The organism is Fusobacterium varium, assembly GCA_021531615.1.
GTDB classification, from domain to species: Bacteria; Fusobacteriota; Fusobacteriia; order Fusobacteriales; family Fusobacteriaceae; genus Fusobacterium_A; species Fusobacterium_A varium_C.
On the sequence record JADYUE010000001.1, the window covers coordinates 171,484 to 229,154 of the forward strand.

The following is a 57,671-nucleotide window of genomic DNA, read 5'->3' on the forward strand; positions in this document are numbered from 1 at the left end:
TGTCATAGAATCTGCACTTTCAATAGCAGCTAACAATCCTTTTGTTTCAATCATTCCTATTGCCTGCATCTACTATTTCCCCTCCAAAATCAAATTTTCTCTAGTCCATGAAATTTTTTCAGAGATGGAAAAAAACTTAGCTCTCTCTTCTATATGAAAATTAATAGCTTTTACTGTTGAAGGAATATAAATAATATCTCCCTCTTTTCCTTCATAAGTTCTTTTATCTATTTCAAAGGAAACTTTTCCATCAGTGATATAAAGAATCTCTTCTGAGGCTATCTTCTTTAAAAAATTAGAGTTTTCTATCTCTAAAATAGTTGCTCTTTTCTCTTTATCTTGTAAAACTTCTTGATATGAAATATTTACATTTTCATCTTTTATATGGTTAAAAGTCATATTTTTCCCTTTTATAAGAGTAAAACCTGACAAATCTTTTTCTTGATCAAAATTTTTCTTAGTCAATAAGCTCATTATTAAATCACGATATGTCTCTTCTTTAGCTAATAGTTTAAAAAAATCTATAACCTTCTCCATATCTATATCTTTAAATTCTCTTTTAGTGTCAGCAAATTTTTCTTTTAAAACTATTTCCATGTTATTATTTGCTATAATATCTTTAGCTGAAGGTGTTAAAATAGTTTTAGAAGTTATATAAACTTTTTTCTCGCCTTTTTCCAAGATCTCTTCAATTTGGCTGGCACATATTAACTCTTTCATCTTTTCACACCCTTTCACTATTAATCAAGAATACAATCTGCATCTATTATTCCAACTACCACAGCATCTGCTGGAATTCTTTCATCATTAAACATCTCTCTCGCTGATGATCCTATTGAAATAATAACTCTATCTCCTATTCCAGCACCTATAATATCTGCAGCTATTATTCTTTTTCCTGTTCTTGATTCATCTCCAGTTAGTTCTTCAACTAATAAGAATTTTAAACCATTTAATTTTTCAGCTTTTCTTGTAGCCCAAACATTTGAAATTACCTTTGCAAGTATCATTTTTCCTCCCTTAATCTAAAATATTAGAAGTACAACTTAATGCTATTCCCAATGGTGTTACAAACATAGGGTTTTTAGGCTTATATGTATGGACTTTTGTATATTTTTCTATTATTTCTTCTATCCCTGTTAAACAGGCTGTTCCCCCAACTAAAGAGATACTATCAACATCATAACCATCTATATGATCCGCTATAATTGATGCAACTTTCTCTATAACAGGTTTTAATACTGGTAATAACTCCTTATGATTCTTAGGATCTCTCTTATATTTATCTGCTTCTTCAAAATTCTTTCTATACATTCCAGAAATTACTAATGAAAAATGTGTTCCTCCAGTAGCTTCATCTGCAACTGCTATCACTTCTCCATTTTTTATTATAGAAGTTCCTGTAGTTCCTCCACCTATATCAACTACTGCACCATTTTGTAATTTTAAAACTTCATTAGCAGCTGTTGGCTCATCTAAAATATTTGTAAGTTCAAATCCTGCAGCTTGAACAACATTCTTTACAGCTCCTCCATCTAAACTATCTGTTCCTGGTGGAAGGGCTACTGCTGCATAAATTAATTCTGTTTGAAGTTTTTTCTCTAACTCCTCTTTCATCTCTCTAACTAATTTTATTGCACCGATGTAATCAACTACCATTCCATCTTTGACAACATCTGCATATTTATATGCTCCTGCTACAGGTTTATAATTTTCATCTAGAACAGCTAAAACAACACAAGCAGTTCCTAAATCAACTCCTGTATAATATACTGATGATTTTCTTAATATTGGTTTCTTTATAACTTTTTCAAACTCCTCTACTAATTCATCACAGTATCTATAATCTATTTGTTTTTCTGACACTGTTCTCCTCCTAATAATTCAACTACTATATTAAAGATCTTGCTCTTCACATATTTTAAATTTTGAAGAAAGATTTTCATATCATCATCAATTTCACTCTCTAAAATCTCTTCTTCTAAAAAGCTCATTTCATATAAAATAGAGTGTAACTTAAATATTCCCACTGCATTTTTATTGTGAATATAGATATCATGGATCTCTACATCTTCCAACATTATATTTTCTATTTTTTCTTCCTTTAAACTATTTTTCTTATTTAAACTTCTAAAGCTTCTAGCAACTTCTAAAAGTTTTTGAGCTAAAGGCATATTTTTTTCTAAATTCTCAGATACTAAAGAAAAAAGTTGTGATTCAAAAGATTTGATTTTATAGACATATTTGCTTTTTTTCAAGTTAATTTTTTCTTCTACTTTTATAATATTGATATTTTTATTAAATTTAACTTGTTCCTTCTTTGGCTCTTTAACTTTTTTTATCTCTTCTTTTTCCTCTTTATTTTCTACTTTTATTCTTTTATCTACTAAAAATTGTCGCCCTCCTGGAGTTAATCTTTGCTCCTTTTCTAATTTAAAAATTTCAAAGGGCGTTTTTTTATATATTTCTCTTAAATATTGTTCGGTAATAAATTTAAGCATTATTTTTCACCTACCATGCTCTTTTACCTAAAAAATTTTTAATGTCTTATAACTTTTACAGACATACCACTATTTTTTATGTACCCTTCTATTCTTTCTAAATCTTCAGATGACAAGCTTGGGTCCTCTTTTATAGCATATTCCATTCCTAACTGGTTATATTTATTAACTCCCATCTTATGATAAGGTAATAAATCTACACCTTTTAAGTTTTTATAATTTTTATACGGTAACAAAAGCTCAACTAATTTTTCTATATCTTCTTTGCTATCGTTTACTCCCTTTAATAAAGGAAGTCTTATATGAACATTATATTTATTCTCTAATAAATACTTTAGATTTTTTATAATCTGTTCATTTCTTACTCCAGTCCAATAAAAATGCTTTTCAGAATCTATCTGTTTTAAGTCAAAAAGAAACAGATCTACAAATTCAGCAACTTTTTCTATAACACTGCTTGAGGTATATCCACAAGTTTCAATAGCTGTATTGATTCCTTCATTCTTACATGCCATTAATAAACTTAGTGCTGCTTCTGGTTGCATTAAAACTTCTCCACCTCCAAGAGTAACTCCCCCTCCTGAAGTCTCGTAAAAAGGTCTATCCTCTTCTACTATTTTTAAGATTTCTGAAATGCTTTTTTGTTCCCCAACTATACTAATAGCTGAATTATAACAAGCCTCTTCACATTTTCTACAACCTATACAATCTGTAGTCCTGTCTATAAGATGAGTGCCATCTGCACTCATCTTATGTACTCCTACAGGACAAACATTTACACAAGCACCACAGTCTTGACATAGATTCTTTTTAAAAAGCACTCTACTTTTTTTCATTAATCCTTCAGGATTTGCACACCATTTACATCTCAATGGACACCCTTGGAAAAAAACTAATGTTCTTACTCCCGGTCCATCATACATGTTATATTTTTGTATATTAAATATAGTGGCTTTCCTTTCTATAAGACTATTCTGCTCTTTATTCATATCATTTTCTCCATATTTTTAAAAATGTGTTAATACAGTTCTACTAATAATCTCATCTTGTACATCTTTACATAGTTCAACGAAATATGCACTATATCCTGCAACACGTACTATTAGATCTCTATGAGCTTCTGGATTAATTTGAGCATCTTTTAACACTTTATTATCTAAGTAGTTAAATTGCATCTCTCCAAGTTGTAACATACATGCTGTACGTAACAATGTGATTATTCCATTTTCTCCCTCTGGAGTTTCTAGTAGTCCAGATATTAGTTTGAAGTTATGAACCATTCCAATATTCATATTGTCACAAGACATTTTTGATACTGATTTAATTATAGCTGTAGGTCCTTTTGTATCTGAACCTTGGCTTGGACTGATTCCATCTGATAATGGTGTCCATGCTTTACGTCCATTTGCTGTAGCTCCTGTTAATTGTCCAAATGGAGTATTGTTAGAAATTGATAGTGTTCCATGACTTAACACAGAGTATAGTGTCTTATATTTTCTGTGTTCCATCTCTGTAAAGTTAATTAGATCAGTTGCTATATAGTCAGCATAGTCATCATCATTTCCATATTTTGGAGCTTCTATACAATCTTTTCTAACTTTTTCATATCCTACAAAGTCAGCTTTAAGAGCATCTCTTATCTCTTTTAAAGTATATTTTTTATCATCAAATACTAATTTTTTAATTGCTGCCATTGAGTCAACATAAGTTGCTAGTCCACTCCATACAACTCCTGGTCCAAAGTTATACATAGCTCCACCAGCTTCTACTCCTCTACCTTTTTCCATACATCCTTCATACATTAATGACATTAAAGGTTTTGGTGCTACTTCTCTGTGAACTCTTTGAGATATTACAGTTGCTATACTTGTCCATTTTGTTATATATTTAATTTGTTCTTTTACTGCTGCATCAAACTCTTCATAAGTTTTAAATTGATCTAAATCTCCTAGATCTGGACAAACTTGTTTTCCATACCATAGAGGTACTCCATTATTTAACACAAGTTCTATACAAATAGGCCATTGTGTATATCCTGTTGATGTCCATTGATATAATCTTCCAGCTTTTTGAGGTTCAACACATCCCATTAAGCAATAATCTCTTGCATCTTCTATAGATACACCTTTTGCTAGCATCATTTTGATATGTACATCATCAAAGTGACAAGCTGGGAATCCTAATCCTGCTTTAATTACTTGAACAATTTTCTTTAAGTAAGCATTTGGTGATCCTTTATGAATACGACATGCCAATGATGGTTGATATACTTTTACATGTCTTACAGCATCCATTAATAAGTATGTTAAATCATTTGTAGCATCTACTCCTGATCTAGTAACTCCTCCTACACACATATTTACAAATGGTTGATATCCTGCGAAGAATTTAGATCCTCCTTCACTTGTGATCCACATAACTTCAGACATTTTTATAAGCATACATCCTGCTAATTCAAATGCTTCAAATTTTGACATTCTTCCACTTTCAATATCAGCTTTAAAGAATGGATACATATATTGGTCAACACGTCCAATTGACATTCCTGTTTGGTTTTCTTCTACTACTAAAAGTGATTCTATTGTCCAAACTGCTTGAATTGCTTCCCAGAAAGTTGTAGGTTTATGTGCTGGAACTCTTGCGTTAACTTCAGAAATTTTTAATAGTTCAGCTTTTCTTTTTGGATTTGTTTCTTTTGCAGCTAATTCAGCAGCGTAATCTGATAGACGTTTAGCATATATCATTACCCCTTCAGCTGTATCTATTATTGATTTATAGAAATAGATCTTATCAATATCTTCTGGATTAGCATATGATAAAGTTTCTAATTTTTCTTCTGCTTCTCTTTTAATATCAAGCATTCCTTTTTTCATTAAGATTACGTCATATCCTGGGTTTGAGTCTCCTCCACCATTAACTGCATGATATGAACAATCTGAAACAAAAGATTCTCCTGATAATTCCCATACTCCAGCTTCTCTATATTGATCTTCACAATACTCATCTACTGATTTTCCTCTCCAGAATGGGAAAATTTGCTCTCTTAGAACTTTTTTATCCTCTTCAGAAATATAGAATGGGTCTTGAGGTCTTTTTCCAATAGTATCTAATTCAGTTTCCATCCATCTCCAAGCAATATCTGGAGAAAATGCTCCTGCTCTAGGAGCTCCATTAGGGCATCCTACGATTAACTCATTATCTTGAATAACTAGAGGAGCTGTTTCACAACAATGTTTGAAACTTTTTCCTCTTAAAATAGCTTTTGGCATTCCTGGATTTTCTTGAGCTATTTTAGTAATAACTTTTGCTCTGTGTATTGTTATTGATGGAACTTGTTTAAGATAATTTTCTCTTAATTTTTTTAATCTTTCAGTTATTCCTTCTGGAACTTCTGTTTCACAATGGTCTGAACAACAATGGTGATTAGTTTCTTTTCTTATTTCATTAGAAACTCCTTGAAACATCTTTAATAAAGATTCACGTTCTTCATTAGACATATTTTCTGTAGCTTCCATAAATTTATTTAAAAATTCACGAATTTCCATTTCTTCCTCTCCTTTACTTTAGTATTGTTTTTATAATCTCTTTAAGTTTTTCTTCTAAATTTTTATTTTTTAAAATCTCTTCTACTTTTCTTACTCCGTATCCAACTTTTCTAATATAAATTAGATTTCTAGGAGAAACATTACAAGAAGTTATTCCCTTTCCTATTACTCCACTTCCCAAAGTCATAGCTGGAAAAAGATTAGTTGTTATTCCTAAGCTACCAAAACTTCCTCCAGTATTTACTAAAACTCTTCCAACTGGTTTTTTCAATATAAATTGTTCTATTATATTTTCATCCTGAGAGTGTATTATTAATGTATGTCCTTGTTTATCACTTAATAAAAGTTCTATACATTTTTCACAAGCATTTTTCCAATCCTCTTCTACATAAAGATCAAGTACTGGACAAAGCTTTTCTTTAGAATATTCACTATCTAATGTTAAATATTTTTCATTAGTTATTAATAACTTCACATTTTTTTCTACTTTTATTCCAGCTTTCTCTGCTAAAAATTGTGAACTTTTTCCTATATAGTTTTTATTAAATTTTCCAAATTTATCAAAAATAATCTCTTTTAATCTCTTAGATTCCTCTTCATTTAGGAAATAAGCATTATTTTTTATAAACTCTTTTTTTACCTCTTCCAAGATAACTTTTTCTACAACTATTATCTCTTCACTTCCAGGAATAATACCATTATCAAAAGTTTTACTATCTACTATATTTTTTACTGCTTCTTTGATATCTGCTGTTCTTTCTATAAATATTGGGCTATCTCCATTTCCTCCATAGATATATGATTTCCCACTTGTTTTTATCTCATCTAAAAGTTCATCTATCCCAGTATTTAATATAAGATTTATATCTTTATGATTTAACAGCTCTTTGCTTCCATTTAGTGAGCATCTGCTTATATAAGAGATAATCCCTTGAGGTGCACCTGATCTTTCTATAATATCTACAATTGTATCCATTACTTTTTTAGTAGTTTTTTTAGCTTTCTTAGACATTCCAAAAACTATTCCATTCCCTGATTTAATAGCTATTATACTTTTATAAATTAGAGTGGAAACTATATTAGCTTCTGAACAAAAAGCTGCAATTACTCCTACAGGAACACCAACATCTAAAGTTTTATCTTCTCTGTTATTTTCAATTACTCCTACACATCTCATATTTTTTAAAGCTTTTTCTAAATTATTTAAAAACAATTCTAGTTTTAATTTTTTATCTTCAACATTTCCTATCTCTGTTTCCTCATAATCTAGTTTTGCAAACTCTTCTATATGATCTTTTATTTCTTTAAAAATATTATTTACAATGAAATCTAGTTGTTCTTGAGAGAAATTTTTTACTATTTTCTGTGCTTCTCTTGCATTTTCAACTAATATTCTTGCCTCTTGCATAGAAAGTAAGTCGTTATCTATAATATCCATTTCTCTTCACCTTCATGTAAAACTATAAATTTTCAATAGCATATCTATCTATTATCTTTTGTAAATCATTGTGTGGTCTAGCAATTACTACTGAACTATATAAATTTCCACCTTCCATATTATTTACAGCATATACTCCTGCATCAACTGCTGCTTTACAAGCTCCTACATCTCCAGTTACAATTACAGATATATACCCTGATGCAACATTTTCATACCCAACTAGTTCAACATCTGCTGCTTTACACATAGCATCTGCTGCTTCTAAAGCAAATACCAGTCCAAATGTTTCTATTAATCCTATTGCTTCACGTCTTATCATATCCCTACTCCTTCTATTCTCCATCTATATCATGAACTGAAACTATTTTTCCTACTTCACTAATAGGTCTTGGCATAACATTTTTTGCTGTAAGTGTACCAATTGCTTTTGCTGCTGCTGCTCCAGCTTCAACTGCTGCTGTTACTGCTGCCACATCACCTTTTATCATTATTGTTACTAATGTAGATCCTATATTTTCATAAGATACAAGTTCTACATTTGCTGCTTTTAACATCTTATCTGCTGCATCTAAAGCTGGAACTAACCCTATTGTTTCCACAAGCCCTAATGCTTCATTTCCATAATATTTCATCTTTTCCTCCTTCTTTTTAGTCCTTTATAAAGCTATTTATTGTTTCTTTACTTTCTTCACTTGCTTGATAATAGATAATTAATTCCCCATCATCACTTAAATCTGCTGCTACCTCTTCTATTAATCCATTTGCCTCTGCTGTTAGAAGAGCATCTTTTATATCTTTTTTGTTAAATGCTTTAAAAGATGAATACTCATTTTTTAATGCTTCCATTACATCATCTGCTGATGCTTTAGAAACTTTTGTAAAATATTTTAATATAGCATAATTTAATGGTTTCATTAATTTTCCTCCTTTTTCTTGAAAAAATCTAATGGATTTACAGCAATTAATAATATTCCAAAGATCATAACTACTGCTCCTATCCAAGCAACTGTTGGTAAGTTCCATCCTTCAATTCCTGAAATAACTCCTAAAAATAACCAACAGAAGAAAGGACTAAAGAATGAATAAGTTCCATTACATGCTGTTCCAAGTCCTGCTCCACACATACTATTTCCTTTATACCAAGTCATAAATGAAACAAATGTTGATAATCCACTTAATGCAAACCAGATCATTGCCGGCATACTTGTTAACGCTTGTATAGTTAATGAAGTTGAAATATCAATTCCTCCTGCCATTATTCCAATTGCTGGAACAACTATGAAAAGGTTTACAATTCCACAAGTTAATTGTCTTACACAGATTCCTATTTGAGTATCAACCATTGCTGAAGCATATCCAGCTACACAACCTTCAAATCCCCAACCAAATGCTGCTATAATTGCAATAATAAGTCCTAATAAAAGTTCTGTTGAGAAGTTCTCTCCCATTCCTGTACTACCAATCATAAAACTAGCAAAAACACAAATTCCTATTCCTAAAGCCATTCTTTTATTTATCTCTTGTTTATAAAAGATTTTTCCTAAGATAGCTGCTATTGCAGGACATAATGCTGAAATTGGAACTATTATAGATCCTGCCATTTGTAGTGCTACAACAAATGCTGTTCCTGCTATTGGTCCCCCTATTAATGCTGCAAGCATAATTTGCTTACCAGGTTTTGTATTTAATGTTCTTAAAAAATCTTGAAATTTTCCTTGATATATTGAGTTCAATATCGCCCAAAATGAACTTGAAATATCATTTATTGCATTTCCTAAAGCTGCTAGAAGATAAACTATTACAAATGCTGAAAGTCCTGCTGTGTTTTCTCCATACCAGTCTGACCATACTCCTTTTGTCATTCCCAATGTTAAGCATGCTGTATAGATACCATATGTTATTCCAGAAAATAACGCTATTTGTATTCCCTTCTTTAAAAATTTATTCTTAACTTCAGCCTTCAATTTAAGAATTTTTATCTCTTTTTCCGTTAATTCACTGTTGATCATCTAACTCCTCCTAAAAAATATTAATATTATTTTTAAATTATTCTAATTTAGACTAAAAGGTTGGCTTAAATCTTTTTCAAATTTATTATAGACCTTCCATTTAAGGTTAAAGTCAAATATTTTTTCATTTTTTATGACAGTTCTTTTATAGAACGTTAACTTCTAAAATTATTCTTTTATTTCTTTTTCAAAATTAATTAAAGTGTCATTTTGGTAAATTAATGTCTGATTTTTATTTTTGTATATATTTTTAGTCAAAATTAAAACCTTCCATATAGGTGGAAGGTTTTGATTTTATATAATAAAAAAGACCTTAATACTTTTACTAAGGTCTTTTTATACTAAATTATTGTATTTTTAATTTCACCATTATCTCTGTAACATACTTTTGTTCATCTTTTGTGCTCCAATAATCAATCACATATCTTTCAAAACATATATCATCATATTTATAGTTATGGTATTTCAACCAATCTTTTATTTTTTTATATGTTTCATCAATATTTTCATGTGATCCTATATGATAAGCTGAAGCCACCATATAACCACCATATTTAGTTAATTTATCACTTGAACATTTTTTTAAATTTTTCTGTAAAATTCTTACTTTTTTACATTTCTTTTCTATCTTTTCATCAAAAGAAGGAAACTCTATAATGACTGGACCTGTTATTGCATTTTCTATCTTTTCAATGTAATTTGTAAATTCTATATTTATAACAGATTTTACATAATCATAGTCATAATCTTGTTCTAAAAAAAGCATCTCAGCTTCTTCTAAAAACTTTATTTTAACATCTTGAATATCATATTCTATAACCATTTTTGCTTCTCTAACTAATGAATACCAATCTTCTATAGATTTTTTCTTTAAATCCAATTCCTCTTCTATTGATTGCAACTCTTTAATTTTTTCTCCAAAACCTTCTTCTATTGTTGAAAATCCAGAACTATAAATCAATGATTTTATTTGATCAAGAGTAAATCCACTTTGTTTATAATATTTTATCACTGGTATTGTATATAAATTATCCTTATCATAATAACGATAACCATTTTCATTTATTTCACAAGGAGATAACAAACCAATTTGATCATAAAATCTCAATGTTTTTTTTCCTATTTTACATATCTTTTCCACTTTCCCTATGCAATATTTTTTCTCACTCATTATCTCACCACAGCATTCAATTTTTTATTTTCTAGCCAATTACTTTGTCTAAAATTTTATAAATTTCTTCTTGAGATACTTTCTTAGGATTAGATTTTGTACATACATCTTTTTCTAATGCTCTATACACTTCTTCTTTAAATATATTTATATCTTCTATATTTTTCCCAAGTTCCTTTAAGTTTTTAGGAATTCCTAATTTTTTATTTAATTCAGATATATATCTCACTAAATTATTGGCTCCTATTATAGGATTACATGAATTTAACCCTATAATTTTTGCTAATTTTTGATATTTTTTAGTCACTAAATTACAATTCTCTCCAACATAAGATGTTACTTTACAATCTGAATTATACTCAATTACATAAGGCAAAATAATAGCATTTATCTTTCCATGTGGAATATGAAGTTTTCCTCCTATTGCATGAGCTAAACTATGTGTTATTCCTAACCCAGCATTATTAAATGCTAATCCTGCTAAACATGAGGCATTATGCATTCTCTCACGATAATATAAATTTTCACCTTCTAAGTAAGCTTTTTCTAGATTTTCTATAGCTAAACTAAAAGCTTTTTCTGCAAAGGCATCTGTAAAATCATTTGCTCCATTTGAGACATAAGCTTCTATTGCATGAGTTATTACATCCATTCCTGTATCTGCTGTTATACTTTTTGGTACACTTTTAATTAAATCTGCATCTAAAATAGCAACTGTTGGTAATAATTCCTTTGAAGTTAAAGCATATTTTAGATGTTCCGCTTCATTTGTAATAACAGAATATTCTGTTACTTCTGATCCTGTTCCACTAGTAGTAGGAATTGCATAAAATTCAATTTTTTTAGAATGATCTTTATTTAATTTATTATAATACTCTCTTATAGCCTTTGCTCCATCAATTGAAGATCCTCCACCTAAAGCTATAATTAAATCGATATTTTCATTCTTTAAAACTTGAACTCCCATTGCTACTATTTTTACTGTAGGATCTGGTATTACCTCATCAAATACTGCTACATTACAGTTGTGAATATAATTTTTAACTTTTTCAACCATCCCAGAACTATTAATAAACTTATCGCATACTATTAAAATATTTTTATCAACAAGTTCCCCTAATTTTTTTAAAGCCTCTTCACCAAAACAAATTGTAGTGCTAATAGTAAATTCTTGCATCTTTCTATCTCCTTAAAATAAAATTTTAAAAAGATTTAAAGTTTGCCTATTCCTTTCAGTCATTTTCATAATAACATATAAACTTTATAAAATCAACATGTTTATCTATCATCTATATTGATTTAATCATTACTATTTTTGTCATAAATAATTCAATAACATAGCATTTCATATAAAAAGGTGATTAAAAAAATTTAATCACCTTTTCTTGTTTTTTTATTTAAACTTATTATCTAGTTCTCTTGGTGGACACTCTTTATCATTATGTAAACTAAATTGAGATTTCATCTTTTTAATAAATGTTCCCATTTCATCAGCACTTCCAACAATTCTATTAAATATACCTAAATACTCTGTAATTATTGGGTTATCAACATCATAAGGATATCTCATCAAGTGATCTATCTCACTCCACGCCTCTTCAAACACTGTTCTAACTTGAATTTCTACAAGAATCTCATCTTTTCTAGTAACTGGTATTCCTATCAAATAGTGAACAGAACGATATCCATGATCTCTTACTACAATTTCACAATTTAACTCTGATATACTCTCTTGAAGTTGAGCAACATTGTAGTCCCCTCTTCTTATATTTATTTGTGGAGTTTCTCTTATCTCCCATAAATTCATAATATCTTCATGTATACCACGCCAATCATCTTTAAAAAGATGCAACACTCTTATTCCAATAAGATCTGTTACAATTTTTTTATATGTTTCAACAGAAATCCCTCTATCAACATATTTTTTTCCTTTACGGATAATTTTTTCAATAAGATGTTCTGGTTTTTTAACTCTTCTTCTTACAGAATGCACATTATTTCCATCAATTAATTTTGAAACTATATGTTCTGCCTCTTTTTCTAAATAAGGAACAAGAGCTATATAATCTTCATATATTTTTAGTAATTCTTCCCAAACTAGTCCTGTTGATTCAAAGTATTTTTCATCAATAGAAAACCTTTTAAAGAACTGTTCTTTATCTAAAATATCAGACATTTTTCACCTCTTTAATTAAATTTTTCTACTTTTTTTAAAGATATTTCAACTGCTCTTCTATAACCACATATTTCATTATCTTTTGTAAATTCTCTTTCACTAACTTCAGATTTAACCTTTATAATCTCTTTTATATCAAAATTAATTCCTTTAAAGTCTAATTTATGAATTCTTTCAAAAGTTAGATTATCTCCAGCTTGAATATCAAAGTCATTCTTTAGTCTAAAATTAATCCAACTATCAATTTTTTTACCTTCTAAAATAGCTTCAGTTAAAAAAACTTCATAGAAACTATTAGTTACCTCTGCAAAATTCTTTTCTCTATTTAAAGAAAATGAGTTCACTATATTTTTATATGAATTTGCTAACTCTTGTAATAGATTAAATTTATATACCTCTATTCTATTTTCAAAAGTTATATCTCCAACTAATTTTTTAAATTTAAACTCTATTTTTGCTCCACTAAATATCTCTTTGAAAATATTTATAACTTCTATGAAACGAGAGTTTTTTATTTTATTAAAAATCTCATATTTATAGAAATCTCCATTTTTTACAAGAGTTTCTCCATTTAAAAGATCTATACTTAAAGCTACTTTAAATTCTCTTGTTTTTATCTCTAAAAGTTTAAATTTATCGTAAACTAAAATTTTTAGAGAGGTATTATTTAAAAGAGTTTCTCCTATTTTTATTGCTGAAGTTCCTATACTTATAACCTCATTAAAAGATAGTTCATTAGAGAAATTAGAATAAGAAATAGGAAAATTATTTAGGTGTAGAGAAGTATATTGTATTTCTAATCCGCTTTCAACTAACCTTACATCATCATTATCAGTTAAGATTGTAATATCTTTAGGATCTCTTTTCTCCTCTAAATTTTCAGCTACAACATTTTCAACTATAATTTCATCTTTTTTTTCCTCTTCAGGCTCTTCTGAAACTATTTCGCTCTCTGTTGCTTCTTTTAAATTTACCTCTTCCTTTTCACTCTCATTGTTTGTCGAAGTTTCTTGAACTTCTATTTTTTCTTCTTTCTCTATCTTTAAATTTTCCTCAGCAGATAGAACTTTTTCTTCAGTTATATCAGCTAAGGTATTCTCTTGAGTTTCTACTTCCTTTTTTTCTTCCCCTTGAGATTTTATCTCTAACTCTTTTTCAGCAAATAGCTTTTTTTGTTGAAGCTCATCAAAAATTTCACTACTTTTTTCATCTTTTTTTTCGGTAATAATGTCCCCAGACTCCATTATTACCTCACTAACTTTTTTTCTACTTGATCACTATCCTCTTTTTGTAATAGATTTTTGACTCCATCTAAAAATTCAACTTCATCAAAAACAGTTAGTTTTAAATTGTATCTATTAATTACTTCGCTAACTTTACTATCTATAACAGAAGTAGAAGAAACTATATACATCGGTTGTCCAATTTTTCCAGCTTTTTTCATTATAAAATCTAACATATCTATAAAATCTGGATCTTTTAACTCTACCCCTAAAAATAAAGTTGGTCTACTTTTTAATTCTGTACATATCTGTTCAAAAAATCCATTATAAAAATCAAGTACTTTTAATTTTCTTACATCTTGGCTTGTAATAAAAAGATCCTCTGGATTACAAATATCTCCCATAATTTTATAAAAATTGATTTTTTCATCTTCTGAAAAATTATTTTTTGTAGGAGTAATTGTATTTATGTAATTTGGATATAATTTTTCTAAAACTATATCATAATTCATTGTCATTATTGTTTTAAAATAATCAAGCTCAAAAATATTGTCATATATATCAACATTCTTATAATGTTTCATATCAAAGATTTCTCTTATTTGTTTTAAAAGAGAATTTTTTGAACTTATAACTGCATCTAGATAAGCTTGAGCTACATCTGAAAAAGAGTCTCTATTTTTGATATATCCTTTTGCTGATTGTTTGATATCAAAAATTATCATATCTGCAAGTTCTACTCTTTTTGGAAATCCTGTTATTTCACTAACAAAATCTCCTATAAATAGATTTAATTTTTGTGCTTCTCCAAACTTATCAAAAAAGTTCTTCATGTTGTCACCTACCTTGTGTTTTATTTTCTATCACTATTAGTATAACTTAATTTCTTAAATTTAACAACAAAAAACTTACAAAAAGTCAAGGAAAATTTTTATTCACTTTTAGAAAAAAGGAAATAGTTTATGTTTTTATTAGTAATATATTAAAAAAAGTGTTATTATTAAAATATAAACTATGAGGTGATAAAATGAATCTGATTATAACTTTTTTTAAAGACTATATTGTAATTATTAATATATTCTTTTTAATTACAATTGTACTCTTAGAAAGAAAAAAACCTGTATATACTTTATTTTGGATAACTATACTTATTCTTGCTCCATATATTGGATTTATATTCTATCTATTTTTTGGATTGAGCTTTAGAAAAAAAAGGGTTGTTGATAAATTTTATAAATGGAAATTTCTTCATAGCAAAAAAGTTATCAGCTCCTCTGAAAGAAAAGATCTAAATAGATGGAAGCAACTTATCTCCTACCTTGAAATAGCTTCTAATAATAAATTAACAACTTTAAATGCTTTTAAATTATTTACTGATGGAAATGTTTTTTTTAATCATATGATAGAGGATTTAAAAGAGGCTAAACATTCAATTAATATGGAATACTATATTTTTAGATATGATGATTTAGGAAAAAGAATAATAGATATTCTTATTGAAAAAGCTAAAAGTGGAGTTGAAATAAATGTAATCATTGATGAGGCTGGTGGAGCTGATAGAAAAATGATAAAACTTATGAGAGATAATAATATCAATGTAGAGATATTCTTTCCCTCTCCCTTTGCTTTTTTCAAAATAGCTAATTTAAGAGCTAACTATCGTGATCATAGAAAACTTTGCCTTATTGATAGTAAATTAGGTTATATTGGTGGATTTAATATTGGTTTAGAGTATTTGAGCAAAGGAAAACTTGGACATTGGCGTGATACAGGGGTGAGAGTTTTTGGTGAGGCAGTTTTAGAATTAGAAAAAGAGTTTTTCTTCTCATGGGGAATTGCTAAAAAGAAACCTGTTGTATATCAACCTAAAGAGTACGCCTTTGAACATGAAGCTTTCCAAGAGATAATAAAAGTAAAAGGAAAATATTCTGGATACTCTCAAGTTGTCAGTAGTGGACCAAATTATCAGTTTAAAACTATGAGAGATACATTTTTAAAAATAATTTTAGAGGCTAAAAAATATATCTATATACAAACTCCATACTTTGTGCCAGATGATACTATTTTAGAGGCTTTAAAAATAGCTGCACTTTCTGGAGTAAAGATTAAAATAATGATACCTGATAAACCCGATCACTTCTTTATTTATTGGGTTAATCAATATTTTGTAGGAGAACTTCTTGATTTAGGAGTTACTGTTTATAGATATCATAAAGGATTCTTACATAGCAAAATGGTCCTTGCAGATGATGAAGTTGTAAGTATTGGAACTGCCAACTTTGACAATAGAAGTTTCTATCAAAACTTTGAAATAAATATTAATATCTATGAAAAGGATATTGCTGAGAAATTTAGAGAGATTTTCTATGATGATATGAAAACAAGTAGTAAATTATTAAGAAGTGAATATAGCAAAAGAGGTTTCTATATAAAATGCAAGGAATCTATTTGTAGACTTCTTGCTCCTATACTATAATTACATATATTCATTTACACGAGGTGACAAAAATGGTAGAATTTCAAAAACTTTCTTCTTTCTTTTTTAAATTTTTAGAAAGTGATGCTAAATTTATAGGGGATTTTTATTATGATCTTCATATTCATACAACTGCGTCAGATAGCTTTATTAAGCCTGATTTTTTAAAAAATTTTGTTAAAAATAAAAGGTATCTACTATCTGTAACAGATCACAATGAAATAAGAGGATCTGTTGAGCTTTATGAAAAGGGGATCAATGTAGTTCCTGGTATAGAGATCGGTTGTGAAGATGGATTTGAAATGCTTGTGTATTTTAATGAGATGCAAGATTTAGAAGATTTTTATAGAAGAGAGGTTGAAGGATATAAAAATCTAAAAAGAATGGCAAAAACACATAGAACTATTTATGAATATCTTGATGCTTTACAAGGGATAAACTGTCATAAATCTATACCTCATATTTGTGGAGTTGTTCAAAAAAACTTCATTCACAATAAACCATACATATATGATATTATAAAAAAAGTTGACTCTATTGAAACTCACAATCATGCTCTACCTATGGTTAGAAATCTACAAGCTGCTGAAATTAGAGAACAGTTTAACTTAACTGCTACTTTTGGAAGTGATGCTCACATAATAAGAGAGGCTATAGCCTTCTATAAATATGCTAATATGGCATCTGTTGGAGTTGGGGATACTGTTATGAACTATCTTTTTAAAATAGGTAGTATCAGTGGAATAGGACAAAAACATCTAATCCATATGTTAAAGAATACTTTACTATAAGTTGAAATTTTTCTTTTCAAAATCTGAATTTTGTAGTATAATAAAAATTGAGTGATCCCGTAGCTCAATTGGATAGAGCAATTCCCTCCTAAGGAATAGGTTGTGTGTTCAAACCACATCGGGATCGCCATTTTTATTTTAGGAGTACTATCATGAAAAAATTATCTTTTATTTTTCTTATTATTTTTATTTTCAGTGGTTGTAGTAATCTAAATTTTTGGAGTAAATATAAAGAAAATAAGATTAAAAAACAATATACTCAACTATCTAAAAGATTTGATTCTCTTGTATCTGAAGAGATTGAAGAAGATAAGAGGGCTGAACTAGAAGAGGATTTCTCTAAATATAGAAATAGAATCAATTCTAGTGGTGGAAAAAATCAAGAGTATAATAATACAGTTAGAGAGTTAGTTTTAAGTTCTGATATAAAAATACAATATTTAAAAGATTTAAAAGATTAGTGTGATAAGCTGGAGCAAGTTAATAATTACTCCAGCTTTTTTATATTAAACTATAGTTTATCTACAATTTAAAAAAAATCATATTTATGATATAATTTAAAAGAATTAAATTAAAAAAGGAGATATGTATGAAACTAATTTCATGGAATGTAAATGGATTGAGAGCTGCTGTACAAAAAGGTTTCTTAGATTATTTTAATCAAGAAGATGCAGATATATTTTGCTTACAAGAAACTAAATTACAAGCTGGACAAATTGATCTTGAACTTAATGGATATCATCAATATTGGAATTATGCTGAAAAAAAAGGTTACTCTGGAACAGCTATTTTCACTAAAAAAGAGCCTATATCTGTTACTTATGGATTAGGAATAGAGGAGCATGATAAAGAGGGAAGAGTTATAACATTAGAATTTGAAAATTTCTTTATGATTACAGTTTATACTCCAAACTCTCAAGAAGCTCTTGCTAGATTAGATTATAGAATGAAATGGGAAGATGATTTTAGAACTTATCTTCTAAAATTAAATGAAATAAAACCTGTTATTGTTTGTGGGGATCTAAATGTTGCACATCAAGAGATAGATCTGAAAAATCCTAAAACAAATAGAAAAAATGCTGGTTTCTCTGATGAAGAGAGAGAAAAAATGAGTAAACTTTTAGAAAGCGGATTTATTGACACTTTTAGATATTTTTATCCAGAATTAACAGGAGCTTACTCTTGGTGGTCTTATAGATTCAATGCCAGAAAAAACAATGCTGGGTGGAGAATAGATTATTTCCTTGTTTCTGAAAGATTAAAGGATTCTTTAGAAGATGCTGAAATACATAAAGATACTTTAGGATCTGATCACTGTCCTGTTGTTTTAAAATTAAAGGAGAATTTTTAGGAGGTAACAATGGAAAACTTTAAAAGATTTTGTGAAGTTTGGGAGAAAGAAAAGCCAGTTCCTGAAGAAAGATACAGATTTTTTGAACCAATGAGTTGTGTAATGATATTTTTTCTTACTCCTAACGATGTTGATAATATAAATGCTTTCTTTAGAAAAAATGGAAGTTTCAACCCTGAAAGACCTATACATGAAGATATAGTAGTTGACGAAATCCATTATAATGGAAATTATATGATTAAAATAGGATAGGAGGATATTCTATGAAAAATATTTTAACTATTGCTGGTTCTGACAGTTGTGGAGGGGCAGGAATACAAGCTGATTTAAAAACAATGAGTGCTTTAGGTGTCTATGGGATGAGTGTAATCACTGCTATAACTGCTCAAAATAGTATGGGGGTTCATGCTGTTCAAGAGGTTTCTGAAGATATGATCAGAATGCAATTAGAGGCAATCTTTGATGATATTGAAGTTGATGCTATAAAAATAGGTATGCTCTCTAGTAGTACAGTTATAAAAACTATTCTTTCAACTTTAAAAAAATATAGTTGTAAAAATATTGTTATAGATACTGTTATGCTTTCTAAAAATAGATATAAACTTTTACAAGATGAGGGCATGGAAGATTTGAAAAAACTTATAGCATTAGGGACAGTTGTTACTCCTAATATCCCTGAGGCTGAAGTTTTGGCTAATATGGAGATAAAAAATGAAAATGATATGATTCAGGCTGGAAAAAAAATTCAGGCTTTAGGTGCTAAAAATATTTTAATTAAAGGTGGACATAGAGAAGATAATTGTACAGATATTCTTCTGTTAGAAAGTGGAGAAGTTTTAAAATTCCCAGAAGTGAGAATCTCTACAAAACATACTCATGGTACTGGTTGTACCCTTTCTTCTGCTATTGCATCTTTTATTGGAAAAGGATACTCAGTTGAAGAGAGTGTAAAACTTTCTAAAGAATACATTACTGAAGCTATTAGAAACTCTTTTCCTCTTGGTAAAGGGGTAGGTCCTTTAGGACATCTTATTGAGCTTTATAAAAAAGCTGGTATTGAATATTAAAATAAAAGAGTCTATATAGATTAATGATTTTCCTCATTAATCTTTTAGACTCTTTTTATTACTATTTTTGATTTAAAAATCTATTTATTACATTTTCCCAAGTTCCATTTTCTTTCATTAGAAATTCAATGAATTCTCTTACTGCTCCATCTCCCCCATCTTTAGTAGAAATAAAATGAACTCTCTCTAAAACTTCAGCTGCACTATTTTTAGGAGCTGCTGCAATTTTTACCATTCTCATTACACCAAGATCGTTGATGTCATCTCCCATATATGCTACTTCATCTAAAGTTATACCTAATTTAGTTATTAATTTCTCCATTTCTTGAACTTTATTTGATATCCCTTGAGCTACCTCTTGGATTCCTAGTTCGTCTGCTCTTCTTTGTACAATATTAGAAGATTTTCCAGTAATTATTGCAACTATTCCACCCTCTTTTATCCATTGAGCTATTGCAAATCCGTCTTTAACATCAAAAGCCTTTAAGTTGTTGTCTTTATCATCTGTATATATCTTTCCATTTGATAGTGTTCCATCTACATCTAAAGCTATTAATTTTATCATCTTTCCTCATCTCCCTTTTAAATTTTTATATAAAGAAAAAAGGATATCCAATACAGGATATCCTCTCACATACTAAGAAAAATTATAGTGCGTTTACTTTAGCAGCTAATCTTGCTTTCTTTCTAGATGCTGTATTTTTCTTCATGATTCCTTTGCTTACTGCTTTATCTAATTCTTTGTAAGCTACTGATAGAGCTGCTTTTGCTGCTTCTACATCTTTAGTATCTACAGTTGTTAAAACTTTTTTAGTCATTGTTTTAACTCTAGATTTTACTGCTTGATTTCTTTCTCTGTTTCTTTCTGCTACTAAAACTCTCTTTTTAGCTGATCTTGAATGTGCCAAATTAAAAACCTCCAATTATTTTCAAATAAATAAATTATTTTTCCATAAAATGATATCATAAATTAAACAAAATGTCAACTTGTTATTGACAAGAAGTAATTTTAATTTGTTTAAGTTAAGCTACAAAAGAGACACCTTTTCTTGTACAATGGACCATATTTATTTTATCATAAATTCTCAAAAATTAAAAGTATTTTTTATAAAAACTAAATAAAAATATTAGATATTATAGAAAAGTTATAAACTGCTAATTTCTAACAGCCTATAACTTTTTTAACTATTTACAGATAAATTGATTTGTTTCCTCATTATAGATATAACCATTATCATTAAAACGAGCTAAAAGATCATCTTTTTCTACATCTTCTCCCTCACAAAAATCATCAAGAGAAGAGTAAAAATCTCTCAGTTTCATGTTAACCATACTATAAACTATATTGATATCCATAACTAAATAATTTGCTCCCACTATTTAATCTCCTTTTTTAAAATTTTTATAATCTCTTTTCTATCTAAAGGCTCAAGATTATAGATTTTCTCCTCAATATCTCTATTTAATTGAACAATTGCACTACTAGCTCCACTTTTAACAAGTCTATCTTCAAGATGGACCTTAGGGCTAAAATTAAATACTTCCTTCATTAAATTACAATAAAGATCATAAAATTCTAAATCATCTTTTGCTCTTTTCATAGATCTGAAGTCATATTTCATACCTTTCTTTTCTACCTTTTTTCTTAAAAGTAAAAGCAGTAAAATCAGTATAATAACTCCTTCACCTATCATTATACCATAAATTCTTACTAAATGTTGATGATCTTCTGATTCTAAAACTTCTTCAGAGATAGCAGGAATATTGCTGATCTCCACTTTATCTAGTTTTTGTTGTTTTGGCTCTTCCTTAGTAGTAGTTAAATTTGTAGAGGTAGCTTGTTGTTGAGTAGGTTGAGCATTACTTGTAATATTTTCACTTTGTACCCCACCTAAAACTTTAAAATTTTTACTAGGAATTGTAAAATATTTATAGCTTTTACTTTCTGTATCAAAATATGGTATTTTTATCTCTGGAATAGCTTTTTCACTATTAGTTCTAGGAATAAAAGCTATTTCAAAAGTTTTTTCACTGTAATATTTTCCATTTATAATCTTTTCACTACTACTTTTTACACTTTCAAAAATATTAAATCCTGCTATATCATAGGGAATAATCTTTTCTAAAGTATCTAAGTTTACATCTCCATAAAGTTTTAAAGTAAGCAAAATAGATTCTCCTAAATTTACTTCATCTCTATTCCAATTAAATTCACCTTTTAATTTTCCAACTACATTTTGAAATCCTGTTGGTTGATTTGTAGGTAGTGGAAGAATATTTAATTTAATCTCCTCTCCACCTAAATATACAACAGGTTGATTTCCATAGTACCACATATCATTATTGTTGCTTTCAACAACTGCTATATGAGCACTTTTTATAGTTTTCTCTCCAGAAGAGTTAGGTTGTAAAATACTTTGTTGTAAAGTTAATTCTAACCCTTGTTTACCTTGTGGAGTTGTAAAAGTTTTTTCTGGGTATCTCCTATTTTGTTCAGTAGGAAAAACCTCTTTTACAGAAAAATTATTAAAAACAGGGGGATCAATATATTTTAGATCACTTATAGGTACAGTTGTAAGAAGTTTCTCTTCAAAGGGAATTTTCTCCCCGAAGTAGTACTCTTGATTATTTTTAGGCTCTGTTTTTAAACTAATCTTATCTGATATATTAACATTAGTAACTTTTGCCTCTTTTGAAACAATTATTTCCAAAGGATTAGAAACTTCCTTTTCTCCTTTTAATTGTAGAGTAAAACTCCCCTCTTTAATTGGAAGAAGGGTATACTTATCCAATATAGTTGATGATTTTTTACCATTTACTACAGTATAACTTCTTTGTACCCCCTTTGAAAGCACTTTAAAGTTATTAAGTCCTTCAATGGTATAGTCCTCTTTTTCACTGTTAGTAAACTCTACATTTAAAGCAATAGGCTCATTTACCCTTGGATTTGTATTATTTACATCTAAGGTTGCCTCTGTAAATGTAAGAACACTTATCAATAAAAATAGAAGTAGACTTACTATTTTTTTCATATTTTCACCTCATATCTACCATTTATTATTAGAATTTCCAGTTTCAATATTCATAACTCTCTCATTATTTTTAAATGATTGCTTTTCATTACCTTCAAGTCTTTTTAAGATAACTCCAATTTCATTCTTTTTAATGTCCTCTTTAGAGTCTTTTCTATCACCTGTGGAAGCTCCTCCACTTTGATTTTTATCTTGTGGTTGTTTATCATTTTCTTGATTTCCTCCACTATTATTTTGTTGATCCTGTTGATTATTATTATTTTGATTATTTTGCTGCTCTTGATTGTTATTATCTTTCTGATCACTATTATTAGAACTGTTTTGCTTGTCATTTTCTTGTTGATTATCTTGTGAGTTATCCTTTTGATCTTGGTTATTACTATCATTATTTTTTTGTTGTTGATCATTTTGATTATTCTTATCTTGGTTATTATTGTTTTGACTATTATTTTGCTCTTGATTATCTTTGCTATTCTGATTGTTTTTATCTTGGTTTTGATTATTTTGATTTTGTTGATTCTTATCTTTATTTTCTTGTTGATTATCTTGTTTATTTTGATTGTCTTGATTTTGTTGTTGCTCTTTTTCTAAATCTTCAATCTTCTTTAAAACAATCTCATAATTCTTTTTAATATTTATATCATCAGATTGTTTCATAGCTTTTTTATACTCTTCAAGAGCTAATTTATAGTTTTTCTTCGCTTCTTCTGGATTTTCCTTTATTAAACTATCACCTAAAAAAGCATAGGAATTTCCTCTTAAAAAGAACTCATCACTTTCATTTTCAATAACCTCTTTATATTTTTTTTCCTCATAGAAAGATTTGACAATATTCTTTTTTACATTGGGATTATCTTTTAATTTTAGAGAAAGTTCATAGTTTTTCCTAGCCTCTTCAAAGTTTTCATTTTTAAAAAATGAGTTTCCTTTAGAGATATAATAGTATGCTCTAGCACTATTGAGATTGATACCAAAAGCAAAGAGAGAAAGAAGAAGTAACAAAATAGATATTACCTTATTTTTCATCTTTTGCACCTCCCCTTAAAAGATATCCTAAAAGAATAAACAGCATTCCTATTCCAAGTGGAATTTGAAAATATTTTTTATATACAGTCATATTTTCATTTCTTTGATTTTTTCTTTCAAGATTAGCAGTATCTTTAAAAAAGTCTATTGTATTATCCTTTAAATTATTTACTTCATAATACTTTCCATTACTACTTTCGGCTAGCTTTTTCATAAAATCTGAATTTAGTTTGCTTACTACTGGAGAGCCATTTTCATCTTTAATGAAACCAACTTTTTTACCATTAATATACTCAGGAAGAATACTTCCTTCATCTGTACCTATTCCAATAGCATAGACATTTAATTTATGCTTTTTTACAAAATCCAAAGACTTTTTATCAAAATCTCCACCATCTGAAAGTATAATAATAGTCTTATTTTCACTTTGAATCTCATTAAAAGATTTTTCAGCTAGTTCCAATGCTTGATAAAGCTCAGTTCCTCCACCAGATATTAAGTTTGAATCAAGGGCATTAATATAGTTGCTACCTATTGAGTAATCATCAGTAAGTGGCATTTGAATATATGCACTATCTGAATATGGGATAAAACCTATTCTATCTCCCTTTAAATTGTGTAACAGTTTTTCAAGAGTTCTTTTAGCTCCCTCAAGTCTATTTGGATAAACATCCTCTGCCATCATAGAACGTGAAGTATCTATAAGAGCATAGATATTTAATCCCTTTACCTCTACATTTTCACTATCAACAGGTTTTTGTGGTGAAAGCAGAGATATAGCTACTAACAAAGCTCCACAACTAATTAAAAATATTTTTAAACTTTGAACAAAATTATATTTTTTCATTTTTAATATACTTAATATTCTATTTCTTTTTTGCATACCTATAATCATCAGAATGAGTATAAGCAGTGGAATTATACAGTATATTAAAAGATTAAGATTTCCAAATTCCATTTTCTCACCTCACAATTATGGTATTATTATATAGATTAGATATTGGAAAAATACTCCTAATAATAGAAAAATTAAAGCAATTTTTAAAATTCCCTCAAACATCTCCTGTTTATCATAAAAACTTCTTCCATCTATCTTTGTTTTTTCCAATTCATCTATCTTATTAAATATCTCTTTAAATTCCTTGCTATCTCCTGCTCTAAAATACTCTCCACCAGTTGTTTTAGCAATATTTTGCAGAAGATTTTCATCAAGTTCATTATTTTTTACAGTTCTATAACCAAATAGTGTAGGAACTTGCAATTCCCTTGCTCCTATACCAATAGTATATATTTTTATTCCTAACTCTTTAGCTATATCAGCAGCAGCACTTGGACTCATCTCTCCAGAGTTATTTTCTCCATCTGTTAATAAAATTATAACTTTAGATTTAGCCTCTGAATTTTTTAGCCTATTTAATGCAACTCCAATTCCCATACCAATAGCTGTTCTGTTATTACTTGTAATATCATCTACTGTAAGTTTAGAAACCATCTCTTTTACAACATTATGATCAAATGTAAGAGGAACTTTTGTATAGGCATCTCCACCAAAAACAATCAATGATAATCTATCATTTCCTCTTTTATCAATAAACTCTCCTAAAACTTCTTTCGCTTTCTCTAAACGATTTGGAGAAAAATCATCTTGTAACATAGATTGTGAAAGATCTAGTGAAATAGCTATATCAATTCCATTTTTCTTAACAACTCTATTTTCATAAATCATCTGTGGTCTAGCTAACGCCACACTCATTAAAATTAGAGATAAGAGAATTAGATATTTACCTAAAAGATACTTCTTACTTTTTATCTTGTAAGCTCTTAAAGGCTCTATCCCTGGAACTGTTATTCCTAAATTACTTCTTTTTCTTAAAAAGAGATAGATTATAATAGGTATTAACAATAAAAAATATGGTGATGCAAACTTAAACATCTATCTCACCCTCTTTTACTCTTTTATAAATATCAAAGGCTTTTTTCCTGCTTGCTTCAATCTCCTCTTGAACATCTCCAGAAAATTTACAACTATCTAACCATTGTATAAATATTATATCCTCATCAGTTAAAACACCTTTTTTCTCATAGTTTCCATTTAAAAAGTGAGAATTATATCTACTATCTATATACTCTCTAAGGGCATAACTTATATCAAATGCCCATCTTTCTGATAAAATTTCCATTTGAGTATTAAATCTTTTATCATAGTCAATAATCTCTTTTTTCTCTCCTCTTTTAAAAGTTTTTATAAACATAATTAGAGATAAAAGTCCAATTACTATACTACCAATAAAAATATATGGAAAATTATCTGAATAAAGTTTCTTATTACTCTTATCTAATAGATCCTTATATAACTCTTTGTCCTCTGAAGTTAAAATAGATTTTATATTTATCTCAAGATTTTTATTTCCAAGAATAATATTGTTTTTACCTAAATTAAATCCCTTTACTGTAACTAAAAAATTGCCATTCTTGTCCTTCTTTATCTTTTCTATTGAGAAGTTACCTTTTTCAAATTCTTTGATAATTTCCTCTTTTGGAACACCAGAAATCTTAAAGCTGATACTGTCTCCAACATTTATATCTTTAGCAGATATTAGAAGAGAAAAGGTAAGGAAAAAAGCTAAAACTATCTTTTTCATCTTCTTCTCCTCCTTTTAAAAAAGTTTGAAAGTACAGTTACATAGTTATCATCAGTATATAGAGTTAAAATAGTTTTAGATATATTTTGAGAAATATCTATATTCTTTTTAAAATTTTCAATAATTATGCTTTCTCCACTTTCAGAATCTACCATATTAAAAATTGCTCCCTCTGGAAGAGTATCATATTTTTTATCAGCTATTCTAATAGGTATCAGATCATGTTTCTGTTTAATTATAGCCATTGTTTTTTCATAGTCTTTATCTATAAAGTCAGAGATTAAAAAGAGGATTGCTCTTCTTTTAACAATTTTATTGAAAAACTCCAATGCTGATTTGATATCAGTTTTCTTTCCTGTAGGTTGATAAGTTAAAAGATCGTCAAGAATAATCAGAGATTGATTTCTTCCCTTTTTAGCAGGAATAACCTTTTCTATTCTATCTGTAAAAAATATAGCCCCAACCTTATCACCATTTTTAATAGCACTAAAAGCTAGACTTCCAGCTAATTGAGATATCAAATCTTTTTTAGCAAAGAAATTATTAGAGTTAGAAATATCAATCATCAAATAAATTGAAAGTTCTCTCTCCTCTGTGAACTCTTTTACATAGGTTTTTCTCTGCCTAGCTGATACTTTCCAATCTATTTTTTTTACATCATCTCCAGGAGAGTATCTTCTAATATCTGAAAACTCCATTCCATTTCCTTTAAAATATGAACGATAGTTCCCTGTAAAAAGTTCATTAGCTAGAATAGATGAGGCAATCTCTATTTTTTTTATCTTTTTTAAAAGTTCTGTTCTACTCATAATTGCCACCTCTTTTTATTATGGAAGTTTTACTTCCTCCATTATTCCAGTAATAATATCCTCTACATTTTTTCCCTCAGCTTCAGCTTCATAAGTAAGCATTATTCTGTGACGCAACACATCAAAAATTACCCTTTTAATATCTTGTGGCATCACATACTCTCTACCTTCTAAAAAGGCATTTGCTTTAGCTGATACAACAAGGGCGATAGATGCTCTTGGAGATGCTCCACAAGCTATGTAATTATTTATCTCTCTTGTTTTAAATACAATTTCAAGTATATAATCCATAAGTTTTTCATCTATATGGATATTTTTTATAATCTCTTTTATAGTTTCTATTTTTTCTCTATTTAGTACCTCTTCTATCTTTATACTATCAAAATCAGTTGAAGTAGTTAAAAGGTTAAGCATAGCTTTTTCCTCTTGTTTAGTAGGATATTCAATCTTTACTTTCATAAGAAATCTATCTTGTTGAGCTTCTGGTAATGGATAAGTACCATCTTGTTCAATAGGGTTTTGTGTAGCTAAAACAATAAAAGGTCTATCTAATTTGAAAGTTTCATTTGCAATAGTTATCTGTTTTTCTTGCATAGCCTCAAGAAGTGCAGATTGAACTTTAGCAGGAGCTCTGTTTATCTCATCAGCTAAAACAATATTAGCAAAGATAGGTCCTTTTTTAGTATAAAACTCTCCTGTTTTTTCATTGTAGATCTCTGTTCCTATAATATCACTTGGTAATAGGTCTGGTGTAAATTGTATTCTTGAGAATTTTAAACCTAATGTTTGTGCTATTGTATTAACTGTTAAAGATTTAGCAAGTCCAGGCAACCCCTCAAGAAGAATGTGATTTCCTGTAAAAATTCCAATTAGAATCTTTCTAATCATATCCTCTTGTCCTACTATCTTTTTTTCAATCTCCTTTTTTATAGTAGCTATAGTTTCTTTTTCTACTGATATTTTTTCTTTTAAGTTTTCCATAGTAAGTCCTCCTTAATAAAACTCTATATATTAATTTTTAATAAAAATGTTTTACTTCCTTTTTTATCCATGATATATTAGACGAATAAAAGTATAAAATTGTTGAGTTTGAAAAAAATTTTTAAAATTAATTTTTAAAACTATAATTTACCTAACTAAGCTCAGTTATCTAGCACATCGCTAGGTTTTGACAAAGTACCTTTGTATTTAGCGATTATTAGTCAATTTTAGTTATCTATATTTCTTTTTTAACATCAAGTTGTCTCCATGTCAGTGAATAAAGAATCCCTATGGCTCATTCCGTTGAAAATGCAAAACTCGCTCCGCAAGCTCCGCTCAAACACGTTGCATTTTCTTAACTACATTTCGCTAAGGGCTTCTAATATTCACTTCCAAATTACTTCAACTTGATGTTAAGGATAATCTCTTTTACTTTAATTATTAAAATACTGAGTTATAGTTTAAAATAATTTAAAAGGAGCTGAACAAACTAATAGTTTGAACAGCCCCAATAGTTTTATTTAGTTTTTTCATTCATCTCAGCAAATAGTGTACTAAACGATGTTAAGTTTTGAATTTCAGATGGTATAATAATTTTTGTAGCCTTACCATCAGCAACTTTTCCTAAAGTTTCCATACTCTTTAACATCAATACTTCTTTACTTGCTTCTGCTTCTTTCAACAACTTAATTCCCTCAGCCTCTGCTTCTTTAATTGCTCTAATTGCCTCAGCTCTACCTTCAGCCTCTTTAATAGCAACCTCTTTTTGTCCCTCTGCTCTAAGTATAGCAGATTGTTTTTCAGCTTCTGCTTTTAAAATAGCTGATTCCTTTTCTCCTTCTGCAACAAGAATAGCAGATTTCTTTTGCCCTTCAGCTCTTAAAATAGCCTCTCTTCTCTCTCTTTCAGCCTTCATCTGTCTTTCCATTGCATCTTGAATCTCTCTAGGTGGAATAATATTTTTCAGTTCCACTCTATTTATTTTCATTCCCCAAGGGTCAGTAGCTTCATCTAATATAACTCTCATCTCTGTATTGATAGTATCCCTTGAAGTAAGAGTTGCATCAAGCTCCATAGCCCCAATTATATTTCTCAAAGTAGTTGCAGTTAAGTTCTCTATTGCACTCATAGGGTTTTCAACTCCATAAGTATAAAGTTTAGGGTCAGTTATTTGGAAATATATAACTGAGTCTATCTGCATAGTAACATTATCTTTTGTAATTACAGGTTGAGGTTTAAAATCAATAACTTGCTCTTTTAAAGATACTCTCTTAACAACTCTATCTATAAAAGGTACAAGAATATTTATTCCCACATTCCAAGTTCCAAGATATTTTCCCAATCTTTCAATAACATAAGCTCTTGATTGAGGAACTATTCTTACATGAGTAGCCATTAAAGCAACAATAAGTATAAATAGCACTAAAATTATTATTCCATTCATTTTATTACCTCCCAGTACATCCTTTGTTATATAGATAATACCACAATTTTTTATGATTGCATACTAATTTTAAAATAAAAACTCCCTTGATTTTTCAAGAGAGTTATAACTTTATTCTTCATCAATATTTATTTTATTTGAAAGAACACTTCCAGTTCTAAATCTAATTGATTTTCTAGGTGTAGAGTATTGAATTTTTTTTGTATTTATATTCATTATTCTTCTTGCAGGAACAATTTTTTTCTCAAAGATTCCCCAACCTCTAAAACTTACTGAATCGTTAGTTTCTAAAGCTTCAAAGAGAGCTTCCCAAAATAGATTTATCTTTTCTTTTGCCTCGTGAATATTTTTAAGCCCTCTCTTTTTTTGATATAAAATCAAAAATTCTTTTTCAGTCATTATATAATCTCCTTTATCTAATTATTAAAATGTATTAAAATTAATAGTAGGTAAACCTACTGTATTTTAACTATTCATAAAAACTTTAACTTTTCCTTTTTATTTTTTTAAATAAATATAAAAATTGTTTTTTAAGAAAATTTTTGGTATAATTAAATTGTTATAGATATATACTTTGGAGGTGTTTCATGAACGTAATTATTTTAACTGGAAGACTTACAAGAGATCCAGAATTAAAATTTGGACAAAGTGGAAAAGCTTATTCAAGATTTACTTTAGCTGTAGATAGACCAATGCAAAAAGGAGAAGCAGATTTTATTAACTGTGTAGCTTTTGGAAAAACTGCTGAACTTATTGGAGAATATTTAAGAAAAGGAAGAAAAGCAGGAGTTACAGGAAGACTTCAAATGGGAAAATATGAAGTTAATGGAGAAAAAAGAACAAGTTATGATGTAGTAGTTGATACTATTGAATTCTTAGAATCTAAAAATGCTGTTGATTCTATGGGAGGATATGAACCTCAAGATTATACACCATCTTACTCTGCTCCATCTTCTAACTCAAATACTTCTTCTAAACCTGTTGCAAAACCACAAGAAGAGGTTCCTTATGAAGATGATGATGAGTTCCCATTCTAATTAAAATAATTTTTATTGACTCCATTTTTATAAATGGAGTTTTTTGTTATTTACAAAGTTTTTATGATATTATATGAATATAGATTTTTATTTTAAGGTGATGATTATGAAAGAGATCATAATAAGAGAGATGAAAGATAGCGATTGGGAAGAAGTAAAAAATATATATCAACAGGGAATAGATAGTGGAATATCTACTTTCATGAGAAAAGTTCCAGAGTTTGAGTATTGGAATAATTCAAAATTAAAAATAGGAAGATTAGTTGCCATATATGATAGAAAAATAGTTGGTTGGATAGTTCTTAGCCCTACATCAGCAAGGGAAGAGTATTCAGGAGTTTGTGAGATAAGTGTCTATATTCATCAAGATTATAAGAGAATGGGAATAGGAAGAAAATTAATAGAGAAAGAGATCGAAGTATCTGAACAAAATAATATTTGGACACTTCAATCTGTAATGCTTGGTAATAATATTCCTAGTATGAAATTACATGAAAGTTGTGGTTTTAGAGTGGTTGGATATAGGGAGAAAGTTGCAAAAGATAAAAATGGAGAGTGGCAAAATACATTTCTTATGGAGAGAAGAAGTAAAGTTATATTTTAAATTTAACAATATTAATTTTTTTGTCAAAATGTTTACATATAACACTTGCTACTACTCCAGTTATCACTTGTATAATTAGTTCTATTAACAATGTGTTAATAATAAAATCTACAGTTTCTTTCAAATTTTTTTCCTCTTTTTTAGTTAATTATTTCTACAAATAATTATTCTGATGCTATAGTGATAAAAGTATGTATAATCCTTTTAGAATAATTTATATTTTATAATATCATAATAACTTTAAAAAAGATATAGTAAATCTTGAATAAAAGAAAAAATATTTAACTTAAAAAAGTTATTTTTAAATTAATTATTACTAATAAAATTGAAAATATTTTGAAAAAAGTAGTAAATTCGTGATATAATGGAGAGTAAAAATCTTAATTTAATGGAGGGTCTATGATAAAAGGAAATGTTGATGGAATCAAAGATTTTATTCTTAAAGAACTTGATTCTATCTATGATATAACAGTGACAAAAAATAGAGTTATTGAGCCTGAAATAATAGCTTTAATAGCTTCTATAAGTAGTAGAATAAATAGAGAGATAAATGTTGCAATAGATAGAAGAGGAAATATAGTTGAAATATCTATTGGAGATAGTAGTAGTGTACAATTGCCATTACTTAATGTACAAGAAAAAAGACTTAGTGGAATAAGAGTTATTCATACTCACCCAAATGGAAACCCTAATCTTTCAAGCATTGATATCTCAGCTCTTACAAAATTGAAACTAGATTGTATAGCTGCAATAGGGGTAGTTGAAGAAAAAATCACTGGAGTTGTAATGGGATTTTGTAATGTAGATGGAGATGAGTTATCTCATGAAGTTACAGAGATTATGAATATTCCAGAATTTATTGACTATGATTTTCTTTATAGAATAGAGGAGATAGAATCTATTTTAAAGAAAAGAAATATAGTTGAAAATGATGATGAATATGCTATCTTAGTTGGAATTGATAATGATGAAAGCCTTGATGAACTTGCAGAGTTAGCAAGAGCATGTAATGTAAAGGTAGTAGGAAAATTCTTCCAAAAGAAAAGCAAGATAGACCCATGTTATTTTATAGGAACAGGGAAAGTTATAGAACTTGCTAGATTTAAACAGATTAAAAAAGCTAACTTAATCATATTTGATGAAGAATTAAGTGGATTACAAGTAAAAAATCTTGAAGAGGTTACAGGTTGCAAAGTAATAGATAGAACTGTTTTAATACTTGAAATATTTGCAACTAGAGCAAGAACAAGAGAGGCTAAAATTCAAGTTGAGTTAGCACAATTAAAATATAGAAGCAGCAGACTTTTAGGATTTGGAACTACAATGTCAAGAACAGGAGGAGGAGTAGGAACTAAAGGTCCTGGAGAAAAGAAATTAGAGATTGATAAAAGAAGAATAAGAGAAACTATACATGATTTGAAACAGGAATTAGAAAAAATTAGAAAAACAAGAATAACTCAAAGGGAAAAGAGAGATGAATCAGGTATACCAAAAGTATCTTTAGTTGGATATACAAACGTTGGAAAATCTACTTTGAGAAATCTTCTTGTAAGTATGTATACAGCAGATAACACATCTAAGAAAGAGGATGTTTTTGCTGAAAATATGCTATTTGCAACATTGGATATAACAACAAGAGCTATTACTCTTCCAGATAAAAGAGTTGCTTCACTTACTGATACAGTAGGGTTTGTAAGAAAATTGCCACATGATTTAGTAGAGGCTTTTAAATCTACTCTTGAAGAGGTAAGTTTTTCAGATCTAATAATTCATGTAGTAGATATTTCAAGTGATACTGTTGTAGAACAAATTAAAGCAGTAGAAAATGTTTTAAATGAGTTAAATGCTTTAGATAAACCAACTTTCTTAGCACTTAATAAGTGTGAAATGGCTACTCCTGAGCAGATTGCAAATGTAAAAGAAAAATTTAGTAATTATCAAATGATAGAAATAAGTGCAAAACAAAACTATAATATTGATAAATTCTTAGATATGACAGTTTCATTACTACCACAAACAACAAGAAAATGTACATATCTAATTCCATATACAGACACTTCAATGGGAGCTTATCTTCATAGAAATGCAATTATCCAAAGTGAAGATTATGAAGGTGAAGGAGTTAGAATAGTGGCAATTGTAAATGATGAAGTTTATAATAGATGTAGAAAATTTATGGTTGAGGAGACACTATGTTAAGTATAATAAGAGAGATTTTAAAATTAGCTCTCCCTGCAGTTGGAGAAATGGTTTTATATATGATGATTTGGGTATTGGATACCCTTATGATAGGAAATCATACTGGACAGATAGGGGTTTCAGCAGTTGGACTTAGTTCTGAAATTATGTATACTTTTACAAATATGCTAGTTGCTATGGGAATTTCAATCTCTGTTACTTCAATAGTTTCAAGATCAATAGGGAGTAGAGATTTTGAAAAAGCTAGGATTACTTCAGATATTGCTTTAAAAATTGGAGTTATTATTGCTATTCTTTTAGGAACAATATTTTTTACCTTCCCTAAAGAAATTTTAACAATAGCTAAAGCTGAAACAGAGTATGTTCTTCCTTTAGCAACAAAATATATGAGAATATGTTCTATTGCTATTGTTTTTAATGTTTTAACAAGTGTATTTAATGGAATTTTTAGAGGTTGTAAAAATACAAAATCACCACTGTATACAGCTTTTATAGTAAATGTTGTAAATGTTTCCTTAGACTATATTTTAATATTTGGTAAATTTGGTGCTCCAGAGATGGGAGTTGCTGGAGGTGCAATAGCCACTGCAGTTGGAAACTTTGCAGGATTTTTATTTACTATGACACAATTGAAAAAAATACCATTTAAAGTAAATTTATTTTCTGAGTTTAAAAAAGAGTATTTTAGAGAGTTGATTAAGTTATCTATTCCTTCAGCTTTACAAGAGGGAGCTTTCAGTATAAATAGACTTATAAATGTAACTTTAATAATGACATTAGGAAGTCTTGCCTTTGCAGCAAATCAGATAACTATCAATATAGAGTCAATCTCTTTTATGCCTGGTTGGGGATTTGCCATTGCTTGTACCTCTCTAGTTGGTTATAGTATTGGAGAAAAAGATTACAAAAAGGCTAAATCTTATGTAACATATTCTATGGTTTTATCATCTTTAGTAATGGGAATTTTTGCTATTATTTTTTTAGTATCACCAGAGCCAATAATTACAGCTTTTATAAAGGATAGTGAAAAAGAGGTTATAACAATAGGTTCAGCTTGTCTTATGATAGCCTCAATAGAACAGATACCTATAGCTATATCAATGGTTTTAGGAGGAGCTTTAAAGGGAACTGGAGATAGTAAAACACCATTTAAAATAGTATTATTTACAAATTGGGTAATTCGTTTGCCTTTAGTTTACTATTTTATCTATATTCAAAAAGCTCCTGTAACTTATTTTTGGAGAATTACAGCACTTCAATGGATAATAGAAGCTATTATAATACTTATAGTTTTCCACCATAAATGGAAGAAAAATTATGAAACTCAATAAATTATCAAAAAGAGCTAGAAAAATCAATTTTGATCTCTCTAGCTCTATTTTTTTTATCTATTCTTTAATAAATCTCTAATTTCAGTAAGTAAAACCTCTTGAGCAGTAGGTTTTGGTGGAGCTTTCTCCTCTTTCTTTTTAAAATTATTTATAAGTTTTACAAATATAAATATACAAAATACTATTATTAAAAAATCAATGATATTTTGTAAGAATAGTCCATATTTAATTAATATTGGCTCTCCTGTTGCACTACTTACAGGGATTTTTACTTCAAGAGCAGATATATTAACCTTTCCTGTAATTGTTCCCAAAAGTGGCATAATTACATCTTTAACTAAGCTATTTACAATTTTACTAAAAGCTCCCCCTATAATTACCCCAATAGCCATGTCCAATACATTTCCACGAACAGCAAATGCTTTAAATTCTTTTAATAAACTCACCTTTATACCCCCTTTGTTTTTTTATTTAATATATTTTACTAGACAATTCTTCATATTCCTTTAAATATTAAAAAAATAATAAAATTATATGTGTAATTATTAAAAAATATTATTATTTTTAGTGTATTATGATATAATCAATATGGAGGGTAAATTTATGAAGATTAATTACGAAATTTTAATGGAACAACAATTAAAAGAGATAGAAAAAACAGGAATAAAACCTAAACTACTTCTACACTCTTGTTGTGCCCCATGTAGTTCTGCTATACTTGAATTTTTACAAAATTATTTTGATATTACTGTTTATTTTTATAATCCTAACATTACATTTGAAGAAGAGTATTATAAACGTTTAAATGAACAGAGAGAGTATCATGAAAAAAGAGGGTATTCAATCAGAGTAATTGAAGGAAATTACGATCCTAAAGAGGATTTTTTTAAGCAAGTAAAGGGATTAGAAGATAGAAGAGAAGGAGGAGAGAGATGTTTTAAATGCTATACTCTTAGAATGGAAGCTACTGCACAAAAAGCTAAAGAGTTAGGATTTGATTATTTTTCAACTGTTCTTAGTATAAGTCCTTTAAAAAATGCTCAATGGATAAATGAGATTGGAGAGGAACTTTCTGAAAAATATGGTATAAAATTTCTAAATGGAGATTTTAAAAAGAAAAACAGATACTTAAGAAGTACTGAAATCTCAAGGGAATATGAACTATATAGGCAAGATTATTGTGGTTGTTTATTTTCTAAAATGGAAAGAGAGGCAAAAGAGAAAGAAAAACTGACTGGAGGAAGAGAATGAGAAATTTTTCTGAAAAAACTGTAAAAACAATATCTATCTGCTTTATACTGTTATTTTTATTAATGGGAGTAAATAAACACTACTATTATTTTGGTTTAATGATAATTCCAGCAATGATATATTTTTCAACTTGGAAAGTAGTTTTATTTGAAGATAAGATAGGGAGATTTGCATCTATTATTATTGGACTTTTATTGTCGGCGTTTATTTTTTATTGCCAATACTATTTACAAGCTGGAGTTGAACCAACTAAAAATGTAATTGCTTTAAAATTGACAATATCTTTATGTATAGGACTTTGGTTAGGAAGTTTTATTGCTAAATATATTTATGTTAGAATAAAATTCTTTATAAATAGAATAGGGAGCAAAGGGGAACAAAAGGAGTATCCTATTATTAAAATGGTAGTTGATCAAAAAAAATATTTTAAGAAACCTGGAAGCAAATACTACATTAATTTTTACTACGCTTTTTTAGATGTAAATGGAGAAGAAGTAAAATTTCTTGTTGAAAAAGAGGTTTATGATAAGTTTCTTGGTAAAAGGAGTATGAACATCAACATCAAGAGGGGGTCTCTTGGTGTAAGATATGGTGTTAACTTAATAGAGGGATAAGAGTTTAAGGAGAAAAAATGTTTGAAAAAGAAGTTTACATTGAAAGAAGAAGAGTTTTAAAAGAAAAACTTATGAAGGGTATTGTTATTATAAATGGAAATGAGGAAGCACCAAGAAGCTATAAAGATGAGTGTTATCCTTTTGTACAAGATTCAACTTTTCGTTATTATTTTGGTATGGATGTGCCAAATCTTATTGGAATAATAGATATTGATAGAGATAAAGAATATATTTTTGGAACTGATTTTACTCTAGATGATATTGTTTGGAGTGGAGAACAAAAACTTTTAAAAACTTTTGCTAGTGAAGTTGGAGTAAATAATTTTATTGAGATGAAAGATTTTGATAACTTTATTAAAAGTTGTAAAGAGAGAAGAGCAAGATTCCATATTTTACCTCAATATAGAGGAGATAATAAATTAAGAGTATGTAAAGCTTTAGGAATAAGCCCTTTTGAATATGATGAGTATATCTCTTATGATTTTGTAAAAGCTATAATTGAGCAAAGAAATACAAAATCTCAAAAGGAGATTGAGCAAATCGAAAATGCTGTAAATATCACTAGAGAGATGCAACTTACTGCAATGAAAACAGTTAAAGCTGGAATGAAAGAGTATGAAGTTGTAGCAGTTCTTGAGTCAGTAGCAAAAAAATACTATGGTGATCTATCTTTCCATACTATCTTTACTAAAAATGGGCATATTTTACATAATCATGGTTATGATAATACAGTAGAAAATGGAAATATTATTGTATTAGATTGTGGAGCAAGAAATAGAGAGGGATATTGTGGGGATATGACAACATCTTTCCCTGTTAGTGGAAAATTTAGTGAAAGACAAAAAGATATTTACTCACTTTTAATAGAGATGTTTGAAAAGGCAGAGTCTATGGTAAAACCAGGAGTTAACTATAAAGATGTTCACTTAGCTGTATCTAAAGTTTTAGCAGAAGGAATGATTAAAAGAGGACTTATGAAGGGAGATGCTGAAAAGGCTGTAAAAGCTGGTGCTCATGCTCTTTTCTTTCCTCATGGACTAGGACATATGTTGGGACTTGATGTACATGATATGGAAAATTTAGGTGAAGATTTAGTTGGGTATGAAAGCTTCCCAAGAGATATGCAATTTGGTTTAAAATCTTTAAGACTTGCCAGAGAGTTAAAAGAGGGATATGTTTTCACTATTGAACCAGGCATCTACTTTATTCCTGAACTAGCTAAAAGATGGAAAGCAGAAGAAAAATTCCAAGAGTTTTTAAACTATGATAAGATTGAAGAGTATGCTGACTTTGGTGGAATGAGATATGAGGGAGACTTTGTTATCACTAAAGATGGGGCTAGAAGATTAGGAGAGAAAATGCCTAAATACTTTAATGAGATTGAAGAGGCAATGAAAAAATAAAAATTATATTTTCTTTTAAGATAACCTTGTAAGTTTTTTTACAGGGTTATTTTTTTATATAAATTATAATTTCCAAAAGTAGAGGAGTACAAACGACTACTACTTTTGAGACGCAGAAACGAAGTTTCTGTGATCCTTAAATTTACGTTTACATAACTTATAATTTTTAAGATAACTTAACTTGACTAATAATCGCTAAATACAAAGGTACTTTGTCAAAACCTAGTGATAAGCTAGATAAATAAACTTAGTTAGGTTTCTTATACAAAAAGACTGCTAAAATTGATAAATTATCAACTTATAGCAGTCTCTATATTTTAAACTATTTTATTTAATAATAACTATTAAATTTTACTTACATCGAATACTTCAAGTTTATCTTCTTCAACATGTCTATCTTGCATTCTTAAAATTGCACTGATAGTATCTAAAGCTGTTAAAACTTCAACTCCATATTCAATAGCAGTTCTTCTCATTTTGAATCCATCTCTTTGAGCGTCATTTGCTTTTGTAGGTGTATTGATTAGTAGATCAACTTCTCTATTTTTCAATACATCAGAGATATTAGGTGATGCTTCTCCCATTCTGTTTACTATTTTAGCTTCAACACCATTGTCAGCTAGGAATTTTTGAGTTCCTTTAGTTGCATAAAGGATAGATCCATGTTCAACAAGGCTCTTAGCTATTGGTAAGAATTCCTCTTTATCTTTATCTCTAATAGTAACAAGTATCTTTCTGTCTTTGATTAGGTGAACTCTCTTAGCTCCTAAAAGTCCTTTATAGATAGCTTCATCTACGTTATTTCCAACTCCAAGAACTTCCCCTGTAGATCTCATTTCAGGTCCTAATGATACTTCAACACTTGAAAGTTTTTCAGTAGAGAATACTGGTACTTTTACAGCAACTACATTTGGTTTTTTATAGATTCCTGTTCCATAAGGCATATCTTTTAATTTTTCTCCAAGTGCCACTCTTGTAGCTATTTCAATAGCAGGTACTCCTGAAACTTTTGAAATGTATGGAACTGTTCTTGAAGATCTTGGGTTAACTTCAATTACATATAATTTATGCTCATAAGCTATAAATTGAATGTTCATCATACCTTTAACTTCAAGAGCTTTAGCTATTTTCTTAGTGATTTCAAGAAGTTCTTCCTCTGTTCCTTCATATAGATTTTGTTGTGGATAGATAGTGATTGAGTCTCCTGAGTGAACTCCTGCTCTTTCTAAGTGTTCCATAACTCCAGGAATTAATACATCTTCTCCATCACAGATAGCATCTACTTCAAGTTCAATACCGTTTAGATATTTATCTATTAATACTGGATTTGAAGGGTCTCTATCAAATGATGCTTCTAGGTATTTAACTAAGTTGTATTCATCATGACAAATTTCCATTCCTTGTCCTCCAAGTACATATGAAGGTCTTACAAGTACTGGATATTTAATTTCATTTGCTATTGAGATTCCGTGGTTTACATCCCATACTGCTCTTCCTTTTGGTCTAGCAATATCAAGTTCTTCCATCATCTCTTCAAATCTTTCTCTATCTTCTGCTTCGTCAATTTTGTCTGCACTTGTTCCAATTACTTTTATTCCTCTATCGCTTAGGTCATTTGCTAATTTAATAGCTGTTTGTCCTCCAAATTGAAGAATAACTCCTTCTGGTTTTTCTTTTTCAAGAATATTCATAATATCTTCTGTTACAAGTGGTTCAAAGTATAGTTTATCAGCAGTTGAGAAGTCTGTTGATACAGTTTCTGGGTTGTTATTGATAATTATACTTTCAATTCCAAGTTTTTTAAGTGTTTTAACTGCATGTACTGTACAGTAGTCAAATTCTATTCCTTGTCCAATTCTGATTGGTCCTGAACCTATAACAACTATTTTTCTTCTATCTGATACTGTTGCATCATCATATTGATCATAAGTTGAGTAGTAGTATGAAGATGTAGCTTTAAACTCTCCAGCACAAGTATCAACCATTTTATAAACTGGTGTTATATGATAAGCTTTTCTCTTAGTGTAGATATCATCTTCACTGATTCCCATAAGATCTGCTATTCCTTTATCTGAGAATCCTTTATTTTTTAATTTTCTTAAATAATCTGGATCTAATTCTTTGAATTTTAATCCTTTTAAAATCTCTTCTTGTTTAACTATCCATTCGATTTTTTCCATGAAGAATTTATCTATTCCAGTTAATTTTTGAAGTTTTTCTTTTATATATCCTCTTCTTAACATTTCTGCAACAACGAAGATTCTTTCATCATCTGGTTTAACTACAGCAGCTTTTAATTGTTCCATAGTCATTTTCTTAGCTACTGGGTGTTCTAAACTATATCTTCCAATTTCAAGTGATCTGATTCCTTTTAAGAAAGCTGATTCAAATGTACTTCCGATAGCCATAACTTCTCCAGTTGCCATCATTTTTGTTCCTAGTGTTCTATTTGCTTTTTTGAATTTATCAAATGGCCACTTAGGAATTTTTACAACTATATAGTCAATAGTTGGGTCGAAACAAGCATAAGTTGTTTGAGTAGCTTCGTTTACTATTTCATCAAGAGTATATCCCATAGCAAGTTTTGTAGATACTCTAGCTATTGGGTAACCAGTTGCTTTTGATGCAAGAGCTGATGATCTTGAAACTCTTGGGTTAATTTCTATAATTGCATATTCGAATGATTTTGGATGAAGAGCAAATTGAACGTTACATCCTCCAATAACTCCAACTTCATTTACTATTTTAACTGCTGATGCTCTAAGCATTGCACACTCTTTAGCTGAAAGTGTTTGAGTTGGTGCAACAACTATTGAGTCTCCAGTATGGATTCCAACTGGGTCAACGTTTTCCATATTACATACAACTATTGTATTTCCATTTTTATCTCTGATTACTTCATATTCAATCTCTTTCCATCCATAGATTGATTTTTCAAGAAGTACTTGTCCTACCATTGAAAGAGCAAGTCCTTTTACTAATATATCTTCTAGTTCTTTAGGGTTGTTAGCAATTCCCCCTCCAGTTCCTCCAAGAGTATATGCAGGTCTTACAACGATTGGGTATCCAATCTCTCTTGCAACTTCGAATCCTTCTTCAAGAGTTTCAACTATTTTACTTTGAATAATAGGTTCTCCTAATTTATTCATTGTCTCTCTGAATATTTCTCTGTCTTCTCCCTTTTTAATAGATTCAACAGAAGTTCCAATTACTCTTACTCCATATTTTTCAAGGATACCTTTTTCTGAAAGCTCAACTACCATGTTAAGTCCAGTTTGTCCTCCCATTCCTGCAATAATAGAGTCTGGTCTTTCTTTAGCTATTACTTTTTCAACAAATTCTATAGTGATTGGTTCAATATATATTCTATCAGCAACTGCTTTATCTGTCATAATTGTAGCAGGGTTTGAGTTGATAAGTACAACTTCAATTCCCTCTTTTTTTAGAGTTTCACAAGCTTGAGTTCCTGAATAGTCAAATTCAGCAGCTTGTCCTATTATAATTGGTCCTGAACCTATTACAAGTGTTTTCTTTATAGATTTATCTAACATCTTTTTCTTTCCTCCTAATTATCTAAAAACTTTTAACCTTCAACTTTACAAAATACTACGCTTTTTTCTCTATAGTCTTTAAAAAATCAGCAAATAAGTTATTTGAATCTTCTGGATATGCTTCAGGTAAGAATTGTACTCCCATAGCTGAAAGTTCAACATTTCTAAATCCTTCTACAGTTTTATCATTTAAGTTTACATGAGTAGCTTCAGCATTTCCTAAAGCATCTATTGTATATCCATGATTTTGAGATGTTACATATATTCTGTTTCTTGCTATATCTTTAACTGGGTGGTTAGCTCCTCTATGTCCATTGTTCATTTTAGCTATAGTTCCTCCAAGAGCAAGATTTAATACTTGAGCTCCTAAAGATACTCCAAATACTGGAAGTTTTCCTAATACTTCTTTCACTGTAGCTACAACTTCTGGTACATCTGCTGGATTTCCAGGTCCACTTGATAAGAATAATGCATCTATATTGTGTTTTTTCATTTCTTCAAATGTTGTATTGTATGGGAATACTGAAACTGCAAATCCCATTTTAGAAAGAGAATCTATAGTACTTCTTTTAACTCCTAGATCTAGAACTCCTATTCTAAGTCCATTTCCTCCAACTTCAATTATCTCTTTTCTACTTACTTCAGCAACTGCATTTTCATATGAGAAATTATCAAACTTTTCTTTTAACTCTTTGTGTGTAAGATCATCAGTTGTAATAATAGCTTTCATAGATCCATTGTCTCTTATTATTTTAGCTATCTCTCTTGTATCTACTCCTTTAAATCCTACTACATTATATTGTCTTAAGAATCCGTCTAATGTCATTTCACATCTAAAGTTGTTAGGTAATTTTGCATCTTCTTTAATAACAAATCCTTTTAAATGAATCTTATCTGATTCCATATCATCTAAGTTGATTCCGTAGTTTCCTACCATTGGATATGTCATAACTACTATCTTTCCATAAAGTGATGGATCAGTAAGAGTTTCTTGATACCCTACCATTCCAGTAGTAAAAACTATTTCTCCAGTAGTTTCACCTAAATGTCCAAAGATTTTTCCATCAAAGCTCATGCCATTTTCAAGAATAAGTTTACCTTTCATTTCCCCTCCTAAAAAAAAGATACAACTACAAAAAGTTATATCTTAGAAAATTTAAAATATTTAAAATTATGAATAACAAATCTAAAAGAAAAATCAAAAAGAATAGCAAATAGTTTTAACTTAAATGTGTTATTATACTCTTTATTTGATAGTATAACCTCTGCCATATAATATCCCTCCTGATTTTTACTAAAAAAAATTATATCTTTTTTTCAAACCTTTGTCAAGAAGTTTATTCTGTAAAATAACTAAAGCTATTTTTAATAAAAAACTTTTTTAAAGACAATTTAATTTTTATTTTTACAATATTTACTTTTATTAATATAATATGTATCAGATTTAAACTTTTATTAGATTAAATTTTTTTATTTTTTTCCTCTATTTACAAAAAAAATTAAATAAGATTATATTTTCAAAAGACTGCTTAAATCAAATTAACTTTCAATTTATAGCAGCCTTTTGCTTTTTATCTACTCTACAACATCTAAATTATATAGATTATGCATTGTTGTTGGATCATATTTAAATCCTTTAACTCTCTTATTAATTCCTATATTTTCATTTTTATAAAGTAAAACAATTAAAGGTGATTCCTCTTGTAAAATCATTTGAGCCTTTTTGTAGTGTTCTTTTCTTTCTTCAGCATTAACACTTTCTCTTCCTAATTCAACTTCTCTATCAAACTCTTTATTTGTATAGAATGCTCTATTTCCCGCTCCCCCATGAGAACTACTATGTAATAATGGATATAGTACAATGTCAGCATCAGATGTTCCTGATACCCAACCACCTATATATGCTGTATGCTCTCCTTGGGCAGTTTTTTGAATATAAGCTCCCCACTCAAGAGTTTCTATTTTCATATCTATTCCTATTTCTTTCAAGTTAGCTTGAATAATTTGAGCAAGTTGTAATCTTATAGCACTATCATTACAATATAAAGTAAAATTAGGATCTTTTACTCCTGATTTAGCAATTAACTCCTTAGCTTTTTCAGGGTTATACTCATATCCTTGTGCCTCTTTAGAAAAACCAAAAACATTTGGGTTTACTATTGAAGTTGCAGGTTGTGCCATTCCCATAAATACAGAATCTGCCATTCCTTGTTTATTTAAAGCATAGTTAATAGCTACTCTATAATCTTTATTATCAAAAGGTGGTTTTTTTGTATTTAAAGTTATATACTCTGTTGATGTTGTTGGTTTAGAGATTAACTCTAATTTCTCATTTTTCTTTACTATTTCAGAATCTATTGGAGATACACCTAAAGCAATATCTATCTCCCCTGTTTCAAGAGCTGCTAACCTACTACTTGCTTCAGTTATTGATCTTATAATAAGTTTATCAATTTTTGGTCTACCTTCAAAATACTCATCAAAAGCTACAAGTTCTATCTTCTCTCCATCTCCCCAATCAACAAATTTATATGGTCCTGTTCCTATTGGTTCTATAGAGATCATATCATTTTTAACTTTTGTATCTTTTTCATTTAATATAGCTGTCAACGGATGAGCTAAACTAAATAATAGAGGTGCTGAACTATTTTTTAGGACTAATTTAATAGTTGAATCATCAATAACTTCTACTTTATCAATAACTTCAATCATTATTTTACTTGCTGGTTTTTCCAACATTCTATTGATACTAAATACAACGTCATTTATTGTCATTGTATCTCCATTATGGAATTTTACCCCTTTCTTTATCTTAATTACTAATTCAGTAGGTGAAAGATACTCATAAGACTCAGCTAACTCAGGAACTATATTTCCATTGTCATCTATTTTAAATAGTGTGTTAAAAATTTGCTCTGTTACAAAAAGAGCTGGAATCTCATTATACATATTAGGATCTAGTGTCTTTGGCTTTGACCCTTGTGATACTACTACAGTTTTTTCTTTAGGTAAATTTGCTTTCTCTTCTGTTTTCTCTGAAGAACAACCTAATAAAAGAAATGCTGTAGCTAAAGCAATAGCAATTTTCTTCATAAACATTCCTCCAAATATATAAAAATATAGTATATTAACACTAATATACTACTACTATCATCAAAAAATAAAAAATATATTTAATATATAATAATTATTAAAATTATTTTTTATATTTCTTCTGTAATATTTTCTTTAACCTTTTTACATAATTTAGAGTATATCCTTTCTACAAACCATTTTTCACTTGATTTTTTAGAAATCTCATCTACTTTTATCCACTCTACTCCACTGTTTTCATCAGGTTTAATTTGTAAAGAAAGTTTTTCATCTGCCTCTAATAAAAAAGTAAAGTTTAAATGAAGATGTGAGGATATATATTCTCCCTTTTTCTCATGTCCATTTACTGTTAAAATCTCTATGGAAAAAATATCTGTTGATAAAAATTTAACCTCTTTAACTCCACTTTCCTCTTCTACTTCTTTTAAAACAACATCTTTTAAATTTTTATTTCCATCAGCATGTCCACCTAACCATGCCCAAGAATTATAAATATTATGATATGCCATTAATACCTTGTCTCTCTTATCATTTACAATCCAAGCTGAAACAGTAATATGAGCTATTTTATTTCCCCTTGTAAAAATTTCATCCCCACTTTGTAACCATTGTAAAATAAGTTCTTTATCCCTTTTCTCCTGTTCATTAAAAGGTTTGTACTCTCTTAACTCCTTTTCTAAATTTTCCATCTTTTCCTCCATAAGAATAAATTTACAATAAAAAAGCTGCTGCAAACTCTTAATTTACAACAGCAATTTTTTAATTATAATCTTTTTAAAATTTTAGCAAGTTGATCAGGACAAGAAGTTCCTCTACCTCTACAATCAATTCCTTCAAGTTTTGCTATAGCATCCTCTTTTTTCATTCCAAGAAGAAGATTTTGAAGTCCGTGAGTATTTCCATCACATCCTCCAACAAACTCTATTTCAGTGATGTAACCATCATAATCTACAGTAACTCCAATTTGTTTAGCACAAACTTTTTCTGTTGAATAATAATGCATTTTTCCTCCTCATAAAATTAGATCATAGTGAATACCTTAAAAACATTCAAAGTTATTATACAAAATTTTTCATATTTTGTAAATATTTTATAATAAATATTATAAACTTTTTTATCTCTTTTTTTATATTTTTAAGATGTTTTCAATCTTTTATTTTTCGTTCTTACTTTAACTTTTTATGATATTTTGATATAATATTATATTATAAACTCTATATCCAAAAAGGAGGATAATTATGTTAAAAAAATTTATAATTATATTAGCTGCTTTTTCAATTATAGCTTGCTCTGGAAGAGAAGTAGATATATCTAAAAAGCAAGAAAGAGGAGGTATAGTTTACATTGTCAATGAAGAAAAACCTTTCTCTGGAGTAATTACAGGAAAATATGGAAATGGACAAGTTAAGATAAAAGAAACTTTTAAAGATGGTAAATATAATGGAGAACAATATACTTACTATGATAATGGACAAGTTGAATCAAAAGCAGACTTTGAAAATGGTGTAGCTAAAGGAACTTACTTCCAATATCATAGAAATGGAGAAATTTCATACACTGGACAATTTATGAATGGTAAACGTCAAGGTGAATGGAATAGATATACTGATGATAAGAAACTTATTCTTACTGAATTTTATAACAATGGAACTCTTGAAGATGTAAAACAATATCTTGTGGATACTGATAAAGTTAAACAAAAAATATTAGATTTTTTTAATTAAAATTTTAATTCTTTTATACTAAAAAATTAGTATTATCTTATAAAGCAATAATTATTTTTCAATAATTTTTAAAAAATTAAAAAATTTTTTCAAATTTTACTTGCATTTTTTAATTTTTAGATGTATACTCACAGTAACTAAAAAAGGAATCATAAAATCAAAATTAAAAGAGGAGGGAGAGAATATGTTACTACTTAACATAATATCATTTGTCATATGTGTCATAATAATAAGAGTCATACAAAGCTTGACTAAAATCTCATATGCCTATGATTATGTTAGGGATTAATTTTGCATATTCTTTAAACTATATAAGGGGAATAATAAATATATATTATTGTTTTAAATAAATTTATTATTTTCTTGTATCCTTTGAGATAGAAGCAACCTAACAGGGTTGCTTTTTTTTATACCTATAATTGTCCAAAATTTAGGTATTAAAATTCTTTATTTTAAGTATTTAATTTAGATTGATTTTATAAAATTTTAAAGGGGGAAATATTATGAAAAAACTTACATTAATGCTTTTAGGAGTAACTTGTTTATTAACAGCTTGTGGAGGAAATGAAACTAAAGAAGCAGCACCTAAAAAAGAGGAAGTTGTAAAAATTGGAGCTACAGCACCACTTACTGGTCCAGTAGCAATCTATGGAGTAACTGCAACAAATGGATCAAAATTAGCTATGGAAGAGATTAATAAAAGTGGTGGAGTACTTGGTAAAAAAATTGACTTTGTTGTACTTGATTCTAAAGGGGACTCTACTGAAGCTGTAATGGCATATAATAGACTTGTAGATGAAGGAATTGTTGCATTTATTGGAGATGCTCCATCTAAACCAACTTTAGCAATTGCAGAGGTAGCAGCACAAGATAACATGCCTATGATTACACCAACTGGAACTCAATTTAATATTACAGAAGCTGGTAAAAACGTATTCCGTGCTTGTTTTACTGACCCATATCAAGGAAAAATCTTAGCAACTTTTGCTAAAAATAATTTAAAAGCTGAAAAAGTTGCAATTGTAGTTAATAACTCAAGTGACTATTCAAATGGAGTAAGTGAAGCATTCTTAGAAGAAGCTAAAAATCTTGGACTTGAAGTTGTTGCTAAAGAAGGATACTCAGATGGAGATAAAGATTTCAGAGCTCAGCTTACAAAAATCCTTCCTACTAACCCTGATCTATTAGTAATTCCTGATTACTATGAGCAAGTTGCATTAATTACTACTCAAGCTAGAGAGATTGGACTTAAATCTACATTCATCGGACCAGATGGTTGGGATGGAGTTGCAAAAACTCTTGACTCTAGTGCTTATGAAGCTATTGAAAATTCATATTTCACTAACCACTATTCACTAGATGATCAATCTGAAAAAGTTCAAAACTTCGTAAAAGCTTATAGAGAAACATATAAAGAAGATCCATCTTCATTTGCTGCTCTATCTTATGATGCTGCATATATGATGAAAGCTGCTATTGAAAAAGCTGGAACTACTGAAAAACAAGCTGTTGTAGATGCTTTAAAAGGACTTGAATACGATGGTGTTACTGGACATCTAACATTTGATGAAAAGAATAACCCTGTTAAAGCAGTTACTGTATTAAAAATTGTTAACGGAAAATATACTTTTGACTCAACTGTTGAAACAAAATAAGTTTTTAAAAATTAAAAGATGATTAAGAATTCTAACCAGTACCAAAAATCTTCAGTACTGGTTAGAAATTCATCTATATATAAAAAAGGAGAGGAAAGAAAAAATGGAATTTTTACTTCAGATTATAAATGGATTACAGATTGGGAGCATCTATGCCCTTATTTCTCTTGGGTACACCATGGTATACGGGATAGCACAACTTATCAACTTTGCACACGGGGATATTATTATGGTAGGTGCATATGTTTCTTTATTTAGTATCCCAATGTTTACTAAAATAGGTTTGCCCGTATGGCTTACAATGGTCCCTGCTATTATTGTCTGCATTCTCTTAGGAATGCTAACTGAAAGAGTCGCTTATAGACCTCTTAGAAACTCTCCAAGAATCTCTAACCTAATCACAGCCATAGGAGTAAGCTTATTATTAGAAAATAGTTTTATGAAAATTTTCACACCTAATACTAGACCATTTCCTAAAGTGTTTACTCATCCACCTATTTTAATAGGAGATCTTCACTTAAACTTTGGAACTGTTGTAACTATTTTAGTTACATTGATACTATCTATTGCTCTTCAATATTTTATGAAAAAGACTAAATATGGAAAAGCAATGCTTGCAACAAGTGAAGATTATGGGGCTGCTAAATTAGTAGGAATTAATGTTGATCACACTATCCAATTAACATTTGCTATCGGTAGTGGACTTGCAGCAGTTGCAGCTGTTTTATATGTAGCTGCTTATCCTCAAGTTCAACCATTAATGGGATCTATGCCTGGTATCAAAGCATTTATTGCAGCAGTTTTAGGAGGTATCGGAATTCTTCCTGGAGCTGTTCTTGGAGGATTTATTCTTGGAATTGTAGAAAGCTTAACAAGAGCATACATCTCATCTCAATTAGCTGATGCAATTGTATTTTCAATATTAATTATCGTACTATTAGTTAAACCTACTGGAATTTTAGGTAAAAATATGAGAGAAAAGGTATAAGGTGATTGGGAAATGTCAAAAACAAAGATGCTTAGTTATATTGCAACATTTGTATTACTTACTGTTGTTTATATTATTTTAATGAGTTTAATCAATACTGGTGTTATTTCAAGATACCAAACAAATATATTAACATTAATCTGTATTAATATTATTCTTGCTGTTAGTTTAAATGTTACTGTTGGTTGTTTAGGACAAATTACAATTGGACATGCTGGATTTATGTCAGTTGGTGCTTATGCTGCTGCTCTATTTACTAAAAGTGGAATTGTAGAGGGGTTACCTGGATATTTCTTAGCCCTAATTATTGGTGGAGCTGTTGCAGGGGTAGTTGGAATTATAATTGGAATTCCGGCTCTTAGATTAAACGGTGACTATCTTGCAATTATTACTCTTGCTTTTGGAGAAATTATCAGAGTTTTAATTGAATACTTTGACTTTACTGGGGGAGCTCAAGGATTACGTGGCATCCCTCGTTACAATAAAATCGAGATTATCTTTATTATCATGGTTGTATGTGTAATGATGATGTTCTCTCTTATGACAAGTAGACATGGAAGGGCTGTTCTATCAATTAGAGATGATGAAATTGCCAGTGGTGCATCAGGAGTTAATACAACTTATTATAAAACATTTGCATTTACTGTATCAGCAGTTTTTGCAGGAATTGCAGGAGCTGTATATGCTCATCACTTGGGAATCTTAGGAGCTAAACAATTTGACTTTAACTATTCAATCAACATCTTAACAATGGTAGTTTTAGGAGGAATGGGAAGTTTCACAGGTTCTATTCTATCAGCTATCGTTTTAACAATTGTACCTGAAATGCTACGTGAATTTTCAGATTACCGTATGATTGTTTACTCTTTACTACTTATCTTAACTATGATCTTCCGTCCAACAGGACTTTTAGGACGTAAAGAGTTTCAAATTACAAAAGTTATTGAAAGATTTATGAAAAAAGGAGGAAATGTCAATGAATAACCTTGTATTAGATGCTAAAGATATTTCTATTACCTTTGGTGCATTAAAGGCTGTAACTGATTTTAACTTACAATTGAGAGAAAATGAGCTTGTAGGACTTATCGGTCCCAACGGTGCTGGTAAAACTACTGTTTTCAATATTTTAACTGGGGTATATTCTCCAACATCTGGGACATATACTTTTAATGGTGAAGTAATTAATAAGATGCCTACATATAAATTAGTAAAAAAAGGACTTGCTAGAACTTTCCAAAATATCAGACTTTTTAAATATATGAGTGTTTTAGATAATGTTCTTGTAGCTAATAACTTTAATATGAAATATGGAATTTTAAGTGGTACATTCCGTTTCCATAACTATTGGAGAGAGGAGAAAGAGGTTAAAGCTAAAGCCCTAGAGCTTTTAAAAATCTTTGATTTAGATAAATATGCTGATATGCCTGCTGGAAACCTACCTTATGGACAACAAAGAAAGCTTGAAATTGCTAGAGCTATGGCAACAAATCCAAAAGTTTTACTACTTGATGAACCTGCAGCAGGAATGAACCCTACTGAAACTGAAGAATTAATGAAAACTATCAAACTTATTAGAGATAAATTTAATATTGCTATACTTTTAATTGAACATGATATGAAACTTGTTCTAGGAATTTGTGAAAGGCTTATTGTATTAGATCATGGAAATGTTATTGCATCAGGAGATCCACATGAAGTTGTTAATAATCCAACTGTTATTACAGCTTATCTAGGTGCTGATGATGAAGGAGATGAAGAGTAACAATGGAAAATCAAAATATGTTAGAAATCAAAGATTTACACGTTTATTATGATAATATTCATGCTTTAAAAGGAATCTCATTAAATGTTAAACAAGGTGAGATTGTATCACTTATTGGAGCTAACGGAGCTGGTAAAACTACTACTCTACAAACTATCTCTGGACTTATCAACTCTAGAGAGGGACAAATTTTCTTTGAAGGAAAGGATATTACAAAGGAAAAATCACATAAGATTTGTGAAATTGGAATTGCTCAAGTTCCTGAGGGAAGAAGAGTTTTTGCTAAACTTCCTGTAAAAGACAACTTAAAATTAGGTGCTTTTACTGTAAAGGATACTCCTGAAAATCTTGAAAAAGATAGAGCTAATTTCTATAAAAATTTCCCAAGAATGTCTGAACGTAAAAATCAATTAGCTGGTACCCTTTCTGGTGGTGAACAACAAATGCTTGCTATGGGTAGAGCTATTATGAGTAGACCTAAACTTTTAATTCTTGATGAGCCATCAATGGGACTTTCTCCTCTATTTGTAAAAGAAATCTTCTCAGTTATTAAAAAGCTTAAAGAGATGGGAACTACTATTCTTTTAGTTGAACAAAATGCTAAAATGGCTCTTGCTATCTCTGATAGAGCCTATGTAATTGAAACTGGAAGAATTACTCTTGAGGGAGATGCAAAAGAGTTAATGAACAATCCACAAATTAAAAAAGCTTACTTAGGAGCTTAATTAAAAAAGGGAGTATTGAAAAATATTCCCTTTTTAGTTATCTATCTACCTTAAAATTTAGGTATTTTCTGTATATTGCTTATCTCTTTTCCTAAACATCTTCTTAAAAAATTAGGAACAAATACAGAATAATATAGTAGTTGAGCTTCTATATTTCCCTTTTCAACTTTCTTTAATTCTCTATATAGCTCTTTATACCTATTATGAACTCTCTTCCAATCTCCACCACCATTATATCTTTTATATATAACAACTGAGTAGAAACTTAGAATAAGTTTAGCTAAAGTTTCCTTTCCAATTTTAGAATCAAGATTTTGATACTCTTTAAAAAATTTCTCACATATTTTCTCAAGAGAGATTATGCTTTTTTCAGAAACTTTATTCATTATACTTCCTGTTCTCTGTCTATAAAAATAAAAAGCTCTATCTATATATTTTACTCTTTTGGCTTTAAGATAAACTATTGGAGTAAATTCACTATCCTCATGTACAATCTCTTCATTAAACCAAATATTATTATCAATTAAAAACTTTCTTCTATATATATCATCTACAACCTCTTCTCTAAAACATTTAGGTTGTTGAAAAAGCTTTCCAAAAAATTCTATCCCTGTTACTACTCCAGAATTTTTTACTAAATCAGATCTAAAAAGTGGGGCTCCTGTTTTTTCTGGTGTATAATATCTCATATTCCCAACCATAACATCAAGATCTTCCATCTCTCCTTCAAAGAAAAACTTTTTATACTCTTGAACATCTATAAAATCATCACTATCAATAAAAGAGATATACTCTCCCTTTGCAACTCTCATTCCTGCATTTCTAGCTGAAGATAATCCACCATTTTCTTTATCTACAATAACTGTTCTCTCTGGATAACTTTGTTTAAACTCCTCCATTATCTCTCTACTTCTATCTTTAGAACCGTCATTTACAAGGATTACTTCATAATCTATCCCATCAATTTTATATAAACTATCTAAACACTCTCTTAAATATTGCTCAACATTATATATTGGAACAATTATACTCAATTGCATCTTATCACCTTACAATTCTAGAATCTTTTCTCTATATATATTAATAATAATTTTTTCATCAAATTCCTTTAAAACTTTCTCTCTTCCAGCTATTCCCATAGCTTTTCTCTCTTCAGCTGAAAGATTGATAAATTTTCTCATTCCTTGAGCTAGATCTTCACTATCTGCAACTTTAACCAGATATCCTGTAACATTGTTTTCAACTATCTCTTTACAACCAGTTACATTTGTAGCAATTATAGGCTTTTCCATAGCTGCCCCTTCCATCAATACTTTAGAGATTCCCTCTCTATATGATGGTAAAACTATACAATCTGCCTCTTTTATAACTAATTCTGGTTTATTAACTGTACCTAAATAGTTAATAACTCCTTCAACAACTAATTTATCCATATGCTCTTTAGTTACCCCTGATACAGCCTCTCCACCTAAAGCTCCTAAAAATTGAAACTCAACTTTCTCTCCATACTCTTTCTTTAAAATTCTAGCTGCCTCTTCATACTCTCTAAATCCCTTATCAAAAAAGGCTCTAGCAACCATTAAGAAAACTATTCTTTCATCTTTTCTCTTCATAAGCATAGGTTTAAATCTTTCACAATCTGTTCCCTCCCCAGGTAAAATAAATATCTTTTTACTATCTCCTATACCTGAATTAATTAGAGTTTCCTTATCGTCACTATTTAAAACCCATATCTCTTTTGAAAATTTAAGAGAAAATTTATATAAACCTACTGCTATTTTTGCTATAACTCCACCTTTTACAAAAGAATATCCAAGTCCAGTAAGAATTGCCACTGATTTTTTCCCAGCCATTTTAGCTGCTAAAGTTCCATAGATATTTGGTTTAATTGTATAGTGAAAAATTATATCTGGGTTCTCTCTCTTGTATAATTTATATAGTTCTAAAGTTAATTTCAGATCTTCTATAGGATTTATACCTCTTTTATTAAGGTTAATAGAGATTGATTTTACTCCTGGTATAGCTTTTTCCATATCTATTCTTCCATCATCAGGAGCAACTACTACCACCTCATGTCCATCTGCTACTAATGCTCTAATAACTCCAGCTCTAAAAATATATATATCCCACATATAATTTGCTACAAATAATATCTTCATATTTTCACCTTTTTAATATTAATATAGTAATGATAACTCTTTCCCATGCCCTTGTTCTTTATACTTACCAGCCTCTTCTACTATTTTCATTCTTTCTTCTACACTATTATGTTTTAAAAGTACAGTTTCATATAAATAAACTTTTTTATTTCCCTCAAAATTTAATTGATTATCTAATCTAAAAGTTGATATTAATATTGCCAAAATAAATACTACTAATTTTACTACTGGAGCACTTTTAATATCAAAAAACATAGGAATAATAAACCAGTATGAATATACAAAAAGAATCCCTATTCTTAAAGTAATTACTGAAAGTTCAGCTCCATATAAAAATATAAATACTGATAGAAATAAGCTGTTAGCAAAAATAATTCCATATCTTTTTTCTGTTAATCTCTTTCCAATTAAAAATACTATTAAAAATAATATAACTCTTTCTAAATAAAATAGAGAGAACCCTAGTGGAAAATCCTTGGGAATAATTGAGATATATCCAGCTATCTTATCTTCAATGCCTCCAGGTATTTTATCTTTTATCATCCCTACCCCATTTATTATCAATCTAATATTTGAAAGATAATAAATATTTCCTATAATGAAAACAACAAATATAAATACTCTATTCCATTTTATTTTTAATAAAAAATACATTGGAAGATATAATAATGATGATGTATGAAATAAAAATCCCAAAATATTCAATGCTACAAATGGTAAAATTTTTCTGTTTTCTATATAATCAACAGAAAGTATAAACAGAAGAATACTTTTTATATTTCTTATCATATCTATTTCAAGTGCAATTCCATACACTCCAAAAAATATAAATAATGATAAAATTGGATAATTTGAATATCTCTTAAAAATAAAATATATTAAAGTAAAATCTATAATTGTATTTATAAGACTGAAATTTATATAATTCGAGGTAAATAATTTAACCACTCCGCAATAAAACTGATATCCTTTTTCAAATCCTCCTTCTACAAAACCACCTTTTATAAGCTCTAATATATTTTTACTTTGTTCAAAATTAGGCTTATAATTATACCAATCATATCCTATATAAGCTCTTGTTCCGAAAAAAACAACTAAAATTCCTATTAAAAAAATATAAATATTTCTTTTAAATTCTCTATTTTCACTAAAAATATCTATTAAACTTCCTACCCCAAGAATTATTAATATTATGAAATATAGATTCATTTATCATTCCCTCTCTAACGTTTTTTTATATAGTTCCAAATACTCCTTTGCACTATTCTCTATAGTAAACTTTTTACTTCTCTCTAAACATTTATCTGCTACTTCTTTATAAAGTTTTTCATCCTTTAATTTTAGAATAAGCTTTGCTAACTCCTTAGGATTATCATTAGAGCATAAAAAACCTGCTCCTCTAACTACTTCAGCAAGTCCGGGAACATCACTTGCTATTACAGGTTTATGTGACGCCATTCCCTCAACAGCAGTAATTCCAAACCCTTCAAAAAAAGAGTATTGAATCACAATATCAGCTGTTTTTAAAAGTTGAGGAATATCTTTTCTAAGCCCTAAAAATCTAACTCTATCCTCTACTCCCACTTCTCTAGCAAACTCTTGAACATCTCTTTCTAAAACTCCGTCTCCTACAAATACTACTTTGTACTCTTCAGAAAGAGATTTTAAAGCTGATACAACTCCTTTTTGATTTTTAGCAGCTTGAAATCTTGATACCATCATAAGAACAGTATCACTATTTTCAACTCCTATCTCATCTCTTGAAATAGGATAGACATTTTCAAAATGGCTTAAATCTACTCCATTTGCTATTACACAATAGTTTTTTTCATCTCCACCTATCCACTCTTTCAAACTTTTTTCAGTAGCCTCAGATATGCTTACAATCTTATCAAATCCTCTAAAAACAAATCTGTCTATCAGCTTAAAAACTATGCTATTTCTTCTTCTGTTTGATGTACTATGTTCAGTTGTAATATATTTTCTCTTTCTATTAAAATCCAATATTTTAGCAAATCTTGTCCAATATTGAGCATGCACAAGATGAACATGAACTATATCATAGTTTTCTTTTCTTATCTTCTCAGCTATTGCAAAAATATTTAAAGGAGACACCTTAGAATTATATTTAGAAACACTTACTTTTATTCCTCTTTTTATCAAATCTTTTTCAAATACAGAGTTAATATCACTTAATATCATTAATTCTACATCATACCCTAACTTTTTTTGTAATGGAATAAGTTCACTTAGTAGTTTCTCTGCTCCCCCTAATTCTAATGAAGTTATAATATGGAGTATTTTCATCTTTTCCCCACCACCATTTTAAAATATTTACTTTGAAGTAATCTTATAAAAAATTTCACCTTATTTTTTAAAGGTATATTATATTTTAACATCTCACTATAATAACTCTCAAAACCTCTAGGATTATTTTTTATTAACTTTAAAAAGTTATTTGTGTAACCATCTTCAAGATATTCAAAATAATATATTCCTTTATCTATATATCTCATCTTATATTTTTCACCTATTTTTATCCAAATAGATGCTTCAGGAACAAATTTTTCTCCTTCATAAACTTTAAATGGATTTTCTCTTAAATACTTTGTTCTAAATACTTCTGCTTTATCTCCATCTATTCCCAGTTTATATACAATTTCAATAGGTGTTGAATCTATGCTATATTGAGGATAAGGCTTTCCTGTTATCTCTCCAGTAGCAATATTTATCTTTCTAAATATCATTCCACCCATATTTTTAGGTAATTTTTCTCCTTCTAAAACAATAGTTTCAACTGCATCTTCTGTAATATAATCATCACTATCTACTATAAAGAAAAACTCTCCCTCTGCAAACTCTACTCCTCTATTAATAGCCCTCATCTTTCCAGCATTTTCTTGATAAACATATATAATATTTAAAATATTCTCTTTTTTCCAACTTTCTATAAGTTCTCTTGTATTATCAACAGATCCATCATCTACTACTACCCATTGAAAATTTTTATTGCTCTGTTTCTTTAAACTTTCATACAATCTAGAAAGTGTATCTCCTCTATTATATGCAGGAGTAAAAATAGTTACTTCCATTATTATCTTCCTTTACCAAATACAACTGTTTTAAATGTTAATATCATAATAACTAAATCTAAGTATAGACTATGTTGTTTTATATAATATAGATCATACTCTAATTTTCTTCTTGCATCTTCAACACTAGCTCCATATGGATACATTACTTGAGCCCAACCTGTAAGCCCTGGTTTTACCATATGTCTTAAATTATAATATGGTATCTGCTTTTCTAGTTCCTTAATAAATACCATTCTTTCTGGTCTTGGTCCAATAAAACTCATTTCCCCTTTAATTACATTTATAAGTTGAGGAAGTTCATCTATTCTTGTTTTTCTCATTATATTTCCAAATTTAGTAACTCTTGGGTCATTTTTTTGAGCCCATTTTGCTCCATCTTTTTCAGCATCATTTCTCATACTTCTAAATTTATGAACTTTAAACTCTTTTCCATTTTCCCCTACTCTATCTTGACTATAGATAATAGGTCCTGGACTTTCTAATTTTACAATAATTGCAGCTATTCCCATAATTGGCAGAGTTAAAATTCCTATGATAAATGCCATAGTCATATCAAATATTCTTTTTATATTTGTTTGTATGTGGCTATGAAGAATTTTAAATCCATAAGCTTGAAGTAACCACTCTTCATCTATAAACTCGACATCAATTTTAGCTTCATTTTCAAGCATATAATCTGAATAGCTTTTTACTTCTAATCCTGAAAGCTTTAGATTTAAGATCTCTCTTATCTCCTCTTTTGTTAATTTTAACTTTGTTATTACTAAAATTCTTATATTATTTTCTTTTATAAAA

Annotated in this window: 60 protein-coding genes and 1 tRNA gene (2 of these 61 only partly in view); 20 read left to right on the forward strand and 41 right to left on the reverse strand. The window is 29.0% G+C overall.

The features are described from left to right. From I6E31_00905 to I6E31_00985, 17 genes are all read right to left on the reverse strand, one after another. Nucleotides 1-69, reverse strand: the start of a protein-coding gene (locus I6E31_00905; GenBank protein MCF2638522.1) for a BMC domain-containing protein. The gene continues 633 nt to the left of window position 1, outside the view; 69 of the gene's 702 nt are visible here — the first part of the coding sequence; it begins with the start codon at nucleotides 67-69; its stop codon lies beyond the left edge, outside the window. A gap of 3 nt (nucleotides 70-72) precedes the next feature. Continuing rightward, on the reverse strand, nucleotides 73-720 hold the full coding sequence (locus tag I6E31_00910) for a hypothetical protein (protein ID MCF2638523.1): 648 nt from the start codon (nucleotides 718-720) through the stop codon (nucleotides 73-75). A gap of 20 nt (nucleotides 721-740) precedes the next feature. Further along, the gene (locus I6E31_00915) at nucleotides 741-1,010 is read right to left on the reverse strand and encodes a EutN/CcmL family microcompartment protein (protein MCF2638524.1); all 270 of its coding nucleotides are present in this window, start codon (nucleotides 1,008-1,010) and stop codon (nucleotides 741-743) included. 10 nt (nucleotides 1,011-1,020) lie between these two features. Next, nucleotides 1,021-1,866 carry an ethanolamine utilization protein EutJ gene (eutJ, locus tag I6E31_00920; GenBank protein MCF2638525.1) on the reverse strand — a complete coding sequence of 282 codons (846 nt, stop codon included), beginning with the start codon at nucleotides 1,864-1,866 and terminating at the stop codon, nucleotides 1,021-1,023. Then, nucleotides 1,848-2,501, reverse strand: coding sequence for a hypothetical protein (locus I6E31_00925; protein MCF2638526.1), 654 nt, complete (start codon nucleotides 2,499-2,501; stop codon nucleotides 1,848-1,850). The genes eutJ and I6E31_00925 overlap by 19 nt, the downstream gene beginning before the upstream one ends. Nucleotides 2,502-2,539: 38 nt before the next feature. Further along, on the reverse strand, nucleotides 2,540-3,490 hold the full coding sequence (gene cutD / locus I6E31_00930; protein ID MCF2638527.1) for a choline TMA-lyase-activating enzyme: 951 nt from the start codon (nucleotides 3,488-3,490) through the stop codon (nucleotides 2,540-2,542). Nucleotides 3,491-3,508: 18 nt separating this feature from the next. Then, nucleotides 3,509-6,046, reverse strand: coding sequence for a choline trimethylamine-lyase (gene cutC, locus I6E31_00935; GenBank protein MCF2638528.1), 2,538 nt, complete (start codon nucleotides 6,044-6,046; stop codon nucleotides 3,509-3,511). Between the two features lie 13 nt (nucleotides 6,047-6,059). Continuing rightward, entirely contained in the window at nucleotides 6,060-7,484 is a 1,425-nt protein-coding gene (locus tag I6E31_00940) for an aldehyde dehydrogenase family protein (protein ID MCF2638529.1), read from the reverse strand. A 22-nt stretch (nucleotides 7,485-7,506) separates the two neighbouring features. Then, nucleotides 7,507-7,806, reverse strand: coding sequence for a BMC domain-containing protein (locus tag I6E31_00945; protein ID MCF2638530.1), 300 nt, complete (start codon nucleotides 7,804-7,806; stop codon nucleotides 7,507-7,509). A gap of 13 nt (nucleotides 7,807-7,819) precedes the next feature. Continuing rightward, nucleotides 7,820-8,119 (reverse strand): BMC domain-containing protein, encoded by a 300-nt coding sequence (locus I6E31_00950; GenBank protein ID MCF2638531.1) that lies wholly within the window; start codon nucleotides 8,117-8,119, stop codon nucleotides 7,820-7,822. Nucleotides 8,120-8,135: 16 nt separating this feature from the next. After that, nucleotides 8,136-8,402, reverse strand: a complete 267-nt coding sequence (locus I6E31_00955) for a hypothetical protein (protein ID MCF2638532.1) — start codon at nucleotides 8,400-8,402, stop codon at nucleotides 8,136-8,138. Then, complete coding sequence (locus I6E31_00960) at nucleotides 8,402-9,496, reverse strand: hypothetical protein (GenBank protein ID MCF2638533.1); 1,095 nt, start codon at nucleotides 9,494-9,496, stop codon at nucleotides 8,402-8,404. Before I6E31_00960 ends, I6E31_00955 begins: the two co-directional genes overlap by 1 nt. Nucleotides 9,497-9,842: 346 nt before the next feature. Continuing rightward, nucleotides 9,843-10,667, reverse strand: coding sequence for a MerR family transcriptional regulator (locus tag I6E31_00965; GenBank protein MCF2638534.1), 825 nt, complete (start codon nucleotides 10,665-10,667; stop codon nucleotides 9,843-9,845). A 31-nt stretch (nucleotides 10,668-10,698) separates the two neighbouring features. Then, entirely contained in the window at nucleotides 10,699-11,844 is a 1,146-nt protein-coding gene (locus I6E31_00970) for an iron-containing alcohol dehydrogenase (GenBank protein MCF2638535.1), read from the reverse strand. A 216-nt stretch (nucleotides 11,845-12,060) separates the two neighbouring features. Further along, the gene (locus I6E31_00975) at nucleotides 12,061-12,843 is read right to left on the reverse strand and encodes a GTP pyrophosphokinase (protein MCF2638536.1); all 783 of its coding nucleotides are present in this window, start codon (nucleotides 12,841-12,843) and stop codon (nucleotides 12,061-12,063) included. Nucleotides 12,844-12,854: 11 nt separating this feature from the next. After that, entirely contained in the window at nucleotides 12,855-14,087 is a 1,233-nt protein-coding gene (locus I6E31_00980; protein ID MCF2638537.1) for a hypothetical protein, read from the reverse strand. Nucleotides 14,088-14,089: 2 nt separating this feature from the next. Further along, nucleotides 14,090-14,899 carry an SIR2 family protein gene (locus tag I6E31_00985; GenBank protein ID MCF2638538.1) on the reverse strand — a complete coding sequence of 270 codons (810 nt, stop codon included), beginning with the start codon at nucleotides 14,897-14,899 and terminating at the stop codon, nucleotides 14,090-14,092. Nucleotides 14,900-15,093: 194 nt separating this feature from the next. On the opposite strand from I6E31_00985, the gene cls reads away from it, so the two are divergent. The 7 genes from cls to thiD all read left to right on the forward strand — a co-directional run bounded on the left by cls (nucleotide 15,094) and on the right by thiD (nucleotide 19,751). Then, on the forward strand, nucleotides 15,094-16,542 hold the full coding sequence (gene cls, locus I6E31_00990) for a cardiolipin synthase (GenBank protein MCF2638539.1): 1,449 nt from the start codon (nucleotides 15,094-15,096) through the stop codon (nucleotides 16,540-16,542). Nucleotides 16,543-16,574: 32 nt separating this feature from the next. Continuing rightward, nucleotides 16,575-17,333, forward strand: a complete 759-nt coding sequence (locus I6E31_00995) for a PHP domain-containing protein (GenBank protein MCF2638540.1) — start codon at nucleotides 16,575-16,577, stop codon at nucleotides 17,331-17,333. 53 nt (nucleotides 17,334-17,386) lie between these two features. Next, nucleotides 17,387-17,463, forward strand: a tRNA-Arg gene (locus tag I6E31_01000). Nucleotides 17,464-17,485: 22 nt separating this feature from the next. Further along, complete coding sequence (locus I6E31_01005) at nucleotides 17,486-17,794, forward strand: hypothetical protein (protein ID MCF2638541.1); 309 nt, start codon at nucleotides 17,486-17,488, stop codon at nucleotides 17,792-17,794. A 128-nt stretch (nucleotides 17,795-17,922) separates the two neighbouring features. Further along, on the forward strand, nucleotides 17,923-18,684 hold the full coding sequence (xth, locus tag I6E31_01010) for an exodeoxyribonuclease III (GenBank protein MCF2638542.1): 762 nt from the start codon (nucleotides 17,923-17,925) through the stop codon (nucleotides 18,682-18,684). A gap of 9 nt (nucleotides 18,685-18,693) precedes the next feature. Next, the gene (locus tag I6E31_01015) at nucleotides 18,694-18,936 is read left to right on the forward strand and encodes a hypothetical protein (protein MCF2638543.1); all 243 of its coding nucleotides are present in this window, start codon (nucleotides 18,694-18,696) and stop codon (nucleotides 18,934-18,936) included. Nucleotides 18,937-18,947: 11 nt separating this feature from the next. Further along, a complete protein-coding gene (gene thiD / locus I6E31_01020) occupies nucleotides 18,948-19,751 on the forward strand; it encodes a bifunctional hydroxymethylpyrimidine kinase/phosphomethylpyrimidine kinase (GenBank protein MCF2638544.1) in 804 nt (267 codons plus the stop codon). A 61-nt stretch (nucleotides 19,752-19,812) separates the two neighbouring features. Here the strand turns inward: thiD and I6E31_01025 are convergent, their stop codons facing one another. The 12 genes from I6E31_01025 to I6E31_01080 form a co-directional block, all read right to left on the reverse strand. Next, nucleotides 19,813-20,316, reverse strand: a complete 504-nt coding sequence (locus tag I6E31_01025; GenBank protein MCF2638545.1) for an HAD-IIIA family hydrolase — start codon at nucleotides 20,314-20,316, stop codon at nucleotides 19,813-19,815. Between the two features lie 82 nt (nucleotides 20,317-20,398). Further along, nucleotides 20,399-20,659 carry a 30S ribosomal protein S20 gene (gene rpsT, locus I6E31_01030; protein MCF2638546.1) on the reverse strand — a complete coding sequence of 87 codons (261 nt, stop codon included), beginning with the start codon at nucleotides 20,657-20,659 and terminating at the stop codon, nucleotides 20,399-20,401. 277 nt (nucleotides 20,660-20,936) lie between these two features. Beyond that, a complete protein-coding gene (locus I6E31_01035) occupies nucleotides 20,937-21,128 on the reverse strand; it encodes a DUF4250 domain-containing protein (GenBank protein MCF2638547.1) in 192 nt (63 codons plus the stop codon). Beyond that, a complete protein-coding gene (locus tag I6E31_01040) occupies nucleotides 21,128-22,783 on the reverse strand; it encodes a BatD family protein (GenBank protein MCF2638548.1) in 1,656 nt (551 codons plus the stop codon). The genes I6E31_01035 and I6E31_01040 overlap by 1 nt, the downstream gene beginning before the upstream one ends. A gap of 15 nt (nucleotides 22,784-22,798) precedes the next feature. Next, complete coding sequence (locus I6E31_01045; GenBank protein MCF2638549.1) at nucleotides 22,799-23,809, reverse strand: hypothetical protein; 1,011 nt, start codon at nucleotides 23,807-23,809, stop codon at nucleotides 22,799-22,801. Beyond that, complete coding sequence (locus I6E31_01050; protein ID MCF2638550.1) at nucleotides 23,799-24,767, reverse strand: VWA domain-containing protein; 969 nt, start codon at nucleotides 24,765-24,767, stop codon at nucleotides 23,799-23,801. Before I6E31_01050 ends, I6E31_01045 begins: the two co-directional genes overlap by 11 nt. Before the next feature lie 15 nt (nucleotides 24,768-24,782). Then, nucleotides 24,783-25,742 (reverse strand): VWA domain-containing protein, encoded by a 960-nt coding sequence (locus tag I6E31_01055; protein ID MCF2638551.1) that lies wholly within the window; start codon nucleotides 25,740-25,742, stop codon nucleotides 24,783-24,785. Next, nucleotides 25,735-26,451, reverse strand: coding sequence for a hypothetical protein (locus I6E31_01060; GenBank protein ID MCF2638552.1), 717 nt, complete (start codon nucleotides 26,449-26,451; stop codon nucleotides 25,735-25,737). Before I6E31_01060 ends, I6E31_01055 begins: the two co-directional genes overlap by 8 nt. Further along, the gene (locus tag I6E31_01065) at nucleotides 26,448-27,260 is read right to left on the reverse strand and encodes a DUF58 domain-containing protein (GenBank protein ID MCF2638553.1); all 813 of its coding nucleotides are present in this window, start codon (nucleotides 27,258-27,260) and stop codon (nucleotides 26,448-26,450) included. The genes I6E31_01060 and I6E31_01065 overlap by 4 nt, the downstream gene beginning before the upstream one ends. An 18-nt stretch (nucleotides 27,261-27,278) precedes the next feature. Then, nucleotides 27,279-28,241, reverse strand: coding sequence for a MoxR family ATPase (locus tag I6E31_01070; protein ID MCF2638554.1), 963 nt, complete (start codon nucleotides 28,239-28,241; stop codon nucleotides 27,279-27,281). 517 nt (nucleotides 28,242-28,758) lie between these two features. Continuing rightward, nucleotides 28,759-29,685 carry an SPFH/Band 7/PHB domain protein gene (locus I6E31_01075; protein MCF2638555.1) on the reverse strand — a complete coding sequence of 309 codons (927 nt, stop codon included), beginning with the start codon at nucleotides 29,683-29,685 and terminating at the stop codon, nucleotides 28,759-28,761. A 111-nt stretch (nucleotides 29,686-29,796) separates the two neighbouring features. Further along, on the reverse strand, nucleotides 29,797-30,084 hold the full coding sequence (locus tag I6E31_01080; GenBank protein ID MCF2638556.1) for an HU family DNA-binding protein: 288 nt from the start codon (nucleotides 30,082-30,084) through the stop codon (nucleotides 29,797-29,799). A 188-nt stretch (nucleotides 30,085-30,272) separates the two neighbouring features. Here I6E31_01080 and I6E31_01085 point away from each other — a divergent pair, with 188 nt between their 5' ends. The 4 genes from I6E31_01085 (at nucleotide 30,273) to I6E31_01100 (ending at nucleotide 34,856) form a co-directional block, all read left to right on the forward strand. Beyond that, nucleotides 30,273-30,722 carry a single-stranded DNA-binding protein gene (locus tag I6E31_01085; protein MCF2638557.1) on the forward strand — a complete coding sequence of 150 codons (450 nt, stop codon included), beginning with the start codon at nucleotides 30,273-30,275 and terminating at the stop codon, nucleotides 30,720-30,722. Between the two features lie 106 nt (nucleotides 30,723-30,828). Continuing rightward, a complete protein-coding gene (locus I6E31_01090; protein MCF2638558.1) occupies nucleotides 30,829-31,326 on the forward strand; it encodes an N-acetyltransferase in 498 nt (165 codons plus the stop codon). Nucleotides 31,327-31,725: 399 nt separating this feature from the next. Beyond that, entirely contained in the window at nucleotides 31,726-33,525 is a 1,800-nt protein-coding gene (hflX, locus tag I6E31_01095) for a GTPase HflX (GenBank protein ID MCF2638559.1), read from the forward strand. Beyond that, the gene (locus I6E31_01100; protein ID MCF2638560.1) at nucleotides 33,519-34,856 is read left to right on the forward strand and encodes an MATE family efflux transporter; all 1,338 of its coding nucleotides are present in this window, start codon (nucleotides 33,519-33,521) and stop codon (nucleotides 34,854-34,856) included. The genes hflX and I6E31_01100 overlap by 7 nt, the downstream gene beginning before the upstream one ends. Nucleotides 34,857-34,909: 53 nt before the next feature. Here I6E31_01100 and mscL read toward each other — a convergent pair whose 3' ends face one another. Continuing rightward, nucleotides 34,910-35,302, reverse strand: a complete 393-nt coding sequence (gene mscL, locus I6E31_01105) for a large-conductance mechanosensitive channel protein MscL (protein ID MCF2638561.1) — start codon at nucleotides 35,300-35,302, stop codon at nucleotides 34,910-34,912. Between the two features lie 157 nt (nucleotides 35,303-35,459). Here mscL and I6E31_01110 point away from each other — a divergent pair, with 157 nt between their 5' ends. The 3 genes from I6E31_01110 to I6E31_01120 are packed head-to-tail and all read left to right on the forward strand — an operon-like array spanning nucleotide 35,460 to nucleotide 38,124. Next, the gene (locus I6E31_01110) at nucleotides 35,460-36,107 is read left to right on the forward strand and encodes an epoxyqueuosine reductase QueH (GenBank protein ID MCF2638562.1); all 648 of its coding nucleotides are present in this window, start codon (nucleotides 35,460-35,462) and stop codon (nucleotides 36,105-36,107) included. Continuing rightward, complete coding sequence (locus tag I6E31_01115) at nucleotides 36,104-36,721, forward strand: hypothetical protein (protein MCF2638563.1); 618 nt, start codon at nucleotides 36,104-36,106, stop codon at nucleotides 36,719-36,721. Before I6E31_01110 ends, I6E31_01115 begins: the two co-directional genes overlap by 4 nt. 17 nt (nucleotides 36,722-36,738) lie before the next feature. Next, a complete protein-coding gene (locus I6E31_01120; GenBank protein MCF2638564.1) occupies nucleotides 36,739-38,124 on the forward strand; it encodes an aminopeptidase P family protein in 1,386 nt (461 codons plus the stop codon). Between the two features lie 344 nt (nucleotides 38,125-38,468). Here the strand turns inward: I6E31_01120 and carB are convergent, their stop codons facing one another. The 5 genes from carB to I6E31_01145 form a co-directional block, all read right to left on the reverse strand. Continuing rightward, the gene (carB, locus tag I6E31_01125; protein MCF2638565.1) at nucleotides 38,469-41,675 is read right to left on the reverse strand and encodes a carbamoyl-phosphate synthase large subunit; all 3,207 of its coding nucleotides are present in this window, start codon (nucleotides 41,673-41,675) and stop codon (nucleotides 38,469-38,471) included. Nucleotides 41,676-41,730: 55 nt separating this feature from the next. Continuing rightward, nucleotides 41,731-42,780 carry a glutamine-hydrolyzing carbamoyl-phosphate synthase small subunit gene (gene carA / locus I6E31_01130; protein ID MCF2638566.1) on the reverse strand — a complete coding sequence of 350 codons (1,050 nt, stop codon included), beginning with the start codon at nucleotides 42,778-42,780 and terminating at the stop codon, nucleotides 41,731-41,733. Between the two features lie 470 nt (nucleotides 42,781-43,250). After that, nucleotides 43,251-44,768, reverse strand: a complete 1,518-nt coding sequence (locus I6E31_01135; GenBank protein ID MCF2638567.1) for an ABC transporter substrate-binding protein — start codon at nucleotides 44,766-44,768, stop codon at nucleotides 43,251-43,253. A gap of 110 nt (nucleotides 44,769-44,878) precedes the next feature. After that, nucleotides 44,879-45,457, reverse strand: a complete 579-nt coding sequence (locus tag I6E31_01140) for an NUDIX hydrolase (protein MCF2638568.1) — start codon at nucleotides 45,455-45,457, stop codon at nucleotides 44,879-44,881. Nucleotides 45,458-45,531: 74 nt separating this feature from the next. After that, nucleotides 45,532-45,771 (reverse strand): TIGR03905 family TSCPD domain-containing protein, encoded by a 240-nt coding sequence (locus tag I6E31_01145; protein ID MCF2638569.1) that lies wholly within the window; start codon nucleotides 45,769-45,771, stop codon nucleotides 45,532-45,534. A gap of 235 nt (nucleotides 45,772-46,006) precedes the next feature. Between I6E31_01145 and I6E31_01150 the strand changes: the two genes are divergently transcribed. The 6 genes from I6E31_01150 to I6E31_01175 all read left to right on the forward strand — a co-directional run bounded on the left by I6E31_01150 (nucleotide 46,007) and on the right by I6E31_01175 (nucleotide 51,622). Then, on the forward strand, nucleotides 46,007-46,492 hold the full coding sequence (locus I6E31_01150; GenBank protein ID MCF2638570.1) for a hypothetical protein: 486 nt from the start codon (nucleotides 46,007-46,009) through the stop codon (nucleotides 46,490-46,492). A gap of 503 nt (nucleotides 46,493-46,995) precedes the next feature. Beyond that, complete coding sequence (locus I6E31_01155) at nucleotides 46,996-48,147, forward strand: ABC transporter substrate-binding protein (GenBank protein MCF2638571.1); 1,152 nt, start codon at nucleotides 46,996-46,998, stop codon at nucleotides 48,145-48,147. 103 nt (nucleotides 48,148-48,250) lie between these two features. Next, entirely contained in the window at nucleotides 48,251-49,135 is an 885-nt protein-coding gene (locus tag I6E31_01160; protein MCF2638572.1) for a branched-chain amino acid ABC transporter permease, read from the forward strand. 12 nt (nucleotides 49,136-49,147) lie between these two features. Next, the gene (locus tag I6E31_01165) at nucleotides 49,148-50,119 is read left to right on the forward strand and encodes a branched-chain amino acid ABC transporter permease (GenBank protein MCF2638573.1); all 972 of its coding nucleotides are present in this window, start codon (nucleotides 49,148-49,150) and stop codon (nucleotides 50,117-50,119) included. Further along, a complete protein-coding gene (locus tag I6E31_01170; GenBank protein ID MCF2638574.1) occupies nucleotides 50,112-50,897 on the forward strand; it encodes an ABC transporter ATP-binding protein in 786 nt (261 codons plus the stop codon). Before I6E31_01165 ends, I6E31_01170 begins: the two co-directional genes overlap by 8 nt. Nucleotides 50,898-50,899: 2 nt before the next feature. Next, entirely contained in the window at nucleotides 50,900-51,622 is a 723-nt protein-coding gene (locus tag I6E31_01175; GenBank protein ID MCF2638575.1) for an ABC transporter ATP-binding protein, read from the forward strand. A gap of 50 nt (nucleotides 51,623-51,672) precedes the next feature. Here I6E31_01175 and I6E31_01180 read toward each other — a convergent pair whose 3' ends face one another. The 6 genes in view from I6E31_01180 to I6E31_01205 are tightly spaced (at most 18 nt apart) and all read right to left on the reverse strand, a layout consistent with a single transcriptional unit that may run on beyond the window. Next, nucleotides 51,673-52,662 carry a glycosyltransferase gene (locus I6E31_01180; GenBank protein ID MCF2638576.1) on the reverse strand — a complete coding sequence of 330 codons (990 nt, stop codon included), beginning with the start codon at nucleotides 52,660-52,662 and terminating at the stop codon, nucleotides 51,673-51,675. Nucleotides 52,663-52,671: 9 nt separating this feature from the next. Further along, complete coding sequence (locus I6E31_01185; GenBank protein MCF2638577.1) at nucleotides 52,672-53,781, reverse strand: glycosyltransferase family 4 protein; 1,110 nt, start codon at nucleotides 53,779-53,781, stop codon at nucleotides 52,672-52,674. Nucleotides 53,782-53,799: 18 nt separating this feature from the next. Continuing rightward, nucleotides 53,800-54,990, reverse strand: a complete 1,191-nt coding sequence (locus tag I6E31_01190; protein ID MCF2638578.1) for an EpsG family protein — start codon at nucleotides 54,988-54,990, stop codon at nucleotides 53,800-53,802. Nucleotides 54,991-54,993: 3 nt separating this feature from the next. Then, a complete protein-coding gene (locus I6E31_01195) occupies nucleotides 54,994-56,088 on the reverse strand; it encodes a glycosyltransferase (GenBank protein MCF2638579.1) in 1,095 nt (364 codons plus the stop codon). Beyond that, nucleotides 56,085-56,873, reverse strand: coding sequence for a glycosyltransferase family 2 protein (locus tag I6E31_01200; GenBank protein MCF2638580.1), 789 nt, complete (start codon nucleotides 56,871-56,873; stop codon nucleotides 56,085-56,087). The genes I6E31_01195 and I6E31_01200 overlap by 4 nt, the downstream gene beginning before the upstream one ends. A gap of 2 nt (nucleotides 56,874-56,875) precedes the next feature. Beyond that, a protein-coding gene (locus tag I6E31_01205) for an exopolysaccharide biosynthesis polyprenyl glycosylphosphotransferase (GenBank protein MCF2638581.1) crosses the window boundary here: on the reverse strand, nucleotides 56,876-57,671 show its 3' portion. Its footprint extends 461 nt past the window's final position; only the last 796 of its 1,257 coding nucleotides appear in the window; its start codon lies beyond the right edge, outside the window; it ends in the stop codon at nucleotides 56,876-56,878.

Coding starts and splice junctions, on each gene's coding strand:
- I6E31_00910 (MCF2638523.1), bottom strand. CDS start 720: ATGAAAGAGTTAATATGTGCCAGCCAAATTGAAGAGATCTTGGAAAAA.
- I6E31_00915 (MCF2638524.1), bottom strand. CDS start 1,010: ATGATACTTGCAAAGGTAATTTCAAATGTTTGGGCTACAAGAAAAGCT.
- I6E31_00925 (MCF2638526.1), bottom strand. CDS start 2,501: ATGCTTAAATTTATTACCGAACAATATTTAAGAGAAATATATAAAAAA.
- cutD (MCF2638527.1), bottom strand. CDS start 3,490: ATGAATAAAGAGCAGAATAGTCTTATAGAAAGGAAAGCCACTATATTT.
- cutC (MCF2638528.1), bottom strand. CDS start 6,046: ATGGAAATTCGTGAATTTTTAAATAAATTTATGGAAGCTACAGAAAAT.
- I6E31_00940 (MCF2638529.1), bottom strand. CDS start 7,484: ATGGATATTATAGATAACGACTTACTTTCTATGCAAGAGGCAAGAATA.
- I6E31_00945 (MCF2638530.1), bottom strand. CDS start 7,806: ATGATAAGACGTGAAGCAATAGGATTAATAGAAACATTTGGACTGGTA.
- I6E31_00950 (MCF2638531.1), bottom strand. CDS start 8,119: ATGAAATATTATGGAAATGAAGCATTAGGGCTTGTGGAAACAATAGGG.
- I6E31_00955 (MCF2638532.1), bottom strand. CDS start 8,402: ATGAAACCATTAAATTATGCTATATTAAAATATTTTACAAAAGTTTCT.
- I6E31_00960 (MCF2638533.1), bottom strand. CDS start 9,496: ATGATCAACAGTGAATTAACGGAAAAAGAGATAAAAATTCTTAAATTG.
- I6E31_00965 (MCF2638534.1), bottom strand. CDS start 10,667: ATGAGTGAGAAAAAATATTGCATAGGGAAAGTGGAAAAGATATGTAAA.
- I6E31_00970 (MCF2638535.1), bottom strand. CDS start 11,844: ATGCAAGAATTTACTATTAGCACTACAATTTGTTTTGGTGAAGAGGCT.
- I6E31_00975 (MCF2638536.1), bottom strand. CDS start 12,843: ATGTCTGATATTTTAGATAAAGAACAGTTCTTTAAAAGGTTTTCTATT.
- I6E31_00980 (MCF2638537.1), bottom strand. CDS start 14,087: ATGGAGTCTGGGGACATTATTACCGAAAAAAAAGATGAAAAAAGTAGT.
- I6E31_00985 (MCF2638538.1), bottom strand. CDS start 14,899: ATGAAGAACTTTTTTGATAAGTTTGGAGAAGCACAAAAATTAAATCTA.
- cls (MCF2638539.1), top strand. CDS start 15,094: ATGAATCTGATTATAACTTTTTTTAAAGACTATATTGTAATTATTAAT.
- I6E31_00995 (MCF2638540.1), top strand. CDS start 16,575: ATGGTAGAATTTCAAAAACTTTCTTCTTTCTTTTTTAAATTTTTAGAA.
- I6E31_01005 (MCF2638541.1), top strand. CDS start 17,486: ATGAAAAAATTATCTTTTATTTTTCTTATTATTTTTATTTTCAGTGGT.
- xth (MCF2638542.1), top strand. CDS start 17,923: ATGAAACTAATTTCATGGAATGTAAATGGATTGAGAGCTGCTGTACAA.
- I6E31_01015 (MCF2638543.1), top strand. CDS start 18,694: ATGGAAAACTTTAAAAGATTTTGTGAAGTTTGGGAGAAAGAAAAGCCA.
- thiD (MCF2638544.1), top strand. CDS start 18,948: ATGAAAAATATTTTAACTATTGCTGGTTCTGACAGTTGTGGAGGGGCA.
- I6E31_01025 (MCF2638545.1), bottom strand. CDS start 20,316: ATGATAAAATTAATAGCTTTAGATGTAGATGGAACACTATCAAATGGA.
- I6E31_01040 (MCF2638548.1), bottom strand. CDS start 22,783: ATGAAAAAAATAGTAAGTCTACTTCTATTTTTATTGATAAGTGTTCTT.
- I6E31_01045 (MCF2638549.1), bottom strand. CDS start 23,809: ATGAAAAATAAGGTAATATCTATTTTGTTACTTCTTCTTTCTCTCTTT.
- I6E31_01050 (MCF2638550.1), bottom strand. CDS start 24,767: ATGGAATTTGGAAATCTTAATCTTTTAATATACTGTATAATTCCACTG.
- I6E31_01055 (MCF2638551.1), bottom strand. CDS start 25,742: ATGTTTAAGTTTGCATCACCATATTTTTTATTGTTAATACCTATTATA.
- I6E31_01060 (MCF2638552.1), bottom strand. CDS start 26,451: ATGAAAAAGATAGTTTTAGCTTTTTTCCTTACCTTTTCTCTTCTAATA.
- I6E31_01065 (MCF2638553.1), bottom strand. CDS start 27,260: ATGAGTAGAACAGAACTTTTAAAAAAGATAAAAAAAATAGAGATTGCC.
- I6E31_01070 (MCF2638554.1), bottom strand. CDS start 28,241: ATGGAAAACTTAAAAGAAAAAATATCAGTAGAAAAAGAAACTATAGCT.
- I6E31_01075 (MCF2638555.1), bottom strand. CDS start 29,685: ATGAATGGAATAATAATTTTAGTGCTATTTATACTTATTGTTGCTTTA.
- I6E31_01080 (MCF2638556.1), bottom strand. CDS start 30,084: ATGACTGAAAAAGAATTTTTGATTTTATATCAAAAAAAGAGAGGGCTT.
- I6E31_01085 (MCF2638557.1), top strand. CDS start 30,273: ATGAACGTAATTATTTTAACTGGAAGACTTACAAGAGATCCAGAATTA.
- I6E31_01090 (MCF2638558.1), top strand. CDS start 30,829: ATGAAAGAGATCATAATAAGAGAGATGAAAGATAGCGATTGGGAAGAA.
- hflX (MCF2638559.1), top strand. CDS start 31,726: ATGATAAAAGGAAATGTTGATGGAATCAAAGATTTTATTCTTAAAGAA.
- I6E31_01100 (MCF2638560.1), top strand. CDS start 33,519: ATGTTAAGTATAATAAGAGAGATTTTAAAATTAGCTCTCCCTGCAGTT.
- I6E31_01110 (MCF2638562.1), top strand. CDS start 35,460: ATGAAGATTAATTACGAAATTTTAATGGAACAACAATTAAAAGAGATA.
- I6E31_01115 (MCF2638563.1), top strand. CDS start 36,104: ATGAGAAATTTTTCTGAAAAAACTGTAAAAACAATATCTATCTGCTTT.
- I6E31_01120 (MCF2638564.1), top strand. CDS start 36,739: ATGTTTGAAAAAGAAGTTTACATTGAAAGAAGAAGAGTTTTAAAAGAA.
- carB (MCF2638565.1), bottom strand. CDS start 41,675: ATGTTAGATAAATCTATAAAGAAAACACTTGTAATAGGTTCAGGACCA.
- carA (MCF2638566.1), bottom strand. CDS start 42,780: ATGAAAGGTAAACTTATTCTTGAAAATGGCATGAGCTTTGATGGAAAA.
- I6E31_01135 (MCF2638567.1), bottom strand. CDS start 44,768: ATGAAGAAAATTGCTATTGCTTTAGCTACAGCATTTCTTTTATTAGGT.
- I6E31_01140 (MCF2638568.1), bottom strand. CDS start 45,457: ATGGAAAATTTAGAAAAGGAGTTAAGAGAGTACAAACCTTTTAATGAA.
- I6E31_01145 (MCF2638569.1), bottom strand. CDS start 45,771: ATGCATTATTATTCAACAGAAAAAGTTTGTGCTAAACAAATTGGAGTT.
- I6E31_01150 (MCF2638570.1), top strand. CDS start 46,007: ATGTTAAAAAAATTTATAATTATATTAGCTGCTTTTTCAATTATAGCT.
- I6E31_01155 (MCF2638571.1), top strand. CDS start 46,996: ATGAAAAAACTTACATTAATGCTTTTAGGAGTAACTTGTTTATTAACA.
- I6E31_01160 (MCF2638572.1), top strand. CDS start 48,251: ATGGAATTTTTACTTCAGATTATAAATGGATTACAGATTGGGAGCATC.
- I6E31_01165 (MCF2638573.1), top strand. CDS start 49,148: ATGTCAAAAACAAAGATGCTTAGTTATATTGCAACATTTGTATTACTT.
- I6E31_01170 (MCF2638574.1), top strand. CDS start 50,112: ATGAATAACCTTGTATTAGATGCTAAAGATATTTCTATTACCTTTGGT.
- I6E31_01175 (MCF2638575.1), top strand. CDS start 50,900: ATGGAAAATCAAAATATGTTAGAAATCAAAGATTTACACGTTTATTAT.
- I6E31_01180 (MCF2638576.1), bottom strand. CDS start 52,662: ATGCAATTGAGTATAATTGTTCCAATATATAATGTTGAGCAATATTTA.
- I6E31_01185 (MCF2638577.1), bottom strand. CDS start 53,781: ATGAAGATATTATTTGTAGCAAATTATATGTGGGATATATATATTTTT.
- I6E31_01190 (MCF2638578.1), bottom strand. CDS start 54,990: ATGAATCTATATTTCATAATATTAATAATTCTTGGGGTAGGAAGTTTA.
- I6E31_01195 (MCF2638579.1), bottom strand. CDS start 56,088: ATGAAAATACTCCATATTATAACTTCATTAGAATTAGGGGGAGCAGAG.
- I6E31_01200 (MCF2638580.1), bottom strand. CDS start 56,873: ATGGAAGTAACTATTTTTACTCCTGCATATAATAGAGGAGATACACTT.